Here is a 57,671-nt window from a genome sequence, read left to right on the forward strand (position 1 = left end):
TTGACCGTAGGAGCGAGGCTTGCCCGCGATGCTTTTACAACGCCAAAGGCGCGCGCTCGCACAAGGCGTTCAATGCCTTGGCCCATTGCGGGTCGTCGTTCAGGCATGGCACCAGCACCAACTCCTCCCCTCCCGCTTCGCGGAACTGCTCGCGACCGCGATCGCCGATCTCTTCCAGGGTCTCGATGCAGTCGGCGACGAACGCCGGGCACATCACCAGGATCTTCTTCACCCCCTGCCGGGCCAGCTCATCCAGACGCGCCTCGGTGTAGGGCTCGATCCATTTGGCACGCCCCAGACGAGACTGGAACGACACCGACCACTTGCCGTCCGGCAGCCCCATGCGCTCGGCGAATGCCCGGGCCGTGCTCAGGCACTGGCCGCGGTAACAGGTGGCGGCCACCTCGGGGGTTGCGTCGCGGCAGCAATCGCCGTCCAGGCTGTGGCCGGGATTGAGTTTTTTCAGGTGCCGTTCGGGCAAGCCATGGAAGCTCAACAGCAAATGATCGAAGTCCTGTTGCAGGTGCGGCCTGGCACTGGCCACCAGCGCGTCGAGGTACTCCGGCTGATCGTAAAACGGCTGCAGCACCGAAAGCTGTACATCCAGCTTCTTGTCGCGAATCACCCGCCGGGCTTCTTCCACCACCGTGGTCACGGTGCTGTCGGCGAACTGTGGATAGAGTGGCGCCAGGGTGATTTTCTTCTGCCCCTGGGCCACCAGACGCAACAACGCCGACTCGATGGACGGCTCGCCATAACGCATCGCCAGCTCCACCGGGCCGTGCTTCCACTCACTCGTCATGGTTTCCTGCAGACGGCGGCTGAGCACCACCAGCGGCGAACCCTGCTCCCACCAGATCGAGGCGTAGGCATGGGCCGATTGCTCCGGACGCTTGATCAGGATCAGCGACACCAGCAGCCGCCGGACCGGCCACGGCAGGTCGATCACGTAAGGGTCCATCAGGAATTGATTGAGGTAGCTGCGCACATCCGCCACCGAGGTGGAGGCCGGCGAACCCAGGTTGACCAGGAGCAACGCGTGATCGGTCATGCAACGTCCTATTTCAGAGGCGGCTGGACAGGTCATCCAGGGCCGCGCGCAAATCAGTGAACTGGAAAGTGAATCCGGCGGCCAACAACCGCGCAGGGACCGCGCGTTGACCACCCAGCAGCAACAACGACAATTCCCCCAGGCCGACGCGCAAGACAAAGGCCGGCACCGGCACTAGCGCCGGCCGGTGCAAGACGCTGCCCAGGGTCTTGGCGAATTCGCGATTGCGCACCGGCTTGGGCGCGCAGGCATTATAAGGACCGCTGGCATCACTGCGGTGCAGAAGAAAATCAATCAGGGCGATTTGATCCTTGATATGAATCCACGGCATCCACTGCCGACCGTTGCCGATCGGCCCGCCCAGGGCCAGTTTGAAGGGCAGCAGCAAGCGCGACAAAAAGCCGCCCTCGGCCGCCAGCACCAGGCCCGTGCGAATCAGCACCACCCGCACGCCCATGGCCTCGGCACGTTGCGCGGTCTCCTCCCAGGCGATGCATAACTGGCTGGCGAAATCCTCACTGACCGGAGGCGAGTCTTCGTTCAGCTCGCGCTCCCCGCCATCGCCATACCAGCCCACCGCCGACCCGGAGATCAACAACCCGGGTTTCTGCCCGCGGCTTTCCAGCCAGGCCAGGAGCTTTTCGGTCAGGGTAATTCGGCTGCTCCAGAGCAGCGCCTTGCGCTTGTGGGTCCAGGGCCGATCGGCGATCGGCGCTCCCGCCAGATTGATGATGGCGTCGACCGGCTCCTCCGCAAGTTCGTCCAGGCGGGCGATGCCGCGGACCTGGGTGCCACACAGTTTGGGCACCTCGGCAGGCCGACGACTCCATACGGTCAACTGATGGCCCTGGGTCAGCCAGTGACGGCAGAGTTGACGTCCTATCAAACCAGTACCGCCGGTCAGCAATATGTGCATGACATCTTCCTCGCGTGGCGTTTTACCCGGATCACTAGTCTATTTTTATAAGCAGGGATCTTTTCAATCGGGCAGGCTCTGTGTTTAACAATAGGACACCCTGTAAAACCGATAACGCCGAAAGTTATACCAAAAAACAAAATTGTACAGCTTTTAACGACGGCGTCTGCACAGAAAGGTAAACGAGGCCCCTATGACCGTACCCATCGCAATCATCGGTACCGGCATCGCCGGACTCTCGGCCACCCAGGCGCTGAGAGACGCCGGGCATGTCGTGCAACTCTTCGACAAGAGCCGCGGCAGCGGCGGGCGTATGTCCAGCAAGCGCAGCGACGCCGGCGCACTGGACATGGGCGCTCAATATTTCACCGCTCGCGACCGGCGCTTCGTCACCGAAGTCCAGCGCTGGCAAGCCAATGGCTGGGCCGCCGAATGGGCGCCGCAGCTGTACAACTTCCATGGCGGCCAGCTCACCCCGTCGCCGGACGAACAGACCCGCTGGGTCGGCACCCCGCGCATGAGCGCCATTACCCGTGGCTTGCTGGGCGAAACGGAGGTGCATTTCGCCTGCCGAATCACCGAGGTCTACCGCGGCGAACAGCATTGGCACCTGCAGGATGCCGAAGGTTTCACCCACGGCCCGTTCAGCCACGTGATCATCGCCACGCCGGCCCCCCAGGCCACCGCTTTGCTGGCTGCCGCGCCAAAACTGGCGAGTGCCGCCGCCGGGGTGAAGATGGACCCGACCTGGGCAGTCGCCCTGGCATTCGAGACCGCGCTGGAAACCCCGGTGGAAGGCTGCTTCGTACAGGACAGCCCGCTGGACTGGCTGGCCCGCAACCGCAGCAAACCAGGGCGCGACAACAGCCTCGACACTTGGGTCCTGCACGCCAGCAGCACCTGGAGCCGCCAGCACATCGACCTGCCGAAAGAAGCGGTGATCGAGCAATTGCACGGCGCATTCGCCGAGCTGCTGCACAGCGCCATGCCCGCCCCCAGCTTCAGCCTCGCCCACCGCTGGCTCTACGCCCGCCCGGCCAGCAGCCATGAATGGGGAGCCCTGGCGGATGTCGACCTGGGACTCTATGTGTGCGGCGACTGGTGTCTGTCCGGTCGCGTCGAAGGGGCCTGGCTCAGCGGGCAGGAGGCCGCCCGCCGGTTGCACGAAAACCTGTAAGCGCATCACCCCGCGTAACCTTGCTGCTGTCGCCATGGACAGCAGCCTGTCTCCCCCGCACCAAAACCCGAAACATACTTCTGCTGATCGGACTGTTCCGAGATGAAGAAAAACACGCGCCAAAATCTCCTGCGTTAGCCAGCCAGCAATCGAACGACTACAGCCCAGCGACCGACAGATGAGCAGGACGTAACCCGAAGGGCTGCGCAAAAAACCTGTACAAAATATTTGACTTGCACACCTTTGATCCTATGATGAGGCAAAGTTGTACAAGACCATATTTCTTGTACATGAAAAACCGGAGCCCTGCACATGCCCAGCAATCCGACCCAGGCCGACAAACCGAGAATCGCCATCAGCGCCTGCCTGCTGGGTGCGCCTGTGCGCTACAACGGCGGGCACAAGGAATCGCGCCTGTGCAGCCAGGCCCTCGCTGAGTTTTTCGAGTTTGTCCCGCTGTGCCCGGAAGTCGCCATCGGCCTGGGCACACCCCGCGAACCGATCCGCCTGGTGGGCGATCCGCGGCAACCGCGGGCCGTTGGCAGCATCAATCCTGCCATGGATGTCACCCAGGCCCTCACGGATTACGGCCAGCGCATGGCCGATGAACTGGGCAGCCTTTGCGGCTACATCTTCATGCAGAAATCTCCGTCCTGCGGCCTGGAGCGGGTCAAGGTCTACCAGGACCAGGGCCGTCCCGCCGAGCTCAGTGGGCGCGGTATCCATGCCCAGGCGTTCTGCAGCCGCCATCCGGACCTGCCGGTGGAAGAAGACGGCCGACTCAATGATCCGGTGCTGCGGGAAAACTTCCTGACCCGGGTGTTCGCCTACAGCGCCTGGCAGGATGTGCTCAGGCAAGGCCTGAGCCGTCGCCGCCTGACCGACTTTCACGCGCGCTACAAATACCTGCTGATGGCCCACAACCCGGAGCAATACAAGGCCCTCGGCACCCTGCTGGGCAACATGGGCCAAAGCGATCCGGCGCAGATCGGCCCACGTTATTTCAGCCAGCTGATGGCGGCCTTGAAAAAGTGCGCCACCCGCCGTACCCACAGCAACGTACTGCAACACATCAGCGGCTATCTCAAGCAAACCATCAGCCGCGAAGACAAACAGGAAATGCAGCACCTCATCGGCCAGTACCGCCACGGCATCGTGCCGCTGGTGGTGCCGCTGACCCTGCTCAAGCATCACCTGCGCCGGCACCCCGATCCCTACATCGCGCAACAGGTGTACCTGCAGCCGCATCCGGAAAGTCTCAGCCTGCGCAATGCGCTCTGAACCATGAACGATTCGACGTTCGACGACCCGGATGCATCCGCCAGCGAATCCGATCGCGCCCATGGGCAAGGCTGGCTGCCGATTCGCGAGGTGACCCGCCAGACCGGAGTCAACGCCGTCACCCTGCGGGCCTGGGAACGTCGTTACGGGCTGATCGTGCCGCAGCGTACCGCCAAGGGTCACCGGCTGTTTTCGAACGAACACGTGCAACGCATTCTGAAAATCCTGACCTGGCTCAATCGCGGCGTGGCGGTCAGCCAGGTCAAGCACCTGCTGGACGCCGAGCCTGCACTCAGCGAAGCGACCCACAACGACTGGCACCTGCAACGCCAGAGCCTGATCCAGGCCATCAGCCAATTGGCCGAGCGCCAGGTCGACGAAAGCGTCAACCAGGCCATGGCACTCTACCCGCCGCGGACCTTGTGCGAGCACCTGCTGCTACCGCTGCTGGACGAACTCGAACAGCGCTGGCAGGGCCGCTTCGGCATGCAGATGGAGCGGGTGTTTTTCCATTCCTGGCTGCGCAGCAAATTCGCAGTGCGAGTCTATCACAACAACCGCCAACTGCAAGGCGCCCCGCTGCTGCTGATCAATCACTCGGACCTGCCGCTGGAGCCGCACCTGTGGCTCTGCGCCTGGCTGATCAGCAATAGCGACTGCCCGGTGGCAGTCTTCGACTGGCCGCTGCCCCCCGGTGAGCTGGCCCTGGCCGTCGAGCGCCTGAAAGCGCGGGGCGTGCTGCTGTACGCGAGCCAGTCGATCAACCTGCGGCAATTGCCACGTCTGCTCGGCGGCCTCGACTGCCCGGCACTCATCGTCGGCCCCGCGGTGAGCATCCACCCCGCCGAACTGGCCATCTGCACCAACCAGATCGCCAATCTGCACCTCGCCGCAGACCCACTCTCGGCGCACCAGGCCCTGACCGGGCTAGGACTTCTCTAAATGCAGGAACTCCCATGCAACTGATCTGGCTACGCAGCGACCTGCGCCTGCATGACAACACCGCGCTGAGCGCCGCCACCCAGCGCGGGCCGACCGTGGCCCTGTACCTGCTGAGCCCGCGGCAATGGCAGGCGCATGACGATGCACCGTGCAAGGTCGACTTCTGGCTGCGCAACCTGGAGCGACTGAGCAGCGACCTGGCCCGGCTGAACATCCCGCTGCTGATTCGCCAAGCGCCGAGTTGGGAGCAGGCACCCCAGGTGCTGCTGCAACTGTGCCGGGAACTGGCCGTCGAGGCGCTGCACGTCAACGAGGAATACGGCATTCACGAGAGTCGCCGCGATGCGGCGGTAGCCAGCCTGCTGAAGAGCCAGGGCGTGAGCTTCCACAGTTACCTCGACCAGTTGCTGTTCCGGCCCGGCAGTGTGCTGACCAAAAGCGGCGGTTACTTCCAGGTCTTCAGCCAGTTTCGCAAGGTCTGCTACAACCGGCTGCACAGCGCCCTGCCGCCACAGCTGGCGGCTCCCAGGGCGCAAGCCGCGCTGAGGATAAAAGCCGATGCGCTGCCCAGGCAGGTCGAAGGGTTCCCGACACCCGGCCCGCACCTGCAGGCGCTCTGGCCAGCCGGTGAAACCGCGGCGCAACAACGCCTGGCGCATTTTGCCGAGGCCCAACTCGTCCACTACCAGGCCGAGCGCGACCTCCCGGCCAAGCCTGGCACCAGTCAGCTTTCGCCCTACCTCGCCGCCGGTGTGCTGTCGCCACGCCAATGCCTGCACGCGGCGCTGCAAAACAACCGGGGCGAGTTCGCCAGCGGCAGCCCCGGCGCCGTCACCTGGATCAACGAACTGCTCTGGCGCGAGTTCTACAAACACATCCTGGTGGGCTATCCACGGGTGTCCCGGCTCCGGGCCTTCCGCCCGGAAACCGAAGCCGTGGCCTGGCGCGATGCCCCCGATGAGCTGGCGGCCTGGCAGCAGGCCCGCACCGGCCTGCCGATCATCGACGCAGCCATGCGCCAGTTGCTGGAAACCGGCTGGATGCACAACCGCCTGCGGATGATCGTGGCGATGTTCCTGACCAAGAACCTGCTGATCGACTGGCGCCAGGGCGAGCGCTTTTTCATGCGCCACCTGATCGACGGCGACCTGGCGGCAAATAACGGTGGCTGGCAATGGAGCTCATCCACCGGCACCGACTCGGCGCCCTACTTCCGGATCTTCAACCCGTTGAGCCAGTCGCAGAGGTTCGACAGCCAAGGGACTTTCATCAGGCACTGGCTGCCAGAGCTGGCGGAGCTGAATGAAAAAGATATCCACAACCCGGCCGCCATCGGCGGTCTGTTCGGCGTGGCCGATTACCCGCGACCGATGGTCGATCTGTCGATGTCCCGCGAACGCGCCCTGGCGGCCTTCAAGAACCTGCCGTCACGGGGCGTTGCCGAGGGGGATCGGGAATAAGGGGACGGCAGGCGTCCGTCAGTGGTTTCACACAGCCTGCGGCCACTGCCTTACACTGCGCGCCTATGACCACTATTCCTGTCACCCAGATCGCCGAAGCGGCGGTCACCTGCTCGAGCTGCGCGGCCTGCTGCTGCCAACTGGAAGTGATGCTGATCACCGAAACCGGGGTGCCCGAGCGTTTTATCGACACCGACGATTGGGGTGGCGAAGTCATGCTGCGGCTGGATGATGGCTGGTGTGCCGCGCTGGATCGCAACAGCATGCTGTGCAGCATCTACGAACAACGGCCGTTGATCTGCCGGGAGTTCGAGATGGGGGAAGTGGACTGCCTCAACGAACGCCGCGGCATCGCCACGGCGTATCGCTGAAAAGGGTCTTACAACGGCATGGTGTAATGCAGCGAGTAGCTCTCTACACCGTCGTTGGGCGTCGCGATACCGGCGTTGGAATAGTGCGTGGCACGGAGACCGACTTCATGCCCGCCGTTGAACCGCAGGCCGAAACCGAAGCGGTCCTCGAACTGGAACGCCGAACCGAGCTTGTTGTCCTCCACCTCGGTGTTGGCGAACACCGCCACGCCGATCCCCGCCTCGATGTAAGGCTTGATGTTCTGCCCGGCAAATTCGTACACCAGCACCGGCGAGAACGACAGGCTGTGGTTACTGGACTTCTCATCGCCATCCCAGAAGGTATAGGCGCCGCTCCAGTAGCCGGTCAGGCGACCGACATCGCTTTGCAGCCAGCTTTTGTCCCAATCGAATTGCATGCCCAGGCGATAGGTCTGGGTCGAATCGCCGGTCTGCCCCACCGAAAACTCGACGCCGGCCGCCTGTGCCGAAAAACTTTGCCCCAATAGCGTGGCTGCAAGTGCAGCCAAACAAAACACTCGTCTCATCAGGAACATCCTTTTCAAACGATTTGTATGGTGTTGTACAGATTCCGCAGACACGTTAATAGAAATCAGCGCTTGAACAGAAGTTCAGCGCAAATCAGCGCTTCTGCAGGATTTATTTATAAAGCGAAGCTTTGCACCGCTCCCGCCTCTTTCCAGAGCAACGGCAGGATATGTCTGAAGTGACACGGATCGCCGCTGGTCCAGAACTGAGCCTGGCGTGCAGGCCCCGCGGCCAACAGCTCGCGCTCACCGAGCAGGCGCTCCAACTGGCGGGCCACCGCGGCCCCGGTATCGATCAGGCTGATGTCCTCGGGGATCATCGACTTGAGCAACGGCTTGAGAAACGGATAGTGAGTGCAACCAAGGATGATGGTGTCGCAGCCGGCCGCCAGCAGCGGCTCGACATAACCCTGCAGCAGTTGGCGCAACGCGGGGCTGTGCAGGTCACCGGCTTCGATCCGCTCCACCAGGCCCGGGCATGGCCGGGTGATGACCTTGATGTCGGTGGCGAAACGATCGAGCAAGGCGGCGAACTTGGCACTCTGCAAGGTGCCGGTGGTGGCCAGCACGCCGACCACGCCACTGCGGGTCGCGGCGGCAGCCGGCTTGACCGCGGGCTCCATGCCGATGATAGGCCAGTCCGGATAATCCCGACGCAGGTCGGCGACAGCGGCCACGGTCGCGGTGTTGCAGGCCAGGACCAGTGCCTTGGCACCCTGCTCGCGGAAAAACCCGGCGACCAGGCTGCAACGCTGACGGATGAATTCGGGGGTTTTCTCGCCGTAGGGAATGTTGCCGCAATCGGCTACATATAGCAGCGACTCATGGGGCAGGCGCTGCTGGATCTCCGCCAGCACCGACAGGCCGCCGACGCCGGAGTCGAAGACGCCGATTGGCGCTTCACGCATGCCGGCCTCCACAGACGCTGCAGCCCGGGTCACGCTTGACCCGCAGTTCACGAAAGCGTGTGCCCAGGGCATCGATCAACAACAGGCGGCCCACCAGCGGCTCGCCGAACCCCACCAGCAGCTTCAACGCCTCGAGCGCCTGCAGGCTGCCCACCAGGCCCACCAGCGGCCCGACCACGCCGGCTTCGCTGCAGGTCAGTTCGGCTTCGCTGCCGTGCCCATATAAACAGTGGTAGCACGGGCTCTCGGGACGCCGTGGATCGAACACCGACAGCTGCCCTTCCAGGCGAATCGCCGCGCCGCTGACCAGCGGCTTGCCGGCGGCGACGCAGGCGGCGTTCACCGCCTCGCGGGTCGAGAAGTTGTCGGTGCAATCGAGCACCAGGTCCACCGCCGTGACCGCGGCCGCCAGGGAGTCGGCATCCAGCGCGGCACGATGGGGCACCAGCTGGATTTCGGGATTGATCGCGGACAGGCGACGCATCGCCGAATCGACCTTGCTCAGGCCGACGCTGTCGGTGTCATGGATGATCTGGCGTTGCAGGTTGGTCAGGTCGACCGTATCGAAGTCGGCCAGGTGCAGCTCGCCGACACCTGCGGCGGCCAGGTACAAGGCCACCGGAGCACCCAGGCCGCCCAGGCCGACGATCAATACGCGGCTGGCCTTGAGTCGCAACTGGCCGTCGATGTCGACGTGCTGCAACAGAATCTGCCGGCTGTAGCGCAGCAACTCCTGATCGTTCAGCACGGCAGGCTTCCTAAGCTGATGCGTTCATGACCGCCCAGGTCGACACGGCTGTGGACCTCGGCGAACCCTTGGCTGAGTAACAGGTCGCGTACGGCCGGCGCCTGGTCGTAGCCATGCTCCAGCATCAGCCAGCCGCCGGCTTCGAGGTGCCCTGGCGCCTGGGCGATGATCAGGCGCAGATCGTCCAGCCCGTCCTTGCCCGCGACCAGCGCGCTCTCTGGCTCGAAACGCACATCGCCGGCTGCAAGATGCGGGTCGGTGTCGGCGATATAGGGCGGGTTACTGATGATCAGTTGATAACGCTCGCCTTGCAAAGCGCTGAACCAATGGCTGTTCAGCACCGTGACATTGTCCAGTTGCAGGCGCTGGCGATTGCGTTCGGCCAGGGCCACGGCCTCCAGCACCCGGTCGACCGCGGTGACCCGCCACGCCGGGCGCTCGCTGGCCAGGGCCAGGGCAATGGCGCCGCTGCCGGTGCCCAGGTCGAGCACCTTGGCCGGCGTGGCGGGCAGCAATTCCAGCGCCGCCTCCACCAGCAATTCGGTGTCGGGACGCGGGATCAGGGTGTGGGGCGCCACTTCCAGATCGAGCTTCCAGAAGCCCTGCTGGCCAAGGATATAGGCCACCGGCTCGCCGGAACGGCGCCGCTGCAAGTAACTGGCGAAGGTCAATGCCGCTTCGCTGGGCACGATCCGCTCGGGCCAGGTGTGCAGGAAGCTGCGCGGCTTGCCCAGGGCAGCGGCCAGCAGCAACTCGGCATCCAGGCGGGCCGTGGGCGAATCGGGCAATTGGGCGGCGCGTAACAGGCTGGCGATGATGGTCATTTATGTTTACTCGCCCAGCGCCGCAAGTTGATCGGCCTGGTACTCGGCCAGAAGTGGCTCAATCACCGCTTCGACGCCACCGGCAAGGATTTCATCGAGGGAGTAGAGGGTCAGGTTGACCCGGTGATCGGTCACCCGACCCTGGGGAAAGTTGTAGGTGCGGATGCGCTCGGAGCGGTCGCCCGAGCCCACCAGCAGCTTGCGTTCGCTGGCGATCGCATTGGCCGCGGCGCTGGTCTGCTGGTCGTTGAGCTTGGCCGACAGCCAGGACATGGCGCGCGCCCGGTTCTTGTGCTGGGAACGTTCTTCCTGGCACTCGACCACGATGCCCGACGGGATGTGGGTAATACGGATCGCCGAGTCGGTCTTGTTGACGTGCTGGCCGCCGGCGCCGGAGGAGCGGTAGGTGTCGATCCGCAGGTCCGCCGGGTTGATCTCGATGGCTTCCTGTTCGTCCGGCTCGGGCAACACCGCCACGGTGCAGGCCGAAGTATGGATGCGGCCCTGGGATTCGGTGGCCGGCACCCGCTGTACACGATGGGCGCCGGATTCGAATTTAAGCTTGCCGTAGACGTTCTCGCCTTCGACCCGGGCGATGACTTCTTTATAGCCGCCGTGCTCGCCCTCGTTTTCCGAGAGGATCTCCAGCCGCCAGCCACGCCGCTCGGCATAACGCGAATACATGCGGAACAGGTCGCCGGAGAAAATCGCCGCCTCGTCGCCGCCGGTGCCGGCGCGGATTTCCAGGAACACGTTGCGCCCGTCGTTGGGGTCCTTGGGCAGCAGCATGCGTTGCAGGGTGCTTTCCAGCTCGACCAGTTGCTCCTTGGCCTCGCGGACTTCTTCCACCGCCATTTCGCGCATGTCCGGATCGCTGTCCTTGAGCAGCGCCTGGGCGCCCTCGAGGTCGGCCTGGACCTTGAGCACCTGTTTATAGGTCTCGACGATCGGCTCGACTTCGGCGTACTCCTTGGAATAGGCGCGGAACTTGGCCTGATCGGAAATGACTTCGGCGTCGCCAAGCAACGCGGTCAGTTCCTCGAAACGGTCCTGGAGGACATCCAGCTTATTGAGCAGTGACGCTTTCATTGCGGTTTTTTATCCGAAGAGTCCGAAGCGCCCTCACCGAGGGCAAAGAGTTCCTGGGCCATGGCCAGCGCATCCAGGCGGCCTTCAGCGGTCAGCTTTTTCAACTGGACGCTGGGCGCATGCAGCAATTTGTTGGTCAGGCCGCGAGCCAGTTGCATCAGGACGTCTTCGGCGCTGCTGCCGTTGGCCAGCATGCGCTGGGCCTTTTGCAACTCTTCGTCGCGCAGGCGCTCGCTCTGCTGACGATACGCCTTGAGCACATCCACCGCAGCCAGCTCGCGCAGGCGCACCATGAAGTCCTCGGCGCCGATGTTCACCAGCTCTTCCGCCGCCTGTGCCGCGCCTTGGCGGCTCTTGAGGTTTTCGGCGACCACTTCGTGGAGATCGTCGACGGTATAGAGGTAAACGTCGTCCAACTCGCCGACTTCCGGCTCGATATCCCGGGGAACGGCGATGTCCACCATGAAGATCGGCTTGTGCTTGCGCAGTTTCAGCGCACTTTCCACCGCGCCCTTGCCAAGGATCGGCAGCTGGCTGGCGGTGGAACTGATGACGATGTCGCTGTGCACCAGCTCCTGAGGAATGTCCGACAGCAGCACGGCATGGGCTCCAAACTGTTCGGCCAGGGTACTGGCGCGCTCCAGGGTGCGGTTGGCGACCACGATGCGCTTGACCCCCAGGTCATGCAGGTGGCGGGCGACCAGGGTAATGGTCTCGCCGGCGCCGATCAGCAGTGCCTGGCTGCGCTGCAGATCGCTGAAAATCTGTTTCGCCAGGCTCACCGCGGCAAAGGCCACGGAAACCGGGTTTTCGCCGATGGCGGTGTCGGTGCGCACCTGCTTGGCGGCGCTGAAGGTGGCCTGGAACAGCCGCCCCAGCAGCGGGCCAATGGTTCCGGCCTCACGCGCCACGGCGTAGGCGGATTTCATCTGCCCGAGGATCTGCGGTTCGCCCAGCACCAGCGAGTCCAGCCCCGAGGCAACACGCATCATGTGACGAACGGCCGCATCGTCTTCGTGCACATAGGCACTGGCGCGCAGGTCTTCGAGGCTCAGATGGTGGTACTCGGCCAGCCAGCGCAGCACGACATCCGCCGAAAGGTGATCCTGTTCTATATAGAGTTCACTGCGATTGCAGGTGGAGAGGATCGCAGCTTCGCGGCTGTCGGTGAGGCGGCAGAGCTGCTGCAAGGCCTCAACCAACTGCTCAGGGGTAAAGGCCACGCGCTCGCGGACGTCTACTGAAGCAGTCTTGTGGTTAATACCGAGTGCGAGGAAGGCCATTCAAGGTCGCTGATGATGTCGAGAAGCCGACAATTGTCCTACTTCGAAAGATTCAGAACAACCATTGCCGACTATTGTCCCAATAGACTGCCTCTGTAAGGCATCCGCTGAGTCTCGGTTATGTTTGGCCGAAGGCTTGTGTCATGATGATCCGACCGCAGGTTAGTCGTCCTCTTCCTATATGAATAGATCTTCCGCGTTGCTCCTCGCTTTTGTCTTCCTCAGCGGCTGCCAGGCCTTGGCACCCGTTTCACCGGACGCTACACCGCCGGTCGAAGACAGCACACCGGCTCCTGAAAAGCCCAAGGTTTACTCCTCGTTCAGCGAAGACACGATCTTCAGCCTGCTGAGCGCGGAACTGGCTGGCCAACGCAATCGTTTCGACATTGCCCTGGACAACTATGTCACCCAGGCCATCAACACCCAGGACCCGGGCATCTCCGAGCGGGCGTTTCGCATCGCCGAATACCTGGGCGCCGACCAGGCTGCGCTGGACACCGCGCTGATCTGGGCGAAAAACGCCCCGGACGACCTGGAAGCCCAGCGCGCCGCCGCCATCCAGCTGGCCCGCACCGGGCGTTACGACGAATCCATGGTCTATATGGAGAAAGTCCTGCAGGGCAAGGGCGATACCCATTTCGATTTCCTCGCGCTGTCGGCCGCCGACACCGACCAGGACACCCGCAACGGTCTGATGAAAAGCTTCGACCGCTTGCTGCAAAAACACCCGAACAACGGCCAGTTGGTCTTCGGCAAGGCGCTGCTGCTGCAACAGGACGGCGACACCCGCGAAGCCCTGAAACTGCTGGAGCAGAACCCGCCGGAAGAAGGCGAAATCGCGCCGATACTCCTGCGCGCCCGCCTGCTGCAAAGCCTCAGCCGCGCCGACGAAGCCCTGCCGCTGCTGGAAAAAAGCATTCGCAAATACCCGGACGACAAGCGCCTGCGCCTGACTTATGCACGCATGCTGGTTGAGCAGGATCGCATGGACGACGCCAAGGCCCAGTTCTCCAGCCTGGTCCAGCAGTATCCGGAAGACGACGAGCTGCGTTACTCCCTGGCGCTGGTCTGCCTGGAAGCCAAGGACTGGGAAGAAGCCAAGGGTTACCTGGAAGACCTGATCGCCCGGGAAAGCCATGTCGATTCGGCGCACCTGAACCTGGGCCGTATCGCCGAAGAGCTCAACGACCCGCAAGGCGCGCTGGCGGAATACGGCCAGGTCGGCCCAGGTAACGACTACCTGCCGGCACAATTGCGCCAGGCTGACATCCTGATGAACAACGGCCGTACCGCCGAAGCCGAAAAACGCCTGGCCGCCGCCCGCGACACCCAGCCGGACTACGCCATCCAGCTGTACCTGATCGAAGCCGAAACCCTGTCCGCCAACAAGCAGGGCGACAAGGCCTGGAAGATTCTCCAGCAAGCCCTGCAGCAATACCCGGACGACGTGAACCTGCTCTACACCCGGGCGATGCAGGCCGAGAAGCGCAATGACCTGGCGCAGATGGAAAAAGACCTGCGCCTGATCATCAAGCGCGAGCCGGACAACGCCATGGCATTGAACGCCCTCGGCTACACCCTGTCGGATCGCACGACCCGCTACGCCGAAGCCAAGGCCCTGATCGAACAGGCCCATCAGCTGACCCCGGACGATCCGGCGGTGCTCGACAGCCTGGGCTGGGTGAACTATCGCCTGGGCAACCTCGCGGAAGCCGAACGCCTGCTGCGCCAGGCGCTGGAACGCTTCCCCGACCAGGAAGTCGCCGCGCACCTGGGCGAAGTGCTCTGGGCCAACGGCAAGCAACGCGAAGCCAAGCAGATCTGGAGCAAGTTCCTCAAGGACCAGCCCGACAGCCCTATCCTGCGCAGTACCATCAAGCGCCTGACCGGATCAGAGACCCTTTAAGACTATGTTTTTGCGCCACCTTATCGTTTTCAGCTTTATCGCTCTGCTCGCCGGCTGCTCGGGTTTCGGTACCCGCGAATCCGTCGAGGGCCACGGCAGCCCTGCGCTATGGCGCGAACACAAGCAGCAGTTGACTGGTCTCGACGGCTGGCAGATCAACGGCAAGATCGGCATTCGTGCACCCAAGGATTCGGGCAGCGGCACCTTGTTCTGGTTGCAGCGCCAGGATTACTACGATATCCGCCTGTCCGGCCCGCTGGGTCGTGGCGCCGCCCGCCTGACCGGTCGTCCCGGCCAGGTCGCGCTGGAAGTCGCCAACCAGGGACGCTATGAAGCGCCAACCCCGGAAGCCCTGCTCGAAGAACAGCTGGGCTGGAACCTGCCGGTCTCGCATCTGGCCTGGTGGGTTCGCGGGCTGCCCGCCCCCGACAGCAAGAGCCGCCTGACCCTGGATGGCGACAGCCGCCTGTCCAATCTCGAACAGGACAACTGGCAGGTCGAGTACCTGAGTTATGCACAACAGAGCGGTTACTGGCTGCCCGAGCGGATCAAGCTGCATGGCCGCGACCTTGACGTCACGCTGGTGATCAAGGAATGGCAACCACGCAAGCTGGGGCAGTAAGCATGAACGCACCACGACTGACCCTGCCCTCCCCGGCAAAACTCAATCTGATGCTGCACATCCTCGGTCGCCGGGAAGACGGCTATCACGAATTGCAGACGATCTTTCAGTTTCTCGATTACGGCGATGAAATCACCTTCGCCGTGCGCGATGACGGCGTCATTCGCCTGCATACGGAGTTCGCCGGCGTCCCCCACGACAGCAACCTGATCGTGCGGGCGGCCAAGCAGCTTCAGGAACAGTCCGGGTGCCCGCTGGGTATCGACATCTGGATCGAGAAAGTCCTGCCCATGGGCGGCGGCATCGGTGGCGGCAGCTCCAATGCGGCGACCACCCTGCTGGGCCTGAATCACCTCTGGCAACTGGGCTGGGACGAAGATCGCCTGGCCACACTGGGCCTTTCCCTGGGCGCCGATGTGCCGGTTTTCGTGCGCGGGCATGCGGCTTTCGCCGAGGGCGTGGGAGAGAAACTCACCCCGGTAGACCCCGAGGAGCCCTGGTATCTCGTGCTGGTGCCGCAAGTCTCTGTAAGTACAGCAGAAATTTTTTCAGATCCGCTGTTGACACGTGACACTCCGCCCATTAAAGTGCGCCCCGTTCCCAAGGGAAACAGCAGAAATGACTGCTTGCCGGTGGTTGCAAGGCGTTATCCAGATGTACGTAACGCATTGAATTTGTTAGGTAAATTTACCGAAGCAAAACTGACCGGGACTGGAAGTTGTGTGTTTGGGGGCTTCCCAAGCAAAGCTGAAGCTGATAAAGTCTCGGCCCTTCTTACAGAGACCCTTACAGGTTTTGTAGCAAAAGGAAGCAACGTTTCGATGTTGCATCGCAAGCTGCAAAGTCTGCTCTAAAAGGAACCAAGTGCCAGGCACTTGATGCAATAGATACAGGGGCGTCGCCAAGCGGTAAGGCAGCAGGTTTTGATCCTGCCATGCGTTGGTTCGAATCCAGCCGCCCCTGCCATTTTCCTTATACTCATCCAGGTATACCCTCAGCCTTCAGGTACTGCGCGTGTCCAAGATGATGGTCTTTACGGGGAACGCTAACCCCGATCTGGCTCGGCGTGTCGTACGTCAGCTGCATATCCCTCTCGGTGACATCTCTGTCGGTAAGTTTTCCGACGGCGAAATTACCGCTGAGATCAATGAAAATGTCCGTGGTAAAGACGTCTTCATTATTCAGCCGACCTGCGCTCCGACCAACGATAACCTGATGGAACTCGTCGTGATGGCTGATGCCTTCCGCCGCTCCTCAGCGACTCGAATCACTGCTGTAATTCCTTACTTTGGTTATGCCCGTCAGGATCGCCGTCCGCGTTCCGCACGTGTGGCTATCAGCGCGAAAGTCGTGGCTGACATGCTTACCGTAGTCGGCATCGACCGTGTTCTCACGGTTGATCTGCATGCTGACCAGATTCAGGGCTTCTTCGATATTCCGGTAGATAACATCTACGGCTCCCCGGTTCTGGTGGATGACATCGAAGACCAACGTTTCGAAAACCTGATGATCGTCTCCCCGGACATTGGTGGCGTCGTGCGTGCACGTGCCGTTGCCAAATCCCTGGGCGTGGATCTCGGGATCATCGACAAGCGCCGTGAGAAAGCCAATCACTCTGAAGTGATGCATATCATCGGTGACGTTGAAGGCCGTACCTGCATCCTGGTTGACGACATGGTCGATACCGCCGGCACCCTGTGCCACGCGGCCAAGGCCCTGAAAGAGCATGGCGCTGCCAAGGTCTTTGCCTACTGCACACACCCTGTGCTGTCGGGTCGAGCAATCGAGAACATTGAAAATTCCGTGCTGGACGAGCTGGTGGTGACCAACACCATCCCGCTGTCCGCTGCAGCACAAGCCTGTGCGCGTATCCGTCAACTGGATATCGCACCGGTTGTTGCCGAAGCGGTTCGCCGTATCAGCAACGAAGAATCGATCAGCGCGATGTTCCGCTAGGGCCCTGCCCTAGCCTGACATCTCGATGACGAAAAGCGCCCCGCCCCAGCATTCCTGTTGGGGCGGGGCTTTTTTGCCCATATCGCCTTTAGCGCTGGTCGCAAACGCTGGGGCGAGTGTGGTTATTTTGGAGATACAACATGAACGATTTTACTCTGAATGCTGAAGTGCGTTCCGACCTGGGGAAAGGTGCGAGCCGCCGCCTGCGTCGTCTCGCAAGCCTGGTTCCAGCTGTAGTTTACGGTGGCGACAAAGCCCCTGAATCCATCAGCATGCTGGCCAAAGAAGTTGCCAAACTGCTCGAAAACGAAGCGGCTTTCAGTCACGTTATCGAACTGAACGTTGGCGGCACCAAGCAAAACGTCGTGATCAAGGCGCTGCAACGTCACCCGGCCAAAGGCCACGTGATGCACGCTGACTTCGTACGCGTTGTTGCTGGTCAGAAACTGACCGCTATCGTTCCAGTGCACTTCATCAACGAAGCTGCTCCGGTCAAGAAAGGCGGCGAGATTTCGCACGTTATCGCTGAAATCGAAGTGTCCTGCCTGCCGAAAGACCTGCCTGAGTTCATCGAAGTCGACCTGGGCGACGCTGAAATCGGCACCATCGTTCACCTGTCGAACCTCAAGGCCCCTAAAGGCGTTGAGTTCGTTGCTCTGGCTCACGGTAACGACCTGGCTGTTGCCAACGTTCACGCTCCACGTGTTGCCCCAGAAGCTGCAGAAGGCGCTGCAGAGTAATTCACTCTGCTTGCCGGAGTTACCGGAAACATCGCGGACTGGAACGTAGCGAGAAAGCGGGCGGGAACGCGGAGTTTACATAATGGTAAATGAGCACTTGTCGTCCACTTTCGCCGCACACTCCAGTCGCGGCGATGTTATCCACAACTCCAAGGAAGGGCCCCTATCGTGACTGCCATCAAACTGATCGTTGGCCTGGGTAATCCAGGCGCCGAATACGAACAGACCCGGCATAACGCAGGGGCCCTTTTTGTTGAGCGCATCGCCGAGAAACAAGGCGTCAACCTTGTGGTCGATCGCAAATATTTCGGCCTGACCGGGCGTTTTTCGCACCAGGGTCAGGACATTCGTCTGCTGATACCCACCACCTACATGAACCGCAGCGGCCAGGCCGTGGCGGCATTGGCCGGTTTCTTCCGCATCAAGCCCGAAGAAATCCTGGTGGCGCATGACGAACTCGACCTGCCACCCGGCGTCGCCAAGCTCAAACAGGGCGGCGGGCATGGCGGGCACAACGGGTTGCGCGACATCATCGCGCAACTGGGCAACCAGAATACCTTTCACCGCTTGCGGCTTGGCATCGGCCACCCAGGCGTCGCCAGCATGGTCTCGAACTTTGTCCTGGGTCGCGCGCCGCGCGCCGAACAGGAAAAGCTCGATGCCAGCATCGATTTTGCCCTCGGCGTGCTGCCGGATATCTTCGCCGGTGAATGGAACCGGGCGATGAAAAACCTGCACAGCCAGAAGGCCTGACTCTTATCCGAGGGGAAACACCATGGGATTCAACTGCGGCATCGTCGGCCTGCCTAACGTCGGCAAGTCCACCCTGTTCAACGCCCTGACCAAATCCGGTATCGCGGCCGAGAACTTCCCCTTCTGCACTATCGAGCCGAACAGCGGCATCGTGCCGATGCCGGATCCGCGCCTGGATGCCCTGGCCGCCATCGTGGTGCCCGAGCGCGTGCTGCCGACCACCATGGAGTTCGTCGACATCGCCGGCCTGGTGGCGGGCGCCTCGAAAGGTGAAGGCCTGGGTAACAAGTTCCTGGCCAACATCCGCGAAACCGATGCCATCGCCCACGTGGTCCGCTGCTTCGAAGACGACAACGTGATCCACGTGTCCAACAGCGTCGACCCGAAACGCGACATCGAGATCATCGACCTGGAACTGATCTTCGCCGACCTCGACAGCTGCGAAAAACAACTGCAGAAAGTCGCGCGCAACGCCAAGGGCGGTGACAAGGACGCCGTGGCGCAGAAAGCCCTGCTCGAGCAACTGATCGCGCACTTCACCGAAGGCAAGCCAGCACGCAGCCTGATGAAGAACATGAGCGCCGACGAAAAAGCGGTGATCAAAGGCTTCCACCTGCTGACCACCAAGCCGGTCATGTACATCGCCAACGTTGCTGAAGACGGTTTCGAAAACAACCCGCACCTTGATGTGGTCAAGGCCATCGCCGAAGAAGAAGGCGCCGTGGTGGTGCCGGTCTGCAACAAGATCGAAGCGGAAATCGCCGAACTTGAAGACGGCGAAGAGAAAGACATGTTCCTCGAAGCCCTGGGCCTCGAAGAACCTGGCCTGAACCGCGTGATCCGCGCCGGCTACGAAATGCTGCACCTGCAGACCTACTTCACCGCCGGCGTCAAGGAAGTTCGCGCCTGGACCGTCCGCGTCGGCGCTACCGCTCCGCAGGCCGCCGCGGTGATCCACACCGACTTCGAGAAAGGCTTCATCCGCGCCGAAGTGATCGCCTACAACGACTTCATCCAGTTCAAGGGTGAAGCCGGTGCCAAGGAAGCCGGCAAATGGCGCCTGGAAGGCAAGGAGTACATCGTCAAGGACGGCGACGTGATGCACTTCCGCTTCAACGTCTGAGGCGTTTTGCCGGAGTTCAGTGGCGCTCGTTAGAACGCCGCTCTCTTTAAATAAACAGTAGGGCCCCGCATGGGGCCCTACTGTTTTCAATCACAAAAAACTGGGGGATCCGAGTTCAAGATCAAGTCGGGCCTCACCACCATCCCCCCTTCCAAACTATTTTACAGATGTGATCGTTCCTTCTCTGGAAACATCCCTTCGCGATTCTCTGCACGCCTTAGCTCACTGATAACTCATCGTGAAAGTCGCCAATCCGTTTGCACTGCCAGGCGATACGTTGGGTGCGATCTGCACATAACGCGCACTGAGTGGAATCTGAAACACCGACACGCCTTGCGCGATTGTGCCCGCCCTCCATTGATTGATATTCCCTGCAGAACTGGAGTCAGGCCCATAACCGAGCACGACATCCTCTTTGAGAATATGAATACCCAACCCGGATGCGGTCGACGCAGAAGTGAGCGACAACGTGGTGGAGGTATTGTCTGGGCGGGACACGTCCGTCAGCGTGACATAGGAACCGATCGCAGTACCTGGCTCTCCCCCCGAGCAAGCCAAGGTGATGGTAAAAGGGCGAGGAGGAGATGTAGCGCCCATGCCCGTAAAAGTCGTGGTCGCAATGTTGCCCATCGATACCGGAATTGCCGGTGTGGAAACGCTACAAGTTGGTCCGGCCGAGATACTGCTTTGACCGGCCACCGTAACCTGCCAGTCCCTGCAACCGCCCTGCGCACAGTTGAATTTGCTTGTCACCAGGGTCTCCACCGATAACTTCCCGCTCTGAACCGGGCCTGTTTTTATCAGCTCTATCCAGATGGTTTGCATATGGGAATCATTGAGCTGCCAACCGGTTGCACCAGCGTTGTGAGTGCCTGGGCCGGTGATCGGGGTGGTGACCCCACTGGGAAAGTTTCGGGCCCGCCATATAGCCCACCACCTGACGCCCAAACCAGGAATATTGGTCTCGTAGACATCGGTAAATGCTGGAGCCAGTGTTCCATTACTCACTGAGCCCCAGATTGTGGAGTTTTCGGCGAACGTCCCGTCCACCAGTCTTGACTCTTCTCGAGTAGAGGTCCACAGCACCGCTCCGACGTCGGCGTTTCCTGGAACAACAATATTTGCAGGCAGTGAAATACTGGATGTTCGTGGATTGAACCATCCAGCGGCAAACACATGACTCGGTAGTAATACAGAGAAGATAAAAAACAGAATGAACACCGGGATAAAAATGCTGCGTTTCATATGAAAGTCATCAGTACCATCTAGAGGGAATTTGCATCGATCGACAGGGCAACAACCCTTGTGGCCAGGCTTCTTTATCCAAACAAAAGGGCTTTGTCCTGTCTGATGACAAGACCCAAGGCGGTCGCTATTTTCCGTAAGAAGATGAAGCCTTCTCAATAAGGCAATTCCTATATTCCTAATTTCATAAAGGAATCCTAAAGTGGCCTCGCATAGCCGAGGGCTATCTCTATGTGGATAGGAGTTGGTTGCTATCATCACGCAACGACAGCTCCGGATCGCTCGACAAGACTCTTGCAGGCCAAGCCCTGACAAACGTCAAATCGCAAACTAGATCCATCATCTTCTCAATGGAAAACCGCAGGCTTGGGTAACTCTGCCGCTGAAAGACGCGGACACTTCATCGCACCACGCGACAGGAGTACCCTGCATCCCTCTGACACAGGCAGATACTTGCATGCGTTCTGCTTAACTCTATGCACTCGCTCACGCTACGCACGGACAGGGCCCCGCCACAGATGCAAAAGAAAGTTATCGTCGTCGACGATCACCTGCTGACACTGATCGGCATTCGAGCGTCGCTCAGCGATGACAGCACGCTGCAGATCGTCGGCGAGGCCCAGGATGTCGAAGGGCTTTTCCAGCTGTTGGCCGAACAGCCCTGCGACCTGGTCATCACCGACCTGATGATGCCCCACAGCCAACAGGCCGACGGCATCCGCCTGATCGAGCAATTGCGCCGGCGTTATCCGGCCATTGCGGTCATCGTGGTGACCATGCTCAACAACCCGGCGCTGCTGGCCTCGATCCTCAAGCTGGGCGTCCAGGGGCTGATCAGCAAGCGCGGGGTACAGGGCGACCTGCAGATGGCGGTTCGCGCCAGCCAGGCCAAACCCTTCATATCCCCGTCCATCAAGCATCTGCTCAACCCCGGCCAGCCCCTGAGCGAGATCGAACAACTGTCCCCTCGCGAAGTCGAGGTCTTGCGCCTGTACGGCGCCGGGCTGTCGGTCAATGAAATAGCCCTGCACCTCAACCGTTCCAAGCAGACCATCAGCAGCCAGAAAAGCAGCGCCATGCGCAAACTGGGCCTGGATAACAACGCCAGCCTGTACCTGTACATCCAGGAAGTCGGGCTGACCTGAGACTATGCCTACCCCTCTAGCGGGCCTGTCGCGTCTGACCCTCTGGATCACGCTCTTGCTGACCAGCGTTACTTCCCTGGGCGCCACCGAGCCTGAGCCTGCGCCGCTGTCCCTGGCCACGCTGATGGCCCTGCGTCAGACACTGCCCCCGCGCCCGCTACGGGTCGCCGAAGTGAGCGCCTCCAACGAGCGACCCGAGCCGCGCGGCAACGTTGTCCTCAACCAGATCACCAACGACTACCTGGAACACATCAGCCAGTTTCTCGAACTGCCGATCCAGCGCGTGCCCTACCCTACGGTGGACACCGCCATCGCCGCCCTGACCAGCGGGGACATCGACCTGATGCCCCGTGCCACCGAATACGAAAGGAAGCAACCCGGGTTCATCTACAGCCTGCCCTACCTGGACAACGAGCCGATCATCGTCGGCCGCATCGCCGACAAGGACCTGCCCCCGGACCTGGCGGGCAAGCGCGTGCTGGTCCCGGCCTACTATGTACAGGCCGAAACGGTCGCCAAGGCCTACCCCAAGGCCGAACTGATTGTGATCAAAAGCATTATCGAAGGCCTGCAACGCCTGGCCGACGGCGAGGCCGACGCGCTGATCGGCGATCAGCTGCGCAGCAACTTCTACATGCGCAGCCTGGCCAACCTCAAGCTGCAGAACAAATACGTCGCCGACCTGCCGGCCATGGGCTTCAGCTTCGCCGCACAGGGGCATGAAGAGAATCTGGTCACCCTGATCAACGCCTCGCTGAAGACGGTGACCCGGGAGCGCAAGCAAGAGATCTTGCAGCACTGGGAACGCTCGCCCTGGCTGTTCGCGCCGACCGACTCCTTCGCCCTCAACAGTGCGGAAGACAGCTGGCTCAAGCGCCTTGCGTCGCTGAACCTGATCGCCCGCCAAATCCCCAATTACCTGTATCGCAATGCCGACGGCCAATGGGCCGGGCTGGCATTCAATGTGCTGCGCAGCCTGGCCGACGACTATCAGCTGCAACTGAACATCATCGACAGCCAGTCGCCGGAAATCGATCGGCAGCGCCTGGAGCGCGACGAGGCGCAAATCGCCCTGTCATTGGTACCGACCCCGGTCCGACAAAAGAGCCTGCTGTTCAGCGATGGCTTCGGCACCGAATACTGGGCCTTCGTTACCCGCCAGGGCGCCAGCTCCCCCAGCTCACTGGCAGCCCTGGGCGGCAGGCGCCTGGCACTCCAGGCCGGGCATCCCCTGCAGCACCTGCTCCAGAGCCGCTACCCGAGCATCGAACTGGTGCTCACCGACAATTACGATCAGGCCGTGCAATTGGTGGAACAGGGCATGGTCGACGCCATGCTGAACAGCGCCGCCGATGCCCGGCACATGACCAACCCGGGGCTGCGCGCCGGCAAGCAGTTCCAGGCCCAGCCCGAGCCGCTGGTGTTCGCCGTCTCGGCCGAGCACCCCGAACTCCTGAGCATCCTCAACAAGCTCCTGTACTCGTTGAAGAACTCGGACGGCAACCAGGACCGTATCAGCGTTCTGGCACGGCCCGCGACCAAGGGTTCGCTCTGGGACTATCTGCCGAAATGGCTGTGGCAGACCGCTGCACTGGTCCTGGTGCTGGTGTTGCTGTCCTTGCACTGGAACTGGCGCCTGCGGATTCAGATTCGCAAGCGGCGCGCCGCGCAGAACCAGCTCAAGGACCAACTGGCCTTCCAGTTCGCCTTGCTCAACGGCTTGCCCATTCCCCTTTACGTACGCGACCTGCAGGGGCGCCTGAGCACCTGCAACCACGCCTATGAGCAGTTCTTCGGCCAATCCCTGGACGAGATCCGCGGCACCACGCCCCAGGAGCAAGGCATAAGCCCACCCGCGCTGGCCCGGGAGCTGGAAGAACAGCACCAACGGCTGCTGGATAACCGCCAGTCGCAGTTCCTCGACAGCGTGATCGAGGTCGGCGGCAAGACCCATCATATCTACCAATGGCTGGTGCCCTTCTACACCGCGCTCGGCAAACAGCAGGGGCTGCTGGGCGGCTGGATCGACATCAGCGTGCGCAAGCACCTGGAAAACAAACTGCTCGAAGCCCAGCAACAGGCGCTCGACGCCAGCGCGGCGAAAAGCCAGTTCCTTGCGACCATGAGCCATGAACTGCGCACCCCGCTGAATGCCATGGTCGGCCTGCTGGAGCTGGAAACCAGCGGCTCGTCCAAGCCTTCGCAAAACCTCAGCATTGCCCAGCAGTCGGCGCAATCGATGATCGACCTGATCGGTAATATTCTCGATCTGGACAAGGTCGAAACCGGCCAGATGGAACTGGCGTCCAGCCCCACCGCGCTCGCCCCGTTGCTGGAAAACTGCCTTGAGCTGTTCGCTGTCCAGGCCCGGAAAAAGCACCTGGAGCTGAAACTGGAACACCACCTGGACCCGCAGCGGCGCTATCAGGTGGACGCCATGCGCCTGACACAAATCCTCCATAACCTGCTGTCCAACGCCCTGAAGTTCACCGATCACGGATGGGTCGAACTGCAGGTCCGGGAACTGGACGTGGCCCCGCGCCAGAGCCGGTTGACATTCCAGGTCAACGACAGCGGCATTGGCATCGCCGAGGAGCTCCAGCCACAGATCTTCGCGCCCTACCAGCAAGCCCATGCGCAGATCGCCCACCTGCACGGCGGCTCCGGCCTGGGCCTGAGCATCTGCAAACAGTTGGTCGAACTCATGGGTGGCACCATCCGACTCGACAGCGCCCCCGACCAGGGTTGCCGGGTCAGCTTCGAACTGATCCTGCCCTGGCAGCTTGCCGAGGACGAGGCGCAGCAGGCCGCTCATGACGCTGCGGCGGTCGCCGCGCTGAATGTGCTGATCGTCGACGACGTCTCCACCAACGGCCTGGTGCTCGAGCAACAACTGCTCAGGCTCGGCCATCGGGGAACTTATGTCAGCAGCGGCAAGGCGGCCCTGCAGGCCTGGGAAAAGGGTGACTTCGATGTGCTGATCACCGACTGCAACATGCCGGACATGGACGGCTACGCCCTCACCCGCAGCGTTCGGGCCGCAGAACAGGCGCGCGGCCTGCCAAGGCTGCCGATCATCGGCTACACCGCCCGGGCCCTGGCCGATGAAAGGCAGCGTTGCCAGGCGGCCGGCATGGACGACCTGATGATCAAGCCCATCGTCCTCGAACGCCTGCGGGAAATGCTTGGCGGGCTGAAAGCGCTCGGCTTCCTTCCCCAAACCACAGCCGCTTTACCCCTCGCCCCACCCGAGCCTGCCTCCGACCAGGCGGCTCCCGCGACCTTCGACCTGTCCCAGCTGGAGGTTTTCCAGAACGACCCACAGCTCAAGGAACGCTTGCTCCAGGAGCTGCGCCGTAACCTGGAACAGGAGCATGAGCTGTTGAGCACCCCGCTGCCCGACACGCCGGACTTCCTCGAACAGTGGGTCCACCGGGTCAGCGGGCTGGCCTGCACCGTCGATTCGCCAGCCTTGATGCGGGCCTGCCTCGACCTGCAACTCGCAGCCCGCCAGGGTGCGCAGAATATGGATGGCCAACGCGAAGCCGTGCTGTCCGTCATTGAACGCATGCTGCGCGACATCGAACGCCACGGCTGACCCGCTCCGGGCAGCCCTGCGCAACGCATCCCGCCCTGGGCGACGCCCGGGCCGGCGCCCTGAAACATCTTGTTCCATTCCCTCCCCGCGCCTTTCGTACTCGTCTCATACAAGCCCGCACGCCTGCTCGGCATCCTAGGCGCCCTTCGTTACCGGGCACTGCCAGCCATGGGCAACCCTGGCCGCGTCTTGCAGCGGCCGGCATCGAAGACCTCAAAAAAAAACCATTTCATATACATAAATCAAGGTGATTCGATGCCTCATAACAACCGCGTCAACGCCATGCGCAAGCTGCCGTTGGCCATCACCCTCGGTCTGGTTTCGTTGGCCACTCAACAAGCCTTCGCCCACGGGTATGTCGAGAGCCCAAAATCCCGTGCCTTCATGTGCTCCGCAACCGGCGGCAACCTCAACCGCGATTGCGGCCCCGTCACTTACGAGCCGCAAAGTGTCGAGTACTCGCCATCGGTCCAGCATCACTATCCCAAGGATTACTGCTCGGGCGACTTCACTAAATGCGGTCCGGCGAACGGCACCATCCCGGCGGGCGGCATCACCAGCTTCTCCCAACTCAACGAGCAGACGGCGACCCGCTGGCAGAAAACCACGATCAAGCCGGGCATGAATGAATTCACCTGGTACTACTCCGCCGGTCACGCCAGCGCCTACTACCAGTTCTACATCACCAAGAAGGACTGGAACCCGAACCAGCCGCTGACCCGCGACTCCTTCGAGATGACCCCGCTGCTCAATGAAAGCGCCGGCGGCGCGCGTCCGCCAGCGGGTGGCAGGACCAAGCACAAGGTCAACATCCCGGCCGATCGCAGCGGTTACCACGTGATCCTGGCGACCTGGAAAATCGCCGACACCGCCGCCACCTTCTACCAGGCCATCGACGTCAACATCGACAACGATGGCGCGCCGATTCCTGACTGGAAGATCCTCGGCGCGGTGCAGCCTGAACAACTGCGTGTCGGCGACAAAGTCAGCACCCGCGTGTTCACCAATGCCGGCGAGCAACAGAACCGCCAGACCCGCCTGAGCATCGAGACCGCGGAACAGGCCCAGGCCAACACCTGGCCGTTCCTGTTGGCGCAGCAGGTCAACAAGGCCAATGCCGGCTACGTAATGGGCGAACTCAACGCCAATAACGAAGTCGTGCCCAACTACGGCAAGAACACCCTGTACGCCAAGAACAACAGCGACGTGGTACGCGTGGAAATCCAGAAAGAGCAGCCGAGCATTCCTGGCGAGCTGAAGCTTTCCGGCCTGCAGGCCGAGTACACCCTGAAGGACAACGCCACCGACCTGCACTTCAACGCCATTGCCCAGGGCGGCAAGTACACCATCAGTTCGACGGTCTTCAACGGCAAGAACGAAAGCATCGCTCACGTGCAAGCCGAGCCTGGCAACAACACCCCGCACTTCTCCATCCCGCTGCGTAACGTCAGCGAAGGCGAATACGACGTGGTGGTCGTGGCCAAGCCGGAAAAAGGCGAGCAGCTGCAACAAAGCCAGCGCATCACCCTGAAAGCCGAGGAAGTGGGCGGCGGTGATTACGACTTCGTCTTCCCCAAAGGCCTGACCGGCTACAAGGCCGGCACCAAGGTCCTGGCCAAGGACGGCAACGTCTATGAGTGCAAGCCGTTCCCTTACAGCGGCTACTGCATCCAGTGGAACGCCGGCGCCACCCAGTTCGAGCCTGGCGTTGGCAGCAACTGGAAAGACGCCTGGATTCGCAAGTAATCCATAACCTGACCAACCGCAGCGTGGTGCCTCGGCACCGCGTTGCGGACCTTGGGAATCGACATGAACCACCCTCACTACTCAAGACCGCGCAGGCTGCTGCACTGGTTGTTCGCCGCCGTTGTCCTCTGGGCCACGATCAGCGGCTATACCAGCGCCCTGTTGCAGCCGTCGCCCTCGGTCCGGCAGGCGATCGCCTTTATCAACGTCTCGCTGACCACCCTGCTGGTGCCGCTGTTCGTCTTGCGGCTGTTCTACCTCGCGCGTCATCCCGCTCCGCCGGCCCCTGCCCACCAGAGCGCGGGTGAACGCCGCCTGGTGCATGCCGGGCACGCCGCCCTGCTGGTCACCCTCGGCACCGTGCTGTTCAGCGGCGTGCTGATGATGTCGCGCCCGATCGACCTGTTCGGCCTGCAACTCCCGCAACCTTTGCAGGACCCGGCGGCCATCACCTTTTTCGAGGAGCTTCACCACTACAGCTGCATGGCCCTGGCCCTGCTGGTGGCCGGCCATATCGCCGCGGTGATCCTCCACCAACTGCGCGGCCATGGCGTGCTCAGACGCATGCTGCCGAAACGCCCATGAAGACGCTGCTCTCATGGCGCCCGCGTTGGCTCGGGCAACGCTGCCTGCTTCCCGCCAGCCTGGTCGCCCTGGGCCTGTGGCTGGCCTGGCTCGGCCTCGACAGCTGGACCTACCGGCAAGTGCTGGCGGGCCAGCCGGTGCCGGCCGCGGTACCGAGTGCCAGCGCCGAAAAGCTCCTGCCCGCCCCTCTGGACGATCACAACATCGCCAGGGTCTTCGGCGCCGTGCCGGTCGAATTCGACAGCGCGCAGGCCAGCCTGCCGCTGGTCCTGCTCGCCAGCCTGCTGGGCAACCAGCCCGAGCAATCCAGGGCACTGATCCAGCATGCCGACAGCCGGGCCTTCTACTCCCCGGGCGAACGCCTGCCCGACGGCACGCTGCTCAAGAGCGTCAGCGCCGACCAGGTGGTGGTGCTGCGTAACGGCCGTGAACAGAACCTGCTGCTGCCCGGGCGCCAGATGCACCTGCTCAGCCCCCAGACAACCCCTCCGGAGGTCGCCGACCGAAAAGCCACGGCCCTTCTGCAAGCGATAGAGAACACACCATGAAACTGTCCAAGATTGCCGGCGCCGTGCTCAGCCTCGGCCTCCTGCTGAATGCCTTGCCCAGCAGCGCGGCCCTCACCACCCAGCGCCTGTGGACGCTGAACATGAAGGACGCCGAACTGCGCGACCTGGTCAGCGAGGTCGGGGAAATCACCGGCAAGACCCTGGTGGTCGATGCCCGCCTGCAAGGCAAGGTCAGCGTGCAATCCTCCAAAGCCCTGGACAAGGAGGGTATCTACTCGCTGTTCCTCAGCGTGCTGCGCAGCCAGGGTTTCGTCGCCCTGGACCAGGGTGACCGGGTGCTGATCGTGCCGGCGGTGGAAGCCAAGACCAAATCCAGCGAGCAATCGGGCGATGAGTTCGTGACCCGGGTCCTGGACCTGCGCAACGCCAACGCCGCGGAAATCTCCGGGGTGGTCCGCCCGCTGGTGAGCGATGACGCCTATGTCGCGCCCTCGGCCAGCTCCAATGCCCTGGTGGTTTCCGACAGCGCCAGCAACGTCGAGCGCATCCGCCAGGTGGTCAGCGAACTGGATCAGGCCGGCAACCGCTCGTTCAGCACCGTGGCCCTCAAGCACGCCTGGGCCAGCGACGTGGCCCGCACCCTGAACGAAAGCATCAGCCAGACGGGCAACGGCCCCAGCGACGCCAAGGCGGTGGGCGACGCCCGCAGCAACCGGGTGATCCTCGCAGGCAACACCCAGGCCCGCCAGCGCATGGCCGAGCTGGTCAGGGCCATCGACGTGCCGAGCAATGCCAACGACAGCGCGCGGGTGGTGCGCCTGCACCACAGCGATGCCAAGCAGCTGTCGAAGCTGCTCAACGGCATCGGCAAGCGCCTGGACGACGGCAATCGCGGTGGCGGCGAAGGCAAGGGCGGCGGCAATTCGATACTGGTGAGCGCCGATGAAAGCCAGAACGCCCTGGTGCTGATGGCCGACCCGGCGCAACTGAGCATGCTCGACAAAGTCATCACCCAGCTGGACCAGCCACGGGCCCAGGTGCTGGTGGAAGCGGCCATCGTCGAAGTCAGCGGCGACATCAACGAAGCCCTCGGCGTGCAATGGGCGGCGCGCGCCGGCAACGTCGCCGGCGGCACCAATTTCAGCGGCACCGGCCTGTCGATCGGTACCCTGCTGGGGAATGGCAAGGACAAGAACATCACCCTGCCGGACGGCGCCATCATCGGCATCGGCACCAGCAATTTCGGCGCGCTGGTCACCGCCCTGTCCAGCGACTCCAAGAACAACCTGCTGTCCACCCCGAGCCTGCTGACCCTGGACAACGAAGCGGCGGAAATCCTCGTCGGCCAGAACGTGCCGTTCCAGACCGGCTCGTACACCACCGACACCGCCGGCGCCAGCAACCCCTTCACCACCGTGGAGCGCCAGGACGTCGGCGTGACCCTCAAGGTGACGCCGCACATCAACGAGGGCAACACCCTGCGCCTGAAAGTCGAGCAGGAAAGTTCGGAACTGGCCAGCGCCCCGCCCGGCATCACCACCAGCGACGTGATCACCAACAAGCGTTCGGTGAAAAGCACCATCCTCGCCGACGACGGCCAGATCATCGTGCTCGGCGGCCTGATCAAGGACAACGTCAAGACCCAGGTCAGCAAGGTACCGGTGCTGGGCAGCATTCCCCTGCTCGGCCGGCTGTTCACCAGCACCAAGGACGTCACCGAAAAGACCAACCTGATGGTCTTCCTGCGGCCGACCCTGGTACGGGGCAGCGCCGATGCCATCAACGTCAGCCAGCGCAAGTACAACGACCTGCGCAAGCTGCGCGCCAACGGTGACAGCCGCAGCGGCCTGGCCCTGCCGGCCGACTCGCGTCAATTGTTCGATGCCGCCCCGCAGGATGGGACCATCGACATGCGCGCCAGAGAGCCACGCCGATGAACCCGGTCGCGCGCCTGCCCTTCGGTTTCGCCAAGCGCCATGGCGTCCTGCTGGAGCCCATGGAGAGCGGCCTGCAGCTTTACTGCCGGACCGACACGCCGGTGGAAGTCCTCGCCGAGATCCGCCGCTGCCATGGCCCGCTGCTGGGCCATCGGATACTCGACGCCGAGGGTTTCGCCGAGCGGTTGGCCGAGCAGTATCGTGACGGGCGCGACGACGCCATGCAGATGGCCGAAGGCCTGGGCGACCAGATCGCCGGCCAGGACGACCTGGCCAGCCTGGCCGAACAGCTGCCGCAGATCACCGACCTGCTGGAGCAGGAAAACGACGCGCCGATCATTCGCCTGATCAACGCGATCCTCGGCGAGGCGGTCAAGGTCAAGGCTTCGGATATCCACCTGGAAACCTTCGAGCAGCACCTGTCCGTGCGCCTGCGGGTCGACGGCCTGCTGCGCGAAGTGCTGCGCCCGCGCCGGGAACTGGCGGGCCTGCTGGTGTCGCGGATCAAGGTCATGTCCAAGCTCGACATCGCCGAAAAGCGCATCCCCCAGGACGGCCGCATCGCCCTGCGCATCGGCGGCCATGAAGTGGATGTGCGGGTCTCCACCCTGCCTTCGGCCTACGGCGAGCGGGTGGTGATGCGCCTGCTCGACAAACAGGCCGGGCGCCTGGACCTGGGCCGGCTGGGCATGGCCGAGGCGATCCGCGGCAAACTCGAAGACGCCCTGCTGCGCCCCCACGGCATCCTGCTGGTCACCGGCCCCACCGGTTCCGGCAAGACCACCACGCTGTATGCCGGGCTCAGCAGCCTGAACAACCAGACCCGCAACATCCTGACCATCGAAGACCCGGTGGAATACCACCTGGCCGGCATCGGCCAGACCCAGGTCAACACCAAGGTCGACATGACCTTCGCCCGAGGCCTGCGCGCCATCCTGCGCCAGGACCCGGACGTGGTCATGGTCGGCGAGATCCGCGACCGGGAGACCGCCGACATCGCCGTGCAGGCCTCCCTCACCGGCCACCTGGTGCTGTCCACCCTGCACACCAACAGCGCCATCGGCGCCGTCACCCGCCTGCTGGACATGGGCATCGAGCCCTTCCTGCTCTGTACCTCGCTGCTCGGCGTGGTCGCCCAGCGCCTGGTGCGGGTGCTCTGTATCGATTGCAAAAGCGCCGCGCCCGCCGACGCCGCGGCCTGCCACCGGCTGAACCTCGACCCGCAACAGGCGCCGCTGCTCTACCACCCGGTCGGCTGCCCGGCCTGCCAGCACAGCGGCTATCGCGGCCGCCAGGGCATCTACGAACTGGTGCTGTTCGACGAACCGCTGCGCCAGCTGATCCACGAAGGGGCTGGCGAGGCCGCCTTGACCCACTACGCGCGCCAGCATGCCCACAGCCTGTTCGCCGACGGCCGGGACAAGGTGCTGCAAGGCGTCACCAGCGTCGAAGAACTGCTGCGCGTAACCCGGGAGCACTGACCATGGCCGCCTACGAATACCTCGCGATGTGCAACGCCGGGCGCAAGACCCGCGGCGTACAGGAAGCCGACAGCGCCCGGCAGGTCCGCCAGCTGCTGCGTGAACGCAATCTGATCGCCCTGCAGGTCAAACCGGCCCGCGGGCAAAAGGACCATTCCGGCGCCGCACTGACCAGCAACCAACGCCTCAGCCCGGCGCAACTGGCCTTGCTCACCCGCCAATTGGCAACCCTGGTCCAGGCCTCACTGCCACTGGAAGAAGTGCTGGCCGCCGTCGCCGCGCAATGCAGCAAACGCGCGCAGCAGAGCATGATGCTGGCGATCCGCGCGCGGGTGCTGGAAGGCCATGACCTGGCGCGGGCCATGGGCGAATACCCGCGCGCCTTCGGCTCGATGTACCGGGCCACGGTGGCCGCCGGCGAGCGCGCCGGCCACCTGGCCCAGGTCCTGATGCAGCTGGCCGACTACACCGAGGCCCGGCATGCCGCCCGCCAGCAGCTGCAACTGGCCATGCTGTACCCGAGCATCCTGCTGCTGGCGGCCTTCGGCATCGTCGGTTTCCTCCTCAGTTTCGTGGTGCCGGATGTGGTCAAGGTGTTCATCGACAGTGGCCAGCAACTGCCGGTGCTGACCCGTGGCCTGATCGCCACCAGCGACTTTGCCCGGGACTACGGCCTGGTCCTGCTGCTGATACTCGGCAGCCTCGCCGCCGGCCTGCGCGTGGCCCTGCGCAAGCCCGCCCTGGCCATGCGCTGGCACCAGCTCCAGCTGCGCCTGCCGGTGATCGGGCGGGTCATCCAGGCCAGCAACAGCACCCGTTTTGTCAGCACCCTGGCGATTCTCGGACGCAGCGGCGTGCCGCTGGTGGATGCCCTGGAAATCTCCGCCGAGGTGGTCGCCAACCAGCAGATTCGTACTCGTATGAAAGACGTGGCGCGTGCCGTGCGCGAAGGTAGCGGGCTGACCCGGGCCCTGGAACAGAGCGGCGATTTCCCGCCGATGATGCTGTACATGATCGCCAGCGGCGAACGCTCGGGGGAACTGGACAGCATGCTCGAACGCGCCGCCCACCAGCAGCAGACCCAGCTGTCCAACGGCATCGCCATGCTGGTCGGGCTGTTCGAGCCGGCGATGCTGGTGTTCATGGGCGCCAGCGTGCTGGTCATCGTCCTGGCCATCCTGATGCCCATTCTCAACCTCAACCAACTCATCACCTGAAGAGCCCACAACATGCGCAACCCTTCCCGCCAACGCGGCTTCACCCTGATCGAGATCATGGTGGTCGTGGTGATTCTCGGTGTCCTGGCCGCCCTGGTGGTCCCGCAGATCATGAGCCGTCCGGACCAGGCCAAGGTCACCGCCGCCCGCAGCGACATCAAGGCCGTGGCCACGGCCCTGGAAATCTACAAGCTCGACAACCACCACTACCCCTCGACCCAGCAGGGCCTGGAAGCCCTGGTGAAAAAACCGGCCGGCCTGCCGGCGGCCCTCAACTGGAACCCCGACGGCTACCTCAAGCGCCTGCCCAAGGATCCGTGGGGCAACCCTTACCAGTTCCTCGCCCCGGGTCGCGAGGGCTCGGCCTACGACCTGTATTCCTTCGGTGCCGACGGCCGCAACGGCGGCGACGGGACCAACGCCGACATCGGCAACTGGGAGCCTTGAAGTGCGCAAGCCAATGGCGGGTTTCACCCTGCTGGAGCTGCTGGTGGTCATGGTGATCATCGGCTTGCTGGCCGGCATGGTCGGGCTGGTCCAGAGCGACTCGGGCGGGCAGAAGGCCCGGCGCGAGGCTGAGCGCCTGCAGAACCTCATTGGCTTGCTGCGCGAAGACGCGGTACTGAACAACATCAATCACGGCCTGCGCCTGGCGCCGGACCACTATGCGGTGCTGAACCTCGACCACAGCGGCCAGTGGCAGGCGGACAAGCGCTTCAAGGAACACCGGCTGCCCGGCGAGCTGCGCCTGAACCTGCAGGAGCCACGACCGCAGGGCAAGGAGCCGCAACTCTGGGTGCTGGCCAACGACCAGATCTCGCCTTTCAATCTGCTGCTGGAATACCGCCAGCAGCCGCTGCTGTCGCTGTCCAGCGACGGAGTCGAGGAGGTGCGTCTTGCCCCGGTGCAATGAACAGGCGGGCTTCACCCTGCTGGAAGTGATGGTGGCCCTGGCCATTTTCGCCGTGCTGTCGCTGGCGCTCTACAGCGCCACCGAACACCTGATCGGCAACAACGGCGGCCTCAGCGAGCGCACCCTGGCGCAATGGCTGGCGGACAACCGCCTGAACGAACTACGCGCCGGCATGCGCCAGGCCCAGAGCCAGCGCCAGGAACCGATTCGCTTCGCCGGACGCGACTGGCTGCTGACCAGCGAAACCGCCGCCGCGCCCGACCCGCGCTTGCTGAAGATCGTGCTCGAAGTCGCCACCGACGCGCCCATGCCCCGGCAACGCGCGCGCCTGGCGGGCTACCTGGAGGCCCGCCCATGAAACGCCGGCAGCAGGGCTTCACCCTGCTCGAAGTGCTGATCGCCATGGCCCTGTTCAGCCTGCTCGGCCTGGCCTGCTATCAGTTGCTCGAACGCATGATCCATACCGACCAGCGGATTCATCAGCACGAACTGCAACTGCGGCGCCTGCAGCGTGCGGTGGGTATCTTCGAGCGTGACCTGACCCAGGCCATCGCCTACCCGGTCAACGGCAGCTCGGCGCGCCAGGCACTGATCGGCGAGCCCGGGCGCATCCAGCTGGTACGCGGCGGCTGGAGCAACCCCTTGCAGCAGGCGCGCAACGACCTGCTGCTGGTCACCTATCACTGGAACGACGACCAATGGCTGCGCGAATACCGCAGCCCGGTGGACGGCCCCGACCTGTCCGGCACCGCCGCGCAACAGCTGCTGCTCGATGGCGTCCGGCTCGAACGCCTGCGCTACATCGACGACCAGGGTAAGGCCCACCCCAACTGGCCCGTCGGCCAGGCGCCATTGAGCCTGCCCCAGGCCATTGAGCTGGAGCTCGACGCCCCGGGTTATCCCGGCCTGCGGCGGGTGATCCTGCTGCCGGGCTTCAAGGGGCTGGAGCATGGTTAAGGCCTGTAGACAACGGGGCATCGCGCTGATCAGCGTGCTGCTGATCACCTCCCTGGCGACCCTGATCGTCAGTGACATGCTGGCTCGCCAGCGCCTGAGCCTGATCGGCAGTTCCAACCAACTGTTGCAGCAGCAACTGTGGCAACTGGCGCTCAGTGGCGAAGCCTGGGCCCGTGGCCAACTGCGCGACGACTGGCGCGATGAGCCGGAGCCCAAGCGCGTGCACCTGGGCCAGCGCTGGGCGCAAAACACACCGCTGTTCGACATCGACGGCGGGCGTATCCGCATCCAGCTGCAGGACCTCAGCGCGCGCTTCAACCTCGGCACCCTGCGCACGCCCAACGACCGGATCAGCCGCCTGCGTTATCAACGCCTGCTGCAAGTGCTCGGCCTGCCACCCCACGACCCCAGGCGCCTGCCGCCGGTGCGTGGTTTCGACGGCAAGCCGCTGGCCTGGAACGACAGCAACGAATTGATGCGCCTGGAAGGCGTCGACACAGCGGTCATGGAACGCCTGCACCCCTGGGTCAGGACCACGCCGGGGGCCCTGAACCTCAACACCGCCCCGGCCGAACAACTGGCCAGCCTGGGCAAGCTCGACCTGGCCCAGGCCATCGCCCTGGTGCAGGCACGCCCCGTCGATGGCTACCAGACGGTACAGGAGTTTCTCGACGCCCCCGTGTTGAAACAGCACGAGATCAACAGCCAGGGGCTCGACGTCAGCAGCCGCTATTTCCAGGCGGTGCTGGATGTCGAACTGGGCGACCGCCAATTGCGTTTGATCAGCCGCCTGCGTATCGAGCCGGACGGCCAGGTCAGCGTACTGCAGCGCACCCTCGCCGCCCCTTCCCGTTTTCCGGAGTAAACCCCATGCAAGCCTGGCTTTACCTCACCACCGTGAATGCGGACGACGACTCGCCCGTCACCTGGTGGCAAACCGACGGCGAGCCGGTGCACGGCACGCTGCAACAAGCGGCAGTGCTGGCCGGCCGGCGCCTGACCCTGCTGCTGCCGGCCGAAATCGCCAGCCATCACCGCTTCGACGTACCGCCGCGCAGTGGCCGCTGGCTGCAGCAAGCCATCCATTCGGTGCTGGAAGAACGGCTGCTGGACGACCCCGAGCAGTTGCACCTGGCCCGTGGACCGTTGCAGGCGCGTCGGCACTGTCGCCTGTTCGTCCTGCAACGGCAGTGGCTGGAACAACTATTGGAACGGCTGGCCCGCCATGGCCTGACGGCCGAGCGCATTCATGTCGATGCCGACTGCCTGCCGGACAACCAGGCACTGGCCCTGCGTTGCCACGACCGCTGGCTGATCGGCGGGGCCTGCCAGCAACGCCTGGCACTCGATGACCAGACCCTCGAAGAGCTGGCCCCGCTGCTGCCCGACAACCTGCAACGCAGCGAGGAAACGCCCTGGCCGCTATTGGCTCGGGGCAGCGCGCAGGCCATCGACCTGCGCCAGGGCGCCTTCGCCCTGCGCAGCCCCTCGCGTACACCCTGGCGGGCGCTGCTGGCGATCCTGGCCATCGCCTGCGGCGCTCAAGTGGCACAGGACGCGGGCCAACGCTGGCTGTTGCAACACCAGACCGCCGAGGTGACCGAGGCCAGCCTGGAACTCTGGCGCCAACGCTTCCCCGACGAGCCGCGGGTGATCGACCTCGCCCGCCAGGTCCAGGCTCGTGCCCAGCAGCCCGGCCAGCCCCAGCAAAGCCTGGCGCGCCGGCTCGACAACCTGGCCAGCCGATGGACCCACAGCGACGGCGGCGATACGCGGATCCGCCGGCTGGACTACCAACAGGCGCAAGGCTGGACCCTGCAAGTCAACGCGCCGGACTTTTCCACCCTCGAACGTCTGCGCGAAGCCCTCGCGCAGCAGGGCGCGAACGTCCAGGCCGACTCGGCCGTGCTCGCTCCCGACGGGGTCAGCGCCCGCCTGAAAATCACGGACTAAACCATGACCACCCTTTTCAATCGTTACTCGAACCGCTGGCAGCAGCTACCGGCCCGCGATCGCCTGGCCCTGAAGCTGCTCAGCCTGTTTCTGGCCGTGACGCTGTTCTGGACCCTGCTCTGGAATCCGCAGCGCCAGGCCTTGCGCCAGGCTGAACAGCAGTTCCAGGAGGCCCTACAGTTGCAAACCGATCTGCTCAAGCTCCCTTCGTCCACCCAGGCCCGCGGCCAACAGGCCAACAGCCGCACCCTGGCCGGGCTGATCACCGCCAGCACGGCCGCGGCCAACCTGAGCATCGAACGCATGGACAGCGAAGAATCCGGACGCCTCAATCTCAACCTGGGCGGCGCGCTGCAAGACCTGCTGACCTGGCTGGACGAGGTGGAAAACCAGGGCGTCAACCTGGTGTCGCTGCAATTGGAGGTCGACCCTCAGGCCCTGGTCCAGGCGCGCCTGACCCTGCAGGCGAACTGATCGCGCCCGCCGCTCAGCGGACGGGCTCCTCATCGACCCGCTCAGTGCCCAGCAGGCGCGGGCCCCAATCCTCGACCGCCGCCTGCTCGACCCGGCGCTCCAGGGTGCGGCGCCAGGAGGGCACCAGCGGCAACTCCAGGCACAGACGAATCTCCTCCACTGCCACCTCGCGGGAAAACAGCACCGCGCTCAAGCGCGACAGCGGCCACTGCTCGAAGGGGCGCTCGACCTGCTGCAACACGTCCCCGGCGCTTATGCTGCCCGCTTCCAGCACCCGGTAATACCAGCCGGTACGCCCGCTCTGCTGGACCCGCAGCGACATGTCTTTCACGGCAAAGCGGTCATTGAGTTTCCAGCACGGCATGCGTCCCTGGGACACCTCCAGCAACACGCTGCCCACCCGGACACGGTCGCCCAGGCAGACGTTCTGCTCGGTCCAGCCGTGGCTGCTGAAGTTCTCGCCAAAGGCGCCCGGCTGCTCCAGCAACGCGTGCGGCCCCAACTCGGCGGCCCAGGCGGCGTAGTGCTCGCGGGGGTAGTGATGAATGGCTTTTTCCGTGCCGCCATGTACCCGCAGGTCGCCCTGCTCGTCGTCCAGCAGGCCCAGCGGACCGACCTGCAGACTGCCGGTGCGCGCAGTCTTGGCGATCGCGCTCATCGATCCCGGGCGGCTGTAGGCCACGGCGCGGCCGGTCAACAGGGCATCGAGGGTTATACGCTCAGGGGTCATTACCTTACTCCATGGTTTCATCGGCGAACTGATGTTCCCGGCAGATCAACTCAATGTCGGCAGGCGCCAGCGGCTCTTCGGTCAGGCCGCAGAAAGGCCCGCCCGCGACCTGTTGGTGAAAGCGGCAGGTCTTGCACAGGCCGAAGCTCGGCACGTCCTGGGTGCGCTGCACGTTGCGCAGCAGCTCGCCGAGCAAGTGCTCCAGCTCCCTGGCCTGCCCGCCCATGCGTTGCGCGGCGGTCTCGAGGAACGCCGGCGGCATCACTTCCGCCAGCAGGGCCCTGGCCTGCTCGGTCAGCAGCAGGTGCACGCTGCGTTTGTCCCGGGCGTCCTGGCTTTTGCTGATCAGGCCCTTGGCTTCCAGCGCCTTGAGCGACTGCGACACCGTGCCTTTGGTCAGGCCCAGGTAATCGGCCACCGCCAGCGGTGTATTGGAATAGCCGTTGCAGCGCGCCAGGTACAGCAGCGCGCTCAACTGGATCGGCTGGATATCCGCCAGCAGCGGGTGCTCGCGAAACCAGACGCGGGTCAGGCTGGTAAGCCTCTCAAGCAAATCGAACAGCACAGGGGCATTTCCCGGATCAATGTCTGCGATAAATAGTATCGAATAAAAACTATATTGACAAAGACCTGAGCCAGTGAAAATCTAAATACAGTATCGATCCGATACTTTTATTGGAGGCTCAGCCCATGACACACGCTCGTTACTACCACGCTGGCTGCCCGGTTTGCGTCGAGACGGAACAGACCCTGCTGGAACTGCTGGACCCGCAAATCAAAGTGGAAATCGTCCACCTCGGCCAGGCACCCGCGCGGATCGCCGAGGCCGAAGCCGCCGGGGTCAAATCGGTGCCGGCCCTGGTGGTCGCGGACAAGGTCCTGCACCTGAACTTCGGTGCGGCCCTGGCCGACCTCAAGTAGACCCGCTCGCCAGCGCACGCCTGACGAGGCGCTGGCGCTCTCTTTTCTCGACGGATGAAACCGCCATGAACGTGAAAGTCTTCGACACCCATGTGCGCACCCGCGCAGGCCATTACCTGCACTTCGACGTGCTGACCGAAACCCATGACGCCGCCCTGGCCCGGCAATATGCCTTTGCCTGGCTGGACAGCCTGGGCGTGCGGGAAAGCGACGTATCGCAGAACGAATGCCGCTTCTGCCACAGCCGGATCGGCGATCCCCAGGTGATGCAAGGCATCGCCCGCCAAGGCTATTTCATCATTCCACTGCAAGGTTTCCAGACAGCGGGCTTCGAGGCGACCGGCCTGGAGGTGAGCGGATGAACGCCTATAAACCACTGGACTGCGACCTGCACGACTACCTGGAAATCGCCTGCATGCATGGTTACCGGCTGCTGGTGGAACGGGTCGATGGCAGCCAGTTCGAAGCGCTCGGCAAGACCACCCGCACCAGCGCCAATGGCGAAGAATTCTTCTGCCTGGAGGACGCCGAAGGTCCGCTCGAAATACGCCTCGACCAGCTGCTGGCGATTACCCCGCTGGATGCCAAGCGCAGCTTCGGCCGCATCGTCCTGGCCGGGCAACACTGCTCGATCTGACTCGACGAGGGCCTTGGCCAAGGGCAAAAAAAGCGCCGACATCGCTGTCGGCGCCCTTTCGTTCACGGCATGCACTCAGGCTTTTTGGGTCCGCGGCAGGAAGATCGCCAGCAGGCCGAACAGCGGCAGGAACGAGCACAGGAAGTACACGTACTCGATGCCGTGGAGGTCCGCCAGGTGGCCCAGCAGCGCCGCGCCGATCCCACCGAAACCGAACATCAGGCCGAAGAACACCCCGGCGATCATGCCGACGTTGCCCGGCACCAGCTCCTGGGCATAGACCACGATGGCCGAGAACGCCGACGCCAGGATGAAGCCGATCACCACGCTGAGCACGCTGGTCCAGAACAGGTCGACATGGGGCAGCAGCAGGGTGAACGGCGCCACGCCGAGGATCGAGAACCAGATCACCGCCTTGCGCCCGATCTTGTCGCCGATCGGCCCGCCGAAGAAGGTCCCGGCCGCCACCGCGCCGAGGAAGAGGAACAGGTGCAGCTGCGAACTGGCCACCGACAGGTCGAACTTCTCGATCAGGTAGAAGGTGAAGTAGCTGGTGAGGCTGGCCATGTAGAAATACTTGGAGAACACCAGCAGCCCCAGCACCACCAGGGCGCTGAGCACCCGCCCCTTGGACAGCCCGTGGGTCGCCGCCTGGCCCTGCTTGAGCTTGAACAGTTTGAGGTGGCTGGCGTACCAGCGGCTGATGGCGTAGAGCAGCCCCAGGGCGAACACCGCGAACAGGCCCATCCAGGCCACATTGCCCTGGCCGAAAGGAATGATGATCGCCGCCGCCAGCAGCGGGCCGAAGGCGGTGCCGGCGTTGCCACCGACCTGGAAGCTCGATTGCGCCAGGCCGTAGCGCCCACCGGAAGCCAGCCGCGCCACCCGCGAGGCTTCCGGGTGGAAGGTCGAGGAGCCGACGCCGATCAGCCCCGCCGCCAGCAGGATCAAGGCAAAGCTGCCGACCTGGGACATCATCAGAATGCCGATCAGGGTGCAGATCATGCCCACCGGCAGCAGGTACGGCTTGGGATGGCGGTCGGTGTAATAACCGACCCAGGGCTGCAGCAGCGAGGCCGTGAGCTGGAAGGTCAGGGTAATCAGGCCGACCTGGGTGAAGGTCAGGCCGTAGCTGGCCTTGAGCATCGGGTAGATCGCCGGCAGCACCGCCTGGATCAGGTCGTTGATCAAATGCGCCAGCGCCACCGCGCCGATGATACGCAGCACCAGAGGGCTGCTTTGAGAGGCCGCGGGAGTCGCCACGGAGGCGGACTGAACGTTGCTGATAGCCATGAGAGTTTCCGTACAGCAGATGGATGCGCAGTTGCAGGGGTGGCCAATGTGCCATTTTTCGGTGCGCCGCGGCTATCCCCTTAGCTTGCTAACGACTTGAATATTTCGCTTGATGCGCAGCACAACAAGCATCGAAGCCTGCGTTCCGCAACACAGCCGACGCAAACCGGCCAATACGGGGTAGCGACTAAAATGCGGGTCAGGGGTCACGACCGCTGCACGCGCAATCGCAGGATGCACTGGCGGCTACAGGAGGGAATTGGATAAACGGTTGATAGCGTAGATAATTTTTTTATAAAAAGCGCTTGACGCCTTACCGTTCTACGCGAATAATGCGCGCCACTTGGCTACATAGCTCAGTTGGTTAGAGCATAGCATTCATAATGCTGGGGTCCGGGGTTCAAGTCCCTGTGTAGCCACCAAGTACCGATCCATAGATGTCTACAGCAGTCTATGAATCACCTCAAGAAGCCCGCCTAGTGCGGGCTTTCTTGCTTCTGGCTATCTCCCTCTGTCCACCCCTAACCTTCTCCGCCGTGTATGCCCACGTGTATGCTTCAGCATTAATTGAACTGGAGGCATACAAGGATGAAACGCTCCGATATCAAGCGCCGCCCGCTCGCTGATACCACACTTTCCAGCCTGGAGCCTGAGGCTGCCACATACCGCGAGCTAGATGGTTCAGGACTGTACTTCAGGGTCAAACCAAACGGGCAAAAGTCCTGGGAATTTCGCTACAAGAAGCCAGACGGAAAATGGTCCTGGCTGGGCCTTGGCGGCTACCCGGAAGTGAGCGGTTCACTTGCCCGGCAGAAAGCAGCCGAGCTAAGAGCAGATACCTCAGAAGGCAAGAACCCGATCATCTCCAAAAGAGCGCGCAAGGTTGCTGACCTTGACGCAGCCAATGAGACCTTTGAAGCATTGGCCATTCGCTAAAGGCGGCAAGTGGGTAGAAGGCGACGATGCTGCCGACGCACTGACCAAAGGCTGGACCGCTGGCCACGTTGCCGAGCTGGTGCGCAGCGGTGAGCTTTTCGTGAACACGGCGGAAGAAAAAACAGAGGAGCCCGTCAAGACAAAGACAGCGGCCAAGCGTCCAGCGAAATCGAAAAATGACCTAATGCCCGGTGGCTTTCGCCTGACGCCCGAAGGGGTGTTTTATTCGGGTGATGATGGTGAGGCACGCCCGGTATGCTCGCCCCTGGAAATTATCGCTCGCACCCGTGATGAGAAGGGCCACAACTGGGGCTTACTGGTCGAGTTCGACGATCCAGACGGCGCCAAGAAGCGCTGGAACATTCCGGCACGCACCATGACCGGCGACTTCGGCAAAGACGTATTGGGGCCACTGGTAGACATGGGCTTGCGCCTCGCAGGGAGCCGTTCAGGACGCAACGCACGCAACGACTTGCAGAGCTACCTCGGTGGCTTTGACAGCGCACAGCGAGCAAGATTGGTGACGCGTTTGGGCTGGCACGGCAATGCCTATCTATTGCCAGAACAACAACTCGGCTCACATGAGGAACACCTGCACTTCTATGAGGCCGGGACCCAACTCCCGCCCATTAGCGAAGCGGGCACCCTGGAGCAATGGCAACAGCAGATCGGGGCGCTGTGCATAGGCAATCACCGCTTGGCATTTGTCGTGAGCGTGGCCTTTGCGGGTCCGCTGCTGAACCTACTGGGCCATGAGTCAGGCGGCTTTCACTTCTACGGTGATAGCTCAGGGGGCAAGACCACTCACTTGCGCGTAGCGGCATCAGTCTACGGCGGGCCGCGTCTGGTGCGTTCGTGGCGCTCTACGTGTCTAGTCAACCAGCAGGTGTGCCATTCTCGTAGATGATTGCATTCGGTAGACAGTTGCCGTTCCTGAGTGACAGCTTTCGACCCAGAGCTATCCTTCACGGAGAACAGCAATCGGCCAATTATCGCTTTGCGAGTTTTAATTTCCGACGCCTGCTTAGCAACGATAGCTGAAGACCGCTCCGATGAGTTGCTCGCCTTAAAGCGGCCATAGTCGAGAGCTCATGTGCCGTGTCAAGCTGTTATCCTTCGATCCAGAATCCGTTCTAGCCATGTACGCAGCGCACTACGACACCCGGCTCCCTCGCTGGTGCCGAGCAGCGAGGCGGTGGCATCCAGTCAACAGGAAGTACATAAGAGAAACCACATGGACCAAGTGCATTTCGACGTTGCCAAAGCTATTGCGACCACCATGGACAGAAACCTTGAGCCGTATGCGCAAGGTGCACGTGCATTCGAGCTGAAAGCCGAACTGTGGGTCTTTGTCGATGACCCAGCCATTTCGACGCCTGAATTGTTGACCGAAGCGACATGGATCAGCCAGAAGCCTCCAAAGGTGGGGCTTAGGGCAGTCCACTATGTACTTCCCCATTGGGCGCCGAACGGTGAGGAACTGATCACCTTGGGCCTCGGCCTTACCGCAGAAACCGTGCGTATGGCGCAGCAAAGGCTTCTGGACTTGCCCTCAACGTTCGATGCTTCGCAGCAACTTCTAATCAATGAAACGCTTGAGCCCATTCGATCGCTTGGAATCGATCCGGTACGTATGACACTAGTCGATCAACTTGGTGATCGGAGAGTCGATGCCGTGGCGGAGCTGACTCGTCGTGTTTACTCGGGTGCTGGCTTGACCTTTATCGAAGCCGAGGCAGGAAAAGGCAAAAGTGTTTTGCTCGCCTCTACGGCGAAAAAACTGCACAGTGACAAAAGAGGAAAATTGTCGGTCTTCATTCCGCTGAGGAAGTTGCCCCTTTCCGAGGGTATTGCCTGGGACAGCATCGCCCAGCTCATCGGCATCGTTGGTCAAGGTGCGAACCTCTTGGCCCAGGCTGTCAAATCAGGGTTGGTCACGGTCTTCCTCGACGGCATTGACGAAGTCGCTGGTCGATATGACAAGAAGCTAGTCCTCGACCTCCTCGATCTGATCACTCTGCGCCTGGGCTCACCGGAGTCGAAAGTAATCCTCTCGGGCCGCCGTACCGAGGCCCGACACCTTCACGACAGTGACTGGACAATCCTCAACGTCGATCTACCTGACGTGAACGGCGATGACTTTAGGGCTTACGTAACTGCGGTTTTTGACGGTATCGTCGAGCGTAGCAAGAATGCGGGCGAGATTGAGTTACCACCAGAGTACGAAGAGTTGATCGGCAAAAGGCCGGCGGATGATTTGGTTCTCCGGGAAAGGCAGAGCATTGTCGCCTGGATCCTGGAAGTTTTCCCTGAGGTGGCGACAGAGCCTTCGCTATTCTTCGTCCAGGGTTTGGCAGCGATTGCCATCGGCCGTCGATCCGGCAACCGTGCACCACTACACCAGGATAACAAAGCAATCATTCCCAGAGTTCGCGACGTTTGTCTCAGCGCTGCAGTGTTTGCCTGCATCCGAGAAGCATCAAAGATAGACGTCATCGCAGCGCAAAAATACTCGGTTAAGAATCAGATGCGTGCATTGCAGGGATTGGCAGCGCTCGCATCAGCACCTCCCGGAACGCATGTGCCCACTCCCAATGAGCTGGTGCCAGAGGCATTTGATGTCGACCCAGTCAATGCGTCTGAGGTGCATGTGGCAATTACACGCCAGAACGCGAAGCACGCGTTGCTGTACGCCACCGAAGCCGCAGGCGCCTACCGGCCCCAGTTCCTGAGCGACTGGATTCGCTGCACCCTGCTCGCACAAATATTCACATCAAACGCTGCAATTGCTCACTTGAATCGGGACCAGACCCTTCAGCTAGCAGCTTCGGCAGAGCGCGCGAAGTTCACCTTCGAGACGCTGCTACCGTCTGTACTCAACGACGATGCTGTAGACGACCACTGGCGTCAGGCGCTCGACCGAGCGGTCGCGAACGGCAACGAGTCCGCCAGTGCCAATCTATGGTTCCTTCGGGCATCCGTTGGCGATGAAGCGCTGACGGAACCGGTGCATGCGCCTTTGCCTCTAGCAGAAGTTACCGATATCGAGTTCACCGGTTTTGAGATTGGAAGCGAGCTTAGTGGGGAAGACTTCTTCCTTGACGGAAACCGCGTGGTCAATTCATCCATATCCAGCGTGCGCCTGCAGGGCGTCTCCCTCAGCGACGTCTCGTTTGAGAACTGCATCCTGAGTGACGTGGAACTGGTCAACTGCGATGGCCCGATCACCTTTGAAGGCTGCGAACTCAACGGTTTCAGCGTTAAGAATATGCGATCCAAGAAGAGGCCAGCGCTGCGGTTTGTCGACTGCACCTTCATTGGCGATAAGAATCTGCTGGTTCAAGAGGTGCCTGCGTATGGCAATACGGCATATGGCTCCCCGGTCGTTTTCGAAAACTGCGAATGCGACAGCGATGTTGCGAAGCTGATGCAAGGCGAATGGACTGCCAAGGAAGAGGTGCTGACCGGCATCAGCCGCAAGAGTGTGCAAACCATGAGCAATGCGGAAGCGTGTCTGCGGCGTGCACTGCGAGCCTTCTTCCCGACGCACCTCGGCGACGGCAGCGCCCTTCAAGCGCGTCGGTACATCAGGTTGTCTGCTTTGGGTAGAGGAAGCATGCCGGCTGGGTCTCCAGGCCAAGAAGCACTAAAGCAGATTCTTGAAAGCGTCGGTTTCACGGACGGCGGCCGTTCAGACCACATTTATGCCCCTTGGTCAGGAGTCGCTGGAGCGAGTCAAGCGGGCATGGAGCTCCGGACTGAGCTGCTGGATTTCCTTCGCGACGGGGCCAATTGCAGCTCCCGCGTGCGCAGCATGCTCACGAAGATCGAGCGCTTCTTCTCTTGATTGATACTAACGGCCAGGCGGGTGACTCAACATCTGAGATGCTTGCAGCCGCACTGCGCCGCCTAACAGCCGGTAGATATACTGAGTGGCTGCTAAAGCCGTGGGTATTAAGAACCGAGGAACGTACACCCTCTCTTCATCGATGCAGCGCAGTTGCAGTCTTCAGCTTTCTGCATGTGCCACCAGCGATAAATTATCTCAGAGCGGGCGTTAGCAAACTTCAGCTCTCAGCCTGAGGTCGACGCTGGCATCAATCGGCCAGAGGCTGATCAATAACATGCCGCTGCTCCAACGGTATCGTGTTGATTTGTCACGTTGTTTTCTTCGTTTCAACAGGTCGTGTTTCTGGCGCGCCCCTTGAGTCAAACAGAAATTTTTATGATCGGAGAAGACACAAGCCAAATAAAAATTAAGTCACTTATGTCTGTTTATGGAATAGTCGTCAGGAGAGGAAATGAAGGCTCCAGAAATTCTTTACAAATACACAACTGCTAGCACTACCAAGATAGTGTTAGAAACGGGGCGTTTGAGGTGGCAAAGCCCTTGTCAGTTTAACGATGTTGGTGAGCTTCAGCGGATGCCAATATTGTCTCCAGATTTCGAAGAGTCAAAACCGATTTACCTTCAAAAGCTCGTTGATATTGCGTACTCAGAAGCGAATATCAATCTGCCTCTTTACTCTCAATGGACACAAAAAATTATTGCGTTGCTACAAGAGATAAAAAGGCAAGGCGTATCTTCAGATATGGCTCTAAATAAAATCAAATCAGCCTCTCCGCAAGGCACAAAAAACCTAGAAAGTGTTTTTAGGAAAAGTACCGAGCTAAATAACGATGGTAGCCTTCGCTGCTTCTGCCTGACTGAAAATGAACTTAGCACTTTAATGTGGGCGCATTATGGTGATAGTTATAAAGGCTGCATGCTAGGATTTCAGCATATTGAAAAACTGTCAACTCCATTCGCCGCAGCCGAGAAAGTAAGGTACACCGATGAAACTCCGATCATTGGTAGCGCTGTCGATTTTTATTTGTATGGCCCTAGTCCAAAACAAAACAAAGAAACAAGACTGGCTATCTACTATACAAAAGCAAAAGATTGGGAGTACGAAAAAGAGTGGCGAGTGATTTACAAGGTAACCCCTATTAAAGGTGCTCGGTATACAGATTTTAAATTCCACCCCAAAGAACTAGAATCAATTACGTTTGGCTTGAAAACTAGCCAAGAAGTCAAAGCTGAAATTTTGGAGCTGGTATCTTCTCGTTATGCTCATTGCAAACTCTATCAGCTTAGAATGATTGCTGGTGTAATACATCGTATGAAATATGACAGCTAAAAAGTCACTCACGGCAATCACTTCTCTAAGTTGGGAGCCAAGCCTGGAGTTTATGATTATGCAGTCAACAACATCACGGAGGCCTGAATGACTGTATGAAAGCACTCCATGGGGGAGATCGCTATCCTCTTAGCATAGGACTAGGTAAAAATTTATATTTATGACTGATTGCAATAAGCAGAGTGGCGAACCTTTTCTCGTCATTTGCGAGCCATCGTTGCCTGCTTTTGTCCGACTGTTACTGCTCGGGAAGGGCAGCTTCGGATCGGTTAGCGGGATAACGCGGGTTAGAACAAATGATTCCTATGGATCCGTAAATCATCATTGTTCTTGTAGACTCTTGAGGACCACTTTTGATCGATACCTGACTGTGCCTACTGTCAGCTAAGGGTCGTTAAGGGGCAGTCGCGAATGGCTGCTAACGACCCAAAGCTGCCATGATTAAGACGACACGACGACTAGCAACAAGCTTTGAGGCTTGCATAAAGTATTGAGTCGCTCCAAACTGAATTGCTAGGCATTTCGAAGGGTCTTTGATGCGGCCGTACGTGAACATAAGATGCAATCCTCATTGCGACAAGTGCCACGCCACCATATATATCAAGACGGCTTCGACTCACTATCATTCCCGATACCTTATAAAAGTCTAAATTAAATAAGGCGCAAACCCAAGCGGCATAATAATTACGGAGTGAAAAATGATTTTCCAGGCAGCGCCTATTTCCAGCAGGCTTAAAGACATATATCGCGCAATCACAAATATTTACCCCGACAAGCCTTGGCTGGACGCCGTTGATAAAATACAGGAAATGAGAAGTGCGTTCCCTATGCGTGTAGGCCAAGCCGAGGTAGATAACTGGATTATTTTTTCGCTAACAAAGTTTGAACGCGGACTATACAAGGTTGATTCAACGTACGAATGGAAAGCCCTAGCTGAAGCGATGTTGCATGTGGAACGGGTGGCACGACACTGCGAATCTGTGCAGAATGGGTTGAAAGGGCCGAGAGAGTTAGAACAACGTTTTCGAGGCTCCATGAAAAACCCAGATGATGGACGGGCGATTCGCTTTGAGCTTTATATGGCTGAGCTGCTTGCACTTCGCGGCTGCAAGATAGAATGGCCTCAAGAAAGCGCTGGAGAAGAAACATTTGACCTCTTGGTGCAGCCTACAAATGGGCTCCCTGAATTTGAGCTTGAATGCAAGTCATTCGGCGGTGCCAAAGGTGCTTCAGTTGAAATATCTGATGGTCAGCGCTTGCTGGAGGCATGTATGAATTTGACTAAAATTCATGAGTTGATACCCAGTCACCCCAAGTTGGCCAGTATCTTGACAGTTGATGTATCTGGCGCAATACCGAAAGATGAAAAATCCTTGAAACTTATGGCTGGCGAGATTATTTCTTGTATTAAAGGAGGTAACCCAACCAAAGTACCTCCTGCATTCAGAATTCGAAAAGATGTACGCCCACTAATAGGTAATCCCGACGATCCTGATTCCTGCCATGCGGCAGCAAATCAACTTCCAGGCTCAATGCTTGGTTTTGTTGCGACTGGATCCCATGAAGAGGGCTGGAAAGGCTTCCAAGTATCTTGGTCGGGTAAATTCACGCTATGGCGAAAGGCTGAAAAAACTGGTAAGGATGCCCTTGATCGCCAGCTTACTAAGAAAAGGCCCGGAGCGGTCGCACTACAGTTCGTTAATGATACAGCAGCGTCTATATGGCTATCAAATAATGAAGAAAGCGAGTTCCGAAGATTGGCCGACAAACTATTTACAAGGGAGCATGCTGCACTGGTAGTTGTCACTACGGAGATAAACGCTCGTCCAGTACCTGAGTTATTTAGAAGCCCTTTCAGATCTGAGGGTTTTATGGCAGAGTTTTGCCGATTTGCAGCATTTGACAATCAAAATGGGAGTTATCCAAACACGAGGCTCAAGTACCTCTTCATGTGAATCACGCATCAAAATCGGCATGTCATTTCTAAAGCGCTAATTTATACTCAATAACTATCAGCGCCGAAAGCGGCTGTTTTCGCGATGATTGCCGGTTTTGGGCTGGAGGCTCTGGCCCAGCCAACTGAGGGAGCAGTGGGAGCACTTCTTCTGCCAATTTCTTGATGATCTCCTGTGCTGGACGCTGGGCCGTCTGCGTGCTCAGCACGACATGTTTGCCCTCTGCATTGCGCCACTGATGCAGCGGTTCGATCACGCCGTTATTGTCGGTGCCCCCCCCTTGTAGCAGTCTTCATCCAAGTTACCGCGTCGCTTGTAAGTTCGGACGGAAGCCCTTTCGGCTAGGCGATGGGCTCCTTTTCAAACATTGGTAACAGTTTGGTCGAGTACTAACTCAAAGACTGCTGTGGGTCGATAGCGGACAGCCAGGGTTACACTGGGTCAGTTGTTACACTGCTGGAGCAAAGCACGTACATCAGCTTGTATCGTTATCTTAAACCCTTAGGATCAATAGGTTACGAGATATCGCTACACCCATTACACCTGTTACACCGTTTTAGATTCATAGTTATCTAGCGACCCCGTGCCCCCTATCCGATCGTACCTTCAGCGGCAGAGGCAATCCCCCCTCGTCCTGATTCTGGAAGCAGTCGGGGACCCTGGAGGAATATCAGGGATACGGGGTCGGAAACCCGCCAGACCTTGTTAGTGGGAGAACTCCCAGATTAGTGAACAGGTGAACCCGGTGAACTGCCTGTTCACCTGTGCATTTGCCCTATGAAATGACCGATCTGGGACCACCATTGCAGATACGGTAACGATGCCCCTTTCTCTTCAAGATCCTTTCAATTTCAACCTTTGAATTTCAGTAAGGTGGAGCGCCTTCCAGTACTGAAGTCCCGCGGGTTTCATGCCCCGTGCCGTCACAGAATCGTCAGGGGCCCCGCTGTTTTGGGGATCAAAGGTAAGCATGCTAGCTTTCACTCTGACTAAGGAACTGGAGGCGACATGGAATCAGCACGCGATAAGTACACGAGAGAGATGGTTGAAGGGGAGGACCTATGGATGCTTCCCGAGGTCGATACATACGGCTATGAGTGTGGAGGCTGCGGTATACAAGTATTTCCGGCCTCCTACGACCAATCTAACCTTCAAAGGCCACACTTTCGGAAGCCGAAAAATACTCCGCACAAAGATGGCTGCAACATCGACGGTGATGAAAAAACAGTATCCCGAGGGAAAAAAGGAAGCGTACGCAACGAGCTAGAAACTAGCCCGGATCTGTCACCATCCAAGCTCATATTGATAAATGAACGCCCCATAGTCGATCCGGATCGCAAGCCCTCCTCAGAGCAGACCTCAACCGTAAGAAACGCCGAGCGTACGGGGGATGAGGCAAAAGCAAGACCCAAAGGCAGGCGTGCAGCGAACAGCATACGTCCAATTTGCAGAGCGTTTATGAGATTCCCCTTTGATCGGAAAATGTCTCTCGACGTGCCGGGAGTCGCCGACAAAACCTACCTGCAAGCATTCAAATCGCTTAGTAGCCCTGGAATACAGACGTTTTCCCGTGCACGAATCTTCTATGCCAAGTTAACGTGGAGCAGACCCCAGGAAGAGGGTGATTTTTTGATTATTCCGCTCTCTGCTGGTGAGTGGCGTGATGGCGAGCGGTGGGTGCGGCAGTACAAAGTGCGCGTTGACAGGTCAAGCTGGTCCAAATACAAAAAAACGATGGTATCCAATGAGCTTGAGGTCGCAAGACTGGAGGGCATTGATGTAAAAGAGAAAGATCTTAAGCATCGGCCTTTTGTTTTTTTTGTCGCAGAGCAAGACCGCCATGACCCTGAGTTTTTCAACGTAAGTGATCATCGACTGATTTGCGCAGTGCTCGGCACAATTTCATACCCAAAACTATAACCCTGGCTACCATTTTACCGGGCCAAGCCTACCTGTTCGAAACACGCTCCCCAGCGTCTGAGGGTGCAGGTTAAGGTATCAGTCAGAAACCAGCACCTTGTATGCCTACCTGTATGCCAAATAAAGCAATAGATATTTAAATCCTTTAAATACAAAGTCTTACCTTTCCAGTTCAAATGACTGTGTACCACCAAGTACCTCAACAAAGCCCGCCTTGTGCGGGCTTTGTTGTTTCTGGCTATCTCTCCTCGTATCCCCCCTCTACCTTCGCCTTCCCTCCGCCCTCTTGCCCCATGAGCGCACGAAGCATTCTCTGCGACTGCCTGGGCCAGACTATTGCCTTCAATGCCAACGGCTGGATCAACGCCCCCGTCGCCGCCGCTCGCTTCGACAAAGCCCCCAACGAATGGCTTGACCTCGATTCCACCGAAGCCCCTACCAGATCTTGCAGGTGCCAAGCCTGTGCAAGTCCTCTATAAAACTGCACTCCATCCCTAAGGAACCCCAGCAATGCACATGGAAGAGCACACACTGAGCGAAATGGACGATGAGCTGAAACTCATGCTCGGCCGCTTTCGGCACGAACAATTCGTCGAGAAACTCGGATGGCGGCTGCCCGCCCATCCGAGCCAGGCAGGTTGTGAATGGGATCAATACGACACCGAACACGCCCGCTACCTCCTGGCGTTCAATGCAGACCGCGCCATCGTTGGCTGCGCCCGGCTGATTCCCACCACGCTCCCCAACCTGCTTGAGGGGGTGTTCAGCCATGCCTGCGCCGGGGCGCCGCCCAAGCATCCAACCATCTGGGAAATGACTCGCTTCACCACCCGCGAACCGCAATTGGCGATGCCGTTGTTCTGGAGAAGCCTCAAGACGGCCGCCCTGGCGGGCGCAGAGGCCATCGTCGGGATCGTCAACAGCACCATGGAGCGCTATTACAAAATCAACGGCGTCCACTACGAACGGCTGGGCCCGGTCACGGTGCACCAGAATGAGAAAATCCTCGCCATCAAACTCTCGGCCCACCGCGAGCACCATCGCAGCGCGGTCGCACCGTCAGCCTTCATGTCCGACACATTATTGAAAGAGACAGCTTGATACAGGCCGAGTCGTCCTTTTTGAATGCCCCTCAGATATAGCCCATCGCGACTGCGTAAGACACTGCCTGCACGCGGTTACTGGCGCCGATTTTGCGCTGGATGTTGCGGTGATGGTAATTCACGGTATCGGTGCACACCCCCATGATCACGCCGATTTCCTCCGAGGTCTTGCCGTCGGCCGTCCAGCGCAGCACATCACATTCCCTCCCACTGAACGCCACGCCCGTATTGAAGACACGCACGTCGGTCTCCAGCTCGGAAATTTTCTCGTGGGCCGCGGCGGCAAAGGCTCTGGTCACCGGCTTCAAGGCTTCAAATTCCTGAAGGCTGATGGGGTTATTCTTGCGCGCCAGGCTTAACACCCCGACCCTCCCCTGGGCGTTGAACGAGGGTTGTGCCAGGCCGTGGCATAAATGTGAATCCTTGGCTTCAGACCACAGGTCCGCGCATCCCCGGAACAACTCATTGCTCCATAGAATGGGGGCCGACGAGACTTTGCTGTGCTTCACCGTGGGATCGATCACCGCGTAGTTAGCCGCCTGATATCGCTGCACCCAGTCCTCGGGGTAATTGCCGTACATATAAGTCCTGGGCCGCATGAACGGGGTCACGCTGCACATGCCGTAGGCAAAAAAATCAAACCGTAGTTCGCGCAAGGCCCTCAACGCGACAGCCGTAAACTCCTGCATATCCATGGTTCGCGCAAAGATACTATAAAAGTACGCATCCCATCCCAACTGCTGCCCTAATTCCATTTTGAGCACCACTAAAGTTGAAAACAGGCCGTTAGACTAGACCAACCTGAATCTCTGTCAACAAGCAAAATCACATCGTCATAGAAGGCTTTGCGCTAGCACTAGATTCATTGCGCCTAATCCAACCAACTACTTAGAACATTGCATCCGGGCGATGTTAGTAAGCCATTACCGCCTCTCAGCCGACGAATGAACCTGCCTCTTCACAATAATGCAACAGTTCATTCGGTGGGCTGCAGCCAACCCGTTCATACGCTAATCACTACAAGATCTGGTAGTTCCACCCCCAAGAAACGCAGGTGTATAAACAACACCCGCTCAGCACCGCCACGCAGGAACATAGTTAAACACTGTAAATATTCACCCACGTCAATTAACTAAATATTTACTTTCAACATTATCACCCCCAACTAAGGAGGATGCTGCCCATGCCTGCTTCGCTTTCCCCTAGCGGCTTTAATGATCATCTTGAACTTCGCCAGAAAAATCGCGCCACCGTCGAACAGTACATGCGCACTAACGGCAAAGATCGCCTGCGCCGGCATGAACTGTTCACTCAGGATGGCAGTGGCGGTTCCTGGAACACCGAAACCGGCAAACCCCTCGTGTTCCAGGGCCACGCGAAGCTGGCCGCCCTCGGCGCATGGCTGGAGAAGTGCTTTCCAGACTGGCAATGGCACAACGTCCGGGTGTTTGAAACCGATAACCCCAACCACTTCTGGGTGGAGAGCGACGGTCGCGGCAAGACTCTGGTTCCCGGTTATCCCGAAGGTTATTGCGAAAACCATTACATCCATTCTTTCGAACTGGATGACGGCAAGATCACGCAGAGCCGTGAATTCATGAACCCCTTCGAACAACTTCGCGCCTTGGGTATCCCCGTTCCAAGAATCAAGCGTGAAGGTATCCCCGCCTCATAAGCCCCCCCTAATTCATTGGAGATTGAGCATGCCTAACAGTGCAACGCAACAACTAACCGCTAACGACACCACTGAACTTCGCCGCAAAAACCGCGCCACGGTCGAGCAATATATGCGGACCAAAGGCCAGGACCGCCTGCGCCGCCATGAACTATTTACCGAAGATGGTACAGGCGGCTTATGGACCACCGACACCGGCGCGCCGATTGTAATCAGTGGCAAAGCCAAGTTGGCCGAACATGCTGTTTGGTCACTCAAGTGCTTCCCGGACTGGGAATGGTACAACGTCAAAGTATTTGAAACCGATGACCCTAACCATATCTGGGTCGAGTGCGATGGCCGCGGCAAGATCCTCTTTCCCGGCTATCCGGAAGGCTATTACGAGAACCACTTCCTGCACTCCTTCGAGCTGGAAGACGGCAAAGTAAAACGCAATCGCGAATTCATGAACGTCTTTCAGCAACTGCGCGCCCTGGGTATTCCAGTACCGCAAATCAAACGCGAAGGCATTCCAACTTAATCCCTCGTGAGAGTGATCGCATCATGGAAGACTTACTGAAACGGGTTTTAAGTTGTGAAGCGTTCCAGCAGCCTCAATGGAGCGAGCCCTCACAATTGCACGACGCGCAGGCCTACCTCAGGGACAGCGCCTCATTGATACGAGTGGAAGACATCCTGGTGCTGCGCGCCACGCTGGCTCGTGTAGCGGCCGGCGAAGCGATGGTCATCCAGTCCGGTGACTGCGCCGAGGACATGGATGAAAGCACTCCCGACCATGTGGTCCGCAAAGCCGCGGTGCTGGACATCCTGGCCGGTACGTTCCGGCTGGTGACCCAGCAACCGGTGGTACGGGTGGGCCGGATTGCCGGGCAGTTTGCCAAGCCGCGCTCCAACAACAACGAACGCATCGGCGATGTCGAATTGCCGGTGTATCGCGGCGACATGGTCAACGGCCGCGAGGCCATCTGCGGTCATCGCCAGCACGATGCGCAACGCCTGGTTCGAGGCTATAGCGCCGCGCGGGACATCATGCAACACCTGGGCTGGAAAGCGTCGGCAAGCCAGGAACAACTCAGCGGTTCACCGGCCTGGACCAGCCACGAAATGCTGGTACTCGACTACGAACTGCCACAACTGCGCCAGGACGAACAGGGCCGGGTATTTCTCGGTTCGACCCACTGGCCGTGGATCGGCGAGCGTACCCGTCAGTTAACGGGCGCTCACGTGACGCTGCTCAGCGAAGTGCTCAATCCGGTGGCGTGCAAGGTTGGCCCGGACATCACCCGGGACCAGTTGTTGAGCCTGTGTGAACGCCTGGACTCCAAGCGCGAACCCGGCCGGCTGACCCTGATTGCCCGCATGGGCGCGCAAAAGGTCGCCGATCGCCTGCCGCCGCTGGTTGAAGCGGTGCGCCAGGCCGGCCACAAGATCATCTGGCTGAGCGACCCGATGCACGGCAACACCATCGTCGCGCCCTGCGGCAACAAGACCCGCATGGTGCAGGCCATCACCGAGGAAATCACCGCCTTCAAGCATGCCGTGACCTCAGCCGGTGGCGTGGCCGCCGGCCTGCACCTGGAAACCACCCCTGACGACGTCAGCGAGTGCGCTTCCGATGCCGCCGGCCTGCATCAGGTCGCCAGCCGCTACAAGAGCCTGTGCGACCCGCGCCTGACCCCCTGGCAGGCCATTACCGCGGTGATGGCCTGGAAGAACCAGCCCACCTCAACCCTTGCCTCCTTTTGACTGGAGTTTGTCGACATGACCGGCATTCCATCGATCGTCCCTTACGTCTTGCCTACTTCGCGCGACCTGCCCGTCAACCTCGCGCAATGGAGCATCGACCCCGAGCGTGCCGTGCTGCTGGTGCATGACATGCAGCGCTACTTCCTGCGGCCCTTGCCCGACGCCCTGCGTGAACAGGTCGTGAGCAATGCCGCGCGCATTCGCCAGTGGGCCGCCGACAACGGCGTTCCGGTGGCCTACACCGCCCAACCTGGCAGCATGAGCGAGGAGCAACGCGGGCTGCTCAAGGACTTCTGGGGCCCGGGCATGAAGGCCAGCCCCACCGACCGCGAGGTGGTCGACGCCCTGACCCCCAAGCCCAGTGACTGGCTGCTGACCAAGTGGCGCTACAGCGCGTTCTTCAACTCCGACCTGCTGGAACGCATGCGTGCCAACAATCGCGATCAGTTGATCCTGTGCGGGGTGTACGCCCATGTCGGGGTACTGATTTCCACCGTGGATGCCTACTCCAACGACATCCAGCCCTTCCTCGTTGCCGACGCCATCGCCGACTTCAGCAAGGAGCATCACTGGATGGCCATCGAATACGCCGCCAGCCGTTGCGCCATGGTCATCACCACCGACGAGGTGGTGCTATGAGCCAAGCCGCCCGTCTCATGGAGCGCATCCTGCAACCGGCTCCCGAGCCGTTTGCCCTGTTGTACCGCCCGGAATCCAGCGGGCCCGGCCTGCTGGATGTGCTGATCGGCGAAATGTCGGAGCCGCAGGTCCTGGCCGATATCGACTTGCCTGCCACCTCGATCGGCGCGCCTCGCCTGGATGTACTGACGCTGATCCCCTACCGGCAGATTGCCGAACGCGGTTTCGAGGCGGTGGACGACCAGTCGCCGCTGCTGGCGATGAACATCACCGAGCAGCAATCCATCAGCATCGAGCGCTTGCTGGGACTGCTGCCCAACGTGCCGATCCAGTTGAACAGCGAACGCTTCGACCTCAGCGACGCGAGCTACGCCGAGATCGTCAGCCAGGTGATCGCCAACGAAATCGGCTCCGGGGAAGGCGCCAACTTCGTCATCAAGCGCACCTTCCTGGCCGAGATCAGCGAGTACGGCCCGGCCAGTGCGCTGTCGTTCTTTCGCCATCTGCTGGAACGGGAGAAAGGCGCCTACTGGACGTTCATCATCCACACCGGCAGCCGTACCTTCGTGGGCGCGTCCCCCGAGCGCCACATCAGCATCAAGGATGGGCTCGCGGTGATGAACCCCATCAGTGGCACTTACCGCTATCCGCCCGCCGGCCCCAACCTGAGCGAAGTCATGGACTTTTTGGCGGATCGCAAGGAGGCCGACGAGCTCTACATGGTGGTGGATGAAGAGCTGAAAATGATGGCGCGCATTTGTGAGGACGGCGGCCACGTCCTCGGCCCTTACCTCAAGGAAATGGCGCACCTGGCCCACACCGAGTACTTCATCGAAGGCAAGACCCATCGCGATGTACGGGAAATCCTGCGCGAAACCCTGTTTGCGCCCACCGTCACCGGCAGCCCGCTGGAAAGCGCCTGCCGGGTCATCCAGCGTTATGAGCCGCAAGGCCGCGCGTACTACAGCGGCATGGCCGCGCTGATCGGCAGCGATGGCAAGGGCGGCCGTTCCCTGGACTCGGCGATCCTGATTCGCACCGCCGACATCGATAACAGCGGCGAGGTGCGAATCAGCGTGGGCTCGACCATCGTGCGCCATTCCGACCCGATGACCGAGGCTGCCGAAAGCCGGGCCAAGGCCACTGGCCTGATCAGCGCACTGAAAAACCAGGCGCCCTCGCGCTTCGGCAACCACCTGCAAGTGCGCGCCGCATTGGCCAGCCGCAATGCCTACGTCTCGGACTTCTGGCTGATGGACAGCCAGCAGCGGGAGCAGATCCAGGCCGACTTCAGTGGCCGCCAGGTGCTGATCGTCGACGCAGAAGACACCTTCACCTCGATGATCGCCAAGCAACTGCGGGCCCTGGGTCTGGTGGTGACGGTGTGCAGCTTCAGCGACGAATACAGCTTTGACGGCTACGACCTGGTCATCATGGGCCCCGGCCCCGGCAACCCGAGCGAAGTCCAACAGCCGAAAATCAACCACCTGCACGTGGCC

Annotated in this window: 53 protein-coding genes, 2 tRNA genes and 2 pseudogenes (1 of these 57 only partly in view); 44 read left to right on the forward strand and 13 right to left on the reverse strand. The window is 60.8% G+C overall.

Features of this window, described 5'->3' with window-relative positions; genetic code table 11:
• Positions 1-34 precede the first annotated feature (34 nt).
• Together hemH and PVZ80_RS18285 are read right to left on the reverse strand one after the other, a co-directional pair.
• Positions 35-1,051, reverse strand: coding sequence for a ferrochelatase (gene hemH, locus PVZ80_RS18280; RefSeq protein WP_028683376.1), 1,017 nt, complete (start codon positions 1,049-1,051; stop codon positions 35-37).
• A 13-nt stretch (positions 1,052-1,064) separates the two neighbouring features.
• A complete protein-coding gene (locus PVZ80_RS18285; protein ID WP_273864329.1) occupies positions 1,065-1,967 on the reverse strand; it encodes a TIGR01777 family oxidoreductase in 903 nt (300 codons plus the stop codon).
• A gap of 193 nt (positions 1,968-2,160) precedes the next feature.
• On the opposite strand from PVZ80_RS18285, the gene PVZ80_RS18290 reads away from it, so the two are divergent.
• The 5 genes from PVZ80_RS18290 (at position 2,161) to PVZ80_RS18310 (ending at position 7,198) form a co-directional block, all read left to right on the forward strand.
• Positions 2,161-3,144 (forward strand): NAD(P)/FAD-dependent oxidoreductase, encoded by a 984-nt coding sequence (locus PVZ80_RS18290; protein WP_009050779.1) that lies wholly within the window; start codon positions 2,161-2,163, stop codon positions 3,142-3,144.
• 312 nt (positions 3,145-3,456) lie between these two features.
• Positions 3,457-4,425, forward strand: coding sequence for a YbgA family protein (locus PVZ80_RS18295; RefSeq protein ID WP_273864330.1), 969 nt, complete (start codon positions 3,457-3,459; stop codon positions 4,423-4,425).
• A 3-nt stretch (positions 4,426-4,428) separates the two neighbouring features.
• Entirely contained in the window at positions 4,429-5,367 is a 939-nt protein-coding gene (locus PVZ80_RS18300) for a MerR family transcriptional regulator (protein WP_103331097.1), read from the forward strand.
• Between the two features lie 14 nt (positions 5,368-5,381).
• Positions 5,382-6,827, forward strand: coding sequence for a deoxyribodipyrimidine photo-lyase (phrB, locus tag PVZ80_RS18305; protein ID WP_273864331.1), 1,446 nt, complete (start codon positions 5,382-5,384; stop codon positions 6,825-6,827).
• Positions 6,828-6,892: 65 nt separating this feature from the next.
• Positions 6,893-7,198, forward strand: a complete 306-nt coding sequence (locus PVZ80_RS18310; protein ID WP_009050783.1) for a YkgJ family cysteine cluster protein — start codon at positions 6,893-6,895, stop codon at positions 7,196-7,198.
• A gap of 8 nt (positions 7,199-7,206) precedes the next feature.
• Here the strand turns inward: PVZ80_RS18310 and PVZ80_RS18315 are convergent, their stop codons facing one another.
• The 6 genes from PVZ80_RS18315 to hemA all read right to left on the reverse strand — a co-directional run bounded on the left by PVZ80_RS18315 (position 7,207) and on the right by hemA (position 12,577).
• Complete coding sequence (locus tag PVZ80_RS18315) at positions 7,207-7,725, reverse strand: acyloxyacyl hydrolase (protein ID WP_009050784.1); 519 nt, start codon at positions 7,723-7,725, stop codon at positions 7,207-7,209.
• Positions 7,726-7,841: 116 nt separating this feature from the next.
• A complete protein-coding gene (murI, locus tag PVZ80_RS18320; protein WP_009050785.1) occupies positions 7,842-8,633 on the reverse strand; it encodes a glutamate racemase in 792 nt (263 codons plus the stop codon).
• A complete protein-coding gene (locus tag PVZ80_RS18325) occupies positions 8,626-9,381 on the reverse strand; it encodes a molybdopterin-synthase adenylyltransferase MoeB (RefSeq protein ID WP_023967387.1) in 756 nt (251 codons plus the stop codon). The genes murI and PVZ80_RS18325 overlap by 8 nt, the downstream gene beginning before the upstream one ends.
• A complete protein-coding gene (prmC, locus tag PVZ80_RS18330; RefSeq protein ID WP_028683382.1) occupies positions 9,375-10,205 on the reverse strand; it encodes a peptide chain release factor N(5)-glutamine methyltransferase in 831 nt (276 codons plus the stop codon). The genes PVZ80_RS18325 and prmC overlap by 7 nt, the downstream gene beginning before the upstream one ends.
• Before the next feature lie 6 nt (positions 10,206-10,211).
• The gene (gene prfA, locus PVZ80_RS18335) at positions 10,212-11,294 is read right to left on the reverse strand and encodes a peptide chain release factor 1 (protein WP_023967391.1); all 1,083 of its coding nucleotides are present in this window, start codon (positions 11,292-11,294) and stop codon (positions 10,212-10,214) included.
• Entirely contained in the window at positions 11,291-12,577 is a 1,287-nt protein-coding gene (gene hemA, locus PVZ80_RS18340; RefSeq protein ID WP_009050788.1) for a glutamyl-tRNA reductase, read from the reverse strand. Before hemA ends, prfA begins: the two co-directional genes overlap by 4 nt.
• Positions 12,578-12,758: 181 nt before the next feature.
• On the opposite strand from hemA, the gene PVZ80_RS18345 reads away from it, so the two are divergent.
• The 8 genes from PVZ80_RS18345 to ychF all read left to right on the forward strand — a co-directional run bounded on the left by PVZ80_RS18345 (position 12,759) and on the right by ychF (position 19,677).
• Positions 12,759-14,483: a tetratricopeptide repeat protein gene (locus PVZ80_RS18345; RefSeq protein ID WP_053269892.1), complete on the forward strand. Its 1,725-nt coding sequence runs from the start codon at positions 12,759-12,761 to the stop codon at positions 14,481-14,483.
• A 4-nt stretch (positions 14,484-14,487) separates the two neighbouring features.
• The gene (lolB, locus tag PVZ80_RS18350) at positions 14,488-15,105 is read left to right on the forward strand and encodes a lipoprotein insertase outer membrane protein LolB (protein ID WP_009050790.1); all 618 of its coding nucleotides are present in this window, start codon (positions 14,488-14,490) and stop codon (positions 15,103-15,105) included.
• 2 nt (positions 15,106-15,107) lie between these two features.
• Entirely contained in the window at positions 15,108-15,959 is an 852-nt protein-coding gene (ispE, locus tag PVZ80_RS18355) for a 4-(cytidine 5'-diphospho)-2-C-methyl-D-erythritol kinase (RefSeq protein WP_053269893.1), read from the forward strand.
• Between the two features lie 37 nt (positions 15,960-15,996).
• A tRNA-Gln gene (locus tag PVZ80_RS18360) sits at positions 15,997-16,071 on the forward strand.
• 48 nt (positions 16,072-16,119) lie between these two features.
• Positions 16,120-17,061, forward strand: coding sequence for a ribose-phosphate pyrophosphokinase (locus tag PVZ80_RS18365; protein WP_003171603.1), 942 nt, complete (start codon positions 16,120-16,122; stop codon positions 17,059-17,061).
• Between the two features lie 140 nt (positions 17,062-17,201).
• Complete coding sequence (locus tag PVZ80_RS18370; protein ID WP_009050792.1) at positions 17,202-17,801, forward strand: 50S ribosomal protein L25/general stress protein Ctc; 600 nt, start codon at positions 17,202-17,204, stop codon at positions 17,799-17,801.
• 168 nt (positions 17,802-17,969) lie between these two features.
• Complete coding sequence (gene pth, locus PVZ80_RS18375) at positions 17,970-18,554, forward strand: aminoacyl-tRNA hydrolase (protein ID WP_053269894.1); 585 nt, start codon at positions 17,970-17,972, stop codon at positions 18,552-18,554.
• Positions 18,555-18,576: 22 nt separating this feature from the next.
• Positions 18,577-19,677, forward strand: a complete 1,101-nt coding sequence (gene ychF / locus PVZ80_RS18380; RefSeq protein WP_009050794.1) for a redox-regulated ATPase YchF — start codon at positions 18,577-18,579, stop codon at positions 19,675-19,677.
• A 222-nt stretch (positions 19,678-19,899) separates the two neighbouring features.
• Here ychF and PVZ80_RS18385 read toward each other — a convergent pair whose 3' ends face one another.
• The gene (locus PVZ80_RS18385) at positions 19,900-20,922 is read right to left on the reverse strand and encodes a fimbrial protein (RefSeq protein ID WP_273864332.1); all 1,023 of its coding nucleotides are present in this window, start codon (positions 20,920-20,922) and stop codon (positions 19,900-19,902) included.
• Between the two features lie 518 nt (positions 20,923-21,440).
• Between PVZ80_RS18385 and PVZ80_RS18390 the strand changes: the two genes are divergently transcribed.
• From PVZ80_RS18390 to gspM, 15 genes are all read left to right on the forward strand, one after another.
• On the forward strand, positions 21,441-22,067 hold the full coding sequence (locus PVZ80_RS18390; protein ID WP_009050795.1) for a response regulator: 627 nt from the start codon (positions 21,441-21,443) through the stop codon (positions 22,065-22,067).
• A 4-nt stretch (positions 22,068-22,071) separates the two neighbouring features.
• Complete coding sequence (locus PVZ80_RS18395) at positions 22,072-25,665, forward strand: ATP-binding protein (RefSeq protein ID WP_273864333.1); 3,594 nt, start codon at positions 22,072-22,074, stop codon at positions 25,663-25,665.
• Between the two features lie 255 nt (positions 25,666-25,920).
• Positions 25,921-27,411: an N-acetylglucosamine-binding protein GbpA gene (gbpA, locus tag PVZ80_RS18400; RefSeq protein WP_103331101.1), complete on the forward strand. Its 1,491-nt coding sequence runs from the start codon at positions 25,921-25,923 to the stop codon at positions 27,409-27,411.
• Positions 27,412-27,474: 63 nt separating this feature from the next.
• Entirely contained in the window at positions 27,475-27,996 is a 522-nt protein-coding gene (locus tag PVZ80_RS18405) for a cytochrome b (protein WP_053269898.1), read from the forward strand.
• Positions 27,993-28,544, forward strand: a complete 552-nt coding sequence (locus PVZ80_RS18410; protein ID WP_101283496.1) for a type II secretion system protein N — start codon at positions 27,993-27,995, stop codon at positions 28,542-28,544. The genes PVZ80_RS18405 and PVZ80_RS18410 overlap by 4 nt, the downstream gene beginning before the upstream one ends.
• Positions 28,541-30,442, forward strand: a complete 1,902-nt coding sequence (gene gspD, locus PVZ80_RS18415; protein WP_273864334.1) for a type II secretion system secretin GspD — start codon at positions 28,541-28,543, stop codon at positions 30,440-30,442. The genes PVZ80_RS18410 and gspD overlap by 4 nt, the downstream gene beginning before the upstream one ends.
• Positions 30,439-31,923, forward strand: coding sequence for a type II secretion system ATPase GspE (gene gspE / locus PVZ80_RS18420; RefSeq protein ID WP_273864335.1), 1,485 nt, complete (start codon positions 30,439-30,441; stop codon positions 31,921-31,923). The genes gspD and gspE overlap by 4 nt, the downstream gene beginning before the upstream one ends.
• Positions 31,924-31,925: 2 nt before the next feature.
• Positions 31,926-33,140: a type II secretion system inner membrane protein GspF gene (gspF, locus tag PVZ80_RS18425; protein WP_081359811.1), complete on the forward strand. Its 1,215-nt coding sequence runs from the start codon at positions 31,926-31,928 to the stop codon at positions 33,138-33,140.
• Between the two features lie 12 nt (positions 33,141-33,152).
• On the forward strand, positions 33,153-33,587 hold the full coding sequence (gspG, locus tag PVZ80_RS18430) for a type II secretion system major pseudopilin GspG (protein ID WP_009050803.1): 435 nt from the start codon (positions 33,153-33,155) through the stop codon (positions 33,585-33,587).
• Between the two features lies 1 nt (position 33,588).
• Complete coding sequence (gene gspH, locus PVZ80_RS18435) at positions 33,589-34,053, forward strand: type II secretion system minor pseudopilin GspH (RefSeq protein ID WP_273864336.1); 465 nt, start codon at positions 33,589-33,591, stop codon at positions 34,051-34,053.
• Positions 34,037-34,411, forward strand: a complete 375-nt coding sequence (gspI, locus tag PVZ80_RS18440; protein ID WP_016703592.1) for a type II secretion system minor pseudopilin GspI — start codon at positions 34,037-34,039, stop codon at positions 34,409-34,411. Before gspH ends, gspI begins: the two co-directional genes overlap by 17 nt.
• Positions 34,408-35,010, forward strand: coding sequence for a type II secretion system minor pseudopilin GspJ (gene gspJ / locus PVZ80_RS18445; RefSeq protein WP_110176153.1), 603 nt, complete (start codon positions 34,408-34,410; stop codon positions 35,008-35,010). The genes gspI and gspJ overlap by 4 nt, the downstream gene beginning before the upstream one ends.
• Positions 35,003-35,875: a type II secretion system minor pseudopilin GspK gene (gene gspK / locus PVZ80_RS18450; RefSeq protein ID WP_273864337.1), complete on the forward strand. Its 873-nt coding sequence runs from the start codon at positions 35,003-35,005 to the stop codon at positions 35,873-35,875. Before gspJ ends, gspK begins: the two co-directional genes overlap by 8 nt.
• A 5-nt stretch (positions 35,876-35,880) precedes the next feature.
• Positions 35,881-36,963, forward strand: a complete 1,083-nt coding sequence (gene gspL / locus PVZ80_RS18455) for a type II secretion system protein GspL (RefSeq protein ID WP_273864338.1) — start codon at positions 35,881-35,883, stop codon at positions 36,961-36,963.
• Between the two features lie 3 nt (positions 36,964-36,966).
• Positions 36,967-37,437, forward strand: a complete 471-nt coding sequence (gene gspM, locus PVZ80_RS18460) for a type II secretion system protein GspM (RefSeq protein ID WP_041984181.1) — start codon at positions 36,967-36,969, stop codon at positions 37,435-37,437.
• A gap of 13 nt (positions 37,438-37,450) precedes the next feature.
• Here the strand turns inward: gspM and PVZ80_RS18465 are convergent, their stop codons facing one another.
• Together PVZ80_RS18465 and PVZ80_RS18470 are read right to left on the reverse strand one after the other, a co-directional pair.
• Positions 37,451-38,167 carry an MOSC domain-containing protein gene (locus PVZ80_RS18465; protein WP_009050810.1) on the reverse strand — a complete coding sequence of 239 codons (717 nt, stop codon included), beginning with the start codon at positions 38,165-38,167 and terminating at the stop codon, positions 37,451-37,453.
• 4 nt (positions 38,168-38,171) lie between these two features.
• Positions 38,172-38,732: a MarR family winged helix-turn-helix transcriptional regulator gene (locus tag PVZ80_RS18470; RefSeq protein WP_124340738.1), complete on the reverse strand. Its 561-nt coding sequence runs from the start codon at positions 38,730-38,732 to the stop codon at positions 38,172-38,174.
• A gap of 125 nt (positions 38,733-38,857) precedes the next feature.
• Here PVZ80_RS18470 and PVZ80_RS18475 point away from each other — a divergent pair, with 125 nt between their 5' ends.
• The 3 genes from PVZ80_RS18475 (at position 38,858) to PVZ80_RS18485 (ending at position 39,725) form a co-directional block, all read left to right on the forward strand.
• A complete protein-coding gene (locus PVZ80_RS18475) occupies positions 38,858-39,088 on the forward strand; it encodes a thioredoxin (protein ID WP_009050812.1) in 231 nt (76 codons plus the stop codon).
• Positions 39,089-39,153: 65 nt separating this feature from the next.
• Positions 39,154-39,450 (forward strand): DUF2024 family protein, encoded by a 297-nt coding sequence (locus tag PVZ80_RS18480; RefSeq protein WP_038635103.1) that lies wholly within the window; start codon positions 39,154-39,156, stop codon positions 39,448-39,450.
• Positions 39,447-39,725: a Rho-binding antiterminator gene (locus PVZ80_RS18485; protein WP_009050814.1), complete on the forward strand. Its 279-nt coding sequence runs from the start codon at positions 39,447-39,449 to the stop codon at positions 39,723-39,725. Before PVZ80_RS18480 ends, PVZ80_RS18485 begins: the two co-directional genes overlap by 4 nt.
• A 75-nt stretch (positions 39,726-39,800) precedes the next feature.
• Here PVZ80_RS18485 and PVZ80_RS18490 read toward each other — a convergent pair whose 3' ends face one another.
• Positions 39,801-41,018, reverse strand: coding sequence for an MFS transporter (locus PVZ80_RS18490; protein WP_273864339.1), 1,218 nt, complete (start codon positions 41,016-41,018; stop codon positions 39,801-39,803).
• A 345-nt stretch (positions 41,019-41,363) separates the two neighbouring features.
• Here PVZ80_RS18490 and PVZ80_RS18495 point away from each other — a divergent pair.
• From PVZ80_RS18495 to PVZ80_RS18530, 8 genes and pseudogenes are all read left to right on the forward strand, one after another.
• Positions 41,364-41,440 (forward strand) — tRNA-Met (locus PVZ80_RS18495).
• A gap of 166 nt (positions 41,441-41,606) precedes the next feature.
• Positions 41,607-41,945, forward strand: a pseudogene (locus PVZ80_RS18500) (Arm DNA-binding domain-containing protein); the annotation flags it as partial.
• Between the two features lies 1 nt (position 41,946).
• Positions 41,947-42,822, forward strand: a pseudogene (locus PVZ80_RS18505) (DUF927 domain-containing protein); the annotation flags it as partial.
• A gap of 366 nt (positions 42,823-43,188) precedes the next feature.
• Positions 43,189-45,801 carry a hypothetical protein gene (locus PVZ80_RS18510; protein WP_273864340.1) on the forward strand — a complete coding sequence of 871 codons (2,613 nt, stop codon included), beginning with the start codon at positions 43,189-43,191 and terminating at the stop codon, positions 45,799-45,801.
• A gap of 454 nt (positions 45,802-46,255) precedes the next feature.
• A complete protein-coding gene (locus tag PVZ80_RS18515; RefSeq protein WP_273864341.1) occupies positions 46,256-47,134 on the forward strand; it encodes a DUF2971 domain-containing protein in 879 nt (292 codons plus the stop codon).
• Between the two features lie 698 nt (positions 47,135-47,832).
• Positions 47,833-49,089, forward strand: a complete 1,257-nt coding sequence (locus PVZ80_RS18520) for a hypothetical protein (protein ID WP_273864342.1) — start codon at positions 47,833-47,835, stop codon at positions 49,087-49,089.
• 1,008 nt (positions 49,090-50,097) lie between these two features.
• A complete protein-coding gene (locus PVZ80_RS18525; RefSeq protein ID WP_273864343.1) occupies positions 50,098-51,009 on the forward strand; it encodes a hypothetical protein in 912 nt (303 codons plus the stop codon).
• Between the two features lie 510 nt (positions 51,010-51,519).
• Positions 51,520-52,110, forward strand: coding sequence for an acyl-homoserine-lactone synthase (locus PVZ80_RS18530; RefSeq protein ID WP_273864344.1), 591 nt, complete (start codon positions 51,520-51,522; stop codon positions 52,108-52,110).
• Between the two features lie 31 nt (positions 52,111-52,141).
• Here PVZ80_RS18530 and PVZ80_RS18535 read toward each other — a convergent pair whose 3' ends face one another.
• On the reverse strand, positions 52,142-52,867 hold the full coding sequence (locus PVZ80_RS18535) for an autoinducer binding domain-containing protein (RefSeq protein ID WP_053269911.1): 726 nt from the start codon (positions 52,865-52,867) through the stop codon (positions 52,142-52,144).
• 428 nt (positions 52,868-53,295) lie between these two features.
• Here PVZ80_RS18535 and PVZ80_RS18540 point away from each other — a divergent pair, with 428 nt between their 5' ends.
• The 5 genes in view from PVZ80_RS18540 to PVZ80_RS18560 are tightly spaced (at most 28 nt apart) and all read left to right on the forward strand, a layout consistent with a single transcriptional unit that may run on beyond the window.
• Entirely contained in the window at positions 53,296-53,787 is a 492-nt protein-coding gene (locus PVZ80_RS18540) for a PhzA/PhzB family protein (RefSeq protein ID WP_009050818.1), read from the forward strand.
• 28 nt (positions 53,788-53,815) lie between these two features.
• Positions 53,816-54,307, forward strand: coding sequence for a PhzA/PhzB family protein (locus tag PVZ80_RS18545; protein ID WP_009050819.1), 492 nt, complete (start codon positions 53,816-53,818; stop codon positions 54,305-54,307).
• Positions 54,308-54,330: 23 nt separating this feature from the next.
• A complete protein-coding gene (locus PVZ80_RS18550; RefSeq protein ID WP_273864345.1) occupies positions 54,331-55,533 on the forward strand; it encodes a 3-deoxy-7-phosphoheptulonate synthase in 1,203 nt (400 codons plus the stop codon).
• Between the two features lie 15 nt (positions 55,534-55,548).
• On the forward strand, positions 55,549-56,172 hold the full coding sequence (locus PVZ80_RS18555) for an isochorismatase family protein (protein ID WP_009050821.1): 624 nt from the start codon (positions 55,549-55,551) through the stop codon (positions 56,170-56,172).
• Positions 56,169-57,671, forward strand: partial view of a phenazine-specific anthranilate synthase component I gene (locus PVZ80_RS18560; protein ID WP_009050822.1) — the 5' portion only. The gene runs 408 nt beyond the window's last position; only the first 1,503 of its 1,911 coding nucleotides appear in the window; its start codon is at positions 56,169-56,171; its stop codon lies off the right edge, out of view. The genes PVZ80_RS18555 and PVZ80_RS18560 overlap by 4 nt, the downstream gene beginning before the upstream one ends.

This window comes from Pseudomonas sp. B3G-3 (genome assembly GCF_028640915.1).
GTDB lineage: Bacteria > Pseudomonadota > Gammaproteobacteria > Pseudomonadales > Pseudomonadaceae > Aquipseudomonas > Aquipseudomonas chlororaphis_I.

Coding starts and splice junctions, on each gene's coding strand:
- hemH (WP_028683376.1), bottom strand. CDS start 1,051: ATGACCGATCACGCGTTGCTCCTGGTCAACCTGGGTTCGCCGGCCTCC.
- PVZ80_RS18285 (WP_273864329.1), bottom strand. CDS start 1,967: ATGCACATATTGCTGACCGGCGGTACTGGTTTGATAGGACGTCAACTC.
- PVZ80_RS18290 (WP_009050779.1), top strand. CDS start 2,161: ATGACCGTACCCATCGCAATCATCGGTACCGGCATCGCCGGACTCTCG.
- PVZ80_RS18295 (WP_273864330.1), top strand. CDS start 3,457: ATGCCCAGCAATCCGACCCAGGCCGACAAACCGAGAATCGCCATCAGC.
- PVZ80_RS18300 (WP_103331097.1), top strand. CDS start 4,429: ATGAACGATTCGACGTTCGACGACCCGGATGCATCCGCCAGCGAATCC.
- phrB (WP_273864331.1), top strand. CDS start 5,382: ATGCAACTGATCTGGCTACGCAGCGACCTGCGCCTGCATGACAACACC.
- PVZ80_RS18310 (WP_009050783.1), top strand. CDS start 6,893: ATGACCACTATTCCTGTCACCCAGATCGCCGAAGCGGCGGTCACCTGC.
- PVZ80_RS18315 (WP_009050784.1), bottom strand. CDS start 7,725: ATGAGACGAGTGTTTTGTTTGGCTGCACTTGCAGCCACGCTATTGGGG.
- murI (WP_009050785.1), bottom strand. CDS start 8,633: ATGCGTGAAGCGCCAATCGGCGTCTTCGACTCCGGCGTCGGCGGCCTG.
- prmC (WP_028683382.1), bottom strand. CDS start 10,205: ATGACCATCATCGCCAGCCTGTTACGCGCCGCCCAATTGCCCGATTCG.
- prfA (WP_023967391.1), bottom strand. CDS start 11,294: ATGAAAGCGTCACTGCTCAATAAGCTGGATGTCCTCCAGGACCGTTTC.
- hemA (WP_009050788.1), bottom strand. CDS start 12,577: ATGGCCTTCCTCGCACTCGGTATTAACCACAAGACTGCTTCAGTAGAC.
- PVZ80_RS18345 (WP_053269892.1), top strand. CDS start 12,759: ATGAATAGATCTTCCGCGTTGCTCCTCGCTTTTGTCTTCCTCAGCGGC.
- lolB (WP_009050790.1), top strand. CDS start 14,488: ATGTTTTTGCGCCACCTTATCGTTTTCAGCTTTATCGCTCTGCTCGCC.
- ispE (WP_053269893.1), top strand. CDS start 15,108: ATGAACGCACCACGACTGACCCTGCCCTCCCCGGCAAAACTCAATCTG.
- PVZ80_RS18370 (WP_009050792.1), top strand. CDS start 17,202: ATGAACGATTTTACTCTGAATGCTGAAGTGCGTTCCGACCTGGGGAAA.
- ychF (WP_009050794.1), top strand. CDS start 18,577: ATGGGATTCAACTGCGGCATCGTCGGCCTGCCTAACGTCGGCAAGTCC.
- PVZ80_RS18385 (WP_273864332.1), bottom strand. CDS start 20,922: ATGAAACGCAGCATTTTTATCCCGGTGTTCATTCTGTTTTTTATCTTC.
- PVZ80_RS18390 (WP_009050795.1), top strand. CDS start 21,441: ATGCAAAAGAAAGTTATCGTCGTCGACGATCACCTGCTGACACTGATC.
- PVZ80_RS18395 (WP_273864333.1), top strand. CDS start 22,072: ATGCCTACCCCTCTAGCGGGCCTGTCGCGTCTGACCCTCTGGATCACG.
- gbpA (WP_103331101.1), top strand. CDS start 25,921: ATGCCTCATAACAACCGCGTCAACGCCATGCGCAAGCTGCCGTTGGCC.
- PVZ80_RS18405 (WP_053269898.1), top strand. CDS start 27,475: ATGAACCACCCTCACTACTCAAGACCGCGCAGGCTGCTGCACTGGTTG.
- PVZ80_RS18410 (WP_101283496.1), top strand. CDS start 27,993: ATGAAGACGCTGCTCTCATGGCGCCCGCGTTGGCTCGGGCAACGCTGC.
- gspD (WP_273864334.1), top strand. CDS start 28,541: ATGAAACTGTCCAAGATTGCCGGCGCCGTGCTCAGCCTCGGCCTCCTG.
- gspE (WP_273864335.1), top strand. CDS start 30,439: ATGAACCCGGTCGCGCGCCTGCCCTTCGGTTTCGCCAAGCGCCATGGC.
- gspF (WP_081359811.1), top strand. CDS start 31,926: ATGGCCGCCTACGAATACCTCGCGATGTGCAACGCCGGGCGCAAGACC.
- gspG (WP_009050803.1), top strand. CDS start 33,153: ATGCGCAACCCTTCCCGCCAACGCGGCTTCACCCTGATCGAGATCATG.
- gspJ (WP_110176153.1), top strand. CDS start 34,408: ATGAAACGCCGGCAGCAGGGCTTCACCCTGCTCGAAGTGCTGATCGCC.
- gspK (WP_273864337.1), top strand. CDS start 35,003: ATGGTTAAGGCCTGTAGACAACGGGGCATCGCGCTGATCAGCGTGCTG.
- gspL (WP_273864338.1), top strand. CDS start 35,881: ATGCAAGCCTGGCTTTACCTCACCACCGTGAATGCGGACGACGACTCG.
- gspM (WP_041984181.1), top strand. CDS start 36,967: ATGACCACCCTTTTCAATCGTTACTCGAACCGCTGGCAGCAGCTACCG.
- PVZ80_RS18465 (WP_009050810.1), bottom strand. CDS start 38,167: ATGACCCCTGAGCGTATAACCCTCGATGCCCTGTTGACCGGCCGCGCC.
- PVZ80_RS18475 (WP_009050812.1), top strand. CDS start 38,858: ATGACACACGCTCGTTACTACCACGCTGGCTGCCCGGTTTGCGTCGAG.
- PVZ80_RS18480 (WP_038635103.1), top strand. CDS start 39,154: ATGAACGTGAAAGTCTTCGACACCCATGTGCGCACCCGCGCAGGCCAT.
- PVZ80_RS18485 (WP_009050814.1), top strand. CDS start 39,447: ATGAACGCCTATAAACCACTGGACTGCGACCTGCACGACTACCTGGAA.
- PVZ80_RS18490 (WP_273864339.1), bottom strand. CDS start 41,018: ATGGCTATCAGCAACGTTCAGTCCGCCTCCGTGGCGACTCCCGCGGCC.
- PVZ80_RS18510 (WP_273864340.1), top strand. CDS start 43,189: ATGGACCAAGTGCATTTCGACGTTGCCAAAGCTATTGCGACCACCATG.
- PVZ80_RS18515 (WP_273864341.1), top strand. CDS start 46,256: ATGAAGGCTCCAGAAATTCTTTACAAATACACAACTGCTAGCACTACC.
- PVZ80_RS18520 (WP_273864342.1), top strand. CDS start 47,833: ATGATTTTCCAGGCAGCGCCTATTTCCAGCAGGCTTAAAGACATATAT.
- PVZ80_RS18525 (WP_273864343.1), top strand. CDS start 50,098: ATGGAATCAGCACGCGATAAGTACACGAGAGAGATGGTTGAAGGGGAG.
- PVZ80_RS18530 (WP_273864344.1), top strand. CDS start 51,520: ATGCACATGGAAGAGCACACACTGAGCGAAATGGACGATGAGCTGAAA.
- PVZ80_RS18535 (WP_053269911.1), bottom strand. CDS start 52,867: ATGGAATTAGGGCAGCAGTTGGGATGGGATGCGTACTTTTATAGTATC.
- PVZ80_RS18540 (WP_009050818.1), top strand. CDS start 53,296: ATGCCTGCTTCGCTTTCCCCTAGCGGCTTTAATGATCATCTTGAACTT.
- PVZ80_RS18545 (WP_009050819.1), top strand. CDS start 53,816: ATGCCTAACAGTGCAACGCAACAACTAACCGCTAACGACACCACTGAA.
- PVZ80_RS18550 (WP_273864345.1), top strand. CDS start 54,331: ATGGAAGACTTACTGAAACGGGTTTTAAGTTGTGAAGCGTTCCAGCAG.
- PVZ80_RS18555 (WP_009050821.1), top strand. CDS start 55,549: ATGACCGGCATTCCATCGATCGTCCCTTACGTCTTGCCTACTTCGCGC.